The sequence below is a fragment of the Fusicatenibacter saccharivorans genome, from assembly GCF_015557635.1.
Taxonomy (GTDB): Bacteria; Bacillota; Clostridia; order Lachnospirales; family Lachnospiraceae; genus Fusicatenibacter; species Fusicatenibacter saccharivorans.
Genome location: NZ_JADNOP010000002.1, coordinates 230686 through 288356 on the forward strand (window position 1 = coordinate 230686; position 57671 = coordinate 288356).

A 57671-nucleotide genomic window follows, 5' to 3' on the forward strand; every position below is an offset into this window, starting at 1 on the left:
GCTGATGGGACTGGTACGGAGCCAGGATTTCCATGTTGGAAAGCTCATAGCTTGCGGCTCTTTTTCTTCTTGACTGCGAATAGATACGGTCGATGTCGAGCTCGCCGTTGACGTACAGATACTCAAACTCTACCGAAAGCTTCGGGATAAAAATATAGTCTACGATTCCAAGTACCAGCGCAAGAAGCAGAATCAGCGGATTCATCATAATTCCTGCGGCTGCAAAAAGAACGGTAAAGAAGATCAGAACTCCTTTGATCGCCTTGTCTTTTCCTGTCTGCTGTTTTTTCACCAGCACTTCTGTGTACAGATCACTCATTTACTCCATCCTCCTCAAGATATTCGATCAGTTTTGCTGCATTGTCCGTGTTCTTGGAGTTGACCACAACGGTCAGGTAACACGGCTCATAGTACGTAAGGCCCATATCCTGGTATTTCTTCAGCTTGGAAATATCGAGGCAGGTATCTCCCGCCTTTATCCCGTACTTCTCACACGTCGCTTCGTCAAACAGTGTGGACAGATCCAGAAAATAATCGTCTTTGCTGTAGTTGTCGTACACGGCCTGTGAACAGATCAGAACATCCATGCTCTGTGCGGCAATCACGGCTGTGAATTTCATCAGCGTGTTGTAATCCGCGTTTTCCAGGTTTTCACCGAAGCTGTAGCTCGTATCGATGCTTACCTTTTCGTACTTGTCTCCGGTTCCGAGCGCTTCTTTTAGGTCCTCCTCGATCGGACTTACATCCTGCAGTCCTGCGTAATCCACTACGGCAATGCTCACGAGGTCATAATACTTCGCATTTTCATGGATATTCACAATCGTGCCGATGATGAAGATAACAGCGATGATGCCGAAAATGACAGCCTTGTAGTATTCCCAGATATAGGCCAGTTTCTCTTTAAAATTCATTTTCGACAGCTTCTCTTTTTCGAGCTGCATCTTCTCCTTCCTTGTCATGTCGGATTCATAACGACTTGCCATGTGTGTTTCTTCTCCTTTGTTGTATTTCCCCCAACATCCTACAAATCAGTATAGCATAAAACGCCGGAAGCGTCCATATACGCCGCCCGGCGAAAGCATGAAAACTTTCTGAAATTTTTTGTAACGATTCAGAGCCATGCGAAATGGAAGAAAAACTTTCCACTAAAAAACCGGCCGGCAAAGACAGGACTTCGGAACCCATGTTCCGCTACGGTCTTTGCCAGCCGGTTTTCTTATTTTGTTTTACCAGACATTTTTATCCCGGAAATTACATCATTCCCATTCCACCGTCTGCGCCTGCCGGCATAGCCGGAGCCGGCTCTTTGATGGTTGAAACAACGGATTCTGTGGTCAGCAGGGTTGCGGAAACGCTGGTAGCGTTCTGCAGTGCGCTTCTGGTAACCTTAACCGGATCAAGGATACCAGCCTGGATCATGTCTACATACTCTTCGTTGTATGCATCAAATCCAACACCTACTTTGGACTCTTTTACTTTGTTGATCACAACAGCGCCTTCCAGACCTGCGTTTGTTACGATGTGGAACAGAGGAGCCTCGAGTGCTTTCTGTACGATTCTTGCACCGATCTTCTCGTCGCCGTCCAGGCTGTCAATCAGCTCTGTAAGCTGTGTTGTTACATGGATGTATGCAGAACCGCCGCCTGCGATGATACCCTCTTCTACGGCTGCTCTCGTTGCATTTAAAGCATCCTCCATACGGAGTTTTTCTTCTTTCATCTCGGTCTCGGTTGCTGCACCTACACGGATAACAGCTACGCCGCCTGCCATTTTTGCCAGTCTCTCCTGCAGTTTCTCTTTATCGAACTCAGAAGTGGTCTCCTCGATCTGGGATCTGATCTGGCCGATTCTTGCTGCGATGGCATCTTTTGCGCCGGCACCGTCAACGATAACGGTGTTCTCTTTCTGAACTTTAACAGATTTTGCACGTCCGAGCATTTCCAGAGTAGCGTCTTTTAATTCCAGACCAACTTCCTCGGAGATCACCTGGCCGCCGGTCAGGATTGCGATATCCTCGAGCATTGCTTTTCTTCTGTCGCCGTATCCCGGTGCTTTGACAGCTACTACGTTGAAGGTTCCGCGCAGTTTGTTGATCACGAGTGTCTGGAGAGCCTCGCCCTCTACGTCCTCAGCGATGATCAGCAGTCTTGCGCCGCTCTGTACGATCTGCTCCAGCAGCGGAAGAACTTCCTGAATGTTGGACAGTTTCTTATCGGTAATCAGGATATATGGATTGTCGAGAACGGCTTCCATTTTCTCCATATCGGTACACATGTAAGCAGAGATATATCCACGGTCGAACTGCATACCTTCTACCAGCTCCAGCTCGTTCTGCATGGTCTTGGACTCCTCGATGGTGATAACGCCGTCTTTGGAAACTTTTTCCATAGCGTCAGCTACCATCTGGCCTACTTCTTCGCTTCCGGAAGAAACAGCTGCAACTTTTGCAATCTGCTCTTTGCCTGCTACCGGCTGGCTCATCTCTGCAAGGATCTGAACAGCTTTATCGGTTGCTTTCTTCATTCCCTTACGAAGAACGATCGGGTTCGCACCTGCTGCCAGGTTTTTCATTCCTTCGTTTACCATAGCCTGTGCCAGAACGGTTGCGGTTGTGGTACCATCACCTGCTACGTCGTTGGTCTTTGCAGCAACTTCTTTGATGAGCTGTGCGCCCATGTTTTCAAAGCCGTCTGCCAGCTCGATCTCTTTTGCAATCGTAACACCATCGTTTGTGATGAGCGGAGCGCCGTACTGTTTGTCCAGAACAACGTTTCTTCCTTTCGGTCCAAGGGTTACACGTACGGTATCTGCAAGCTGGTTTACACCATTCTGAAGAGCGTTTCTTGCCTCTGCTCCATATTTAATCTCTTTTGCCATGATTGTCATGCCTCCTGATTTTTACTTGATTATTCTTTATTTTACAACTGCCAGAATGTCATCCTGTTTTACGATGATGTACTCTTCGTCTTCCAGTTTGACGTTGGTTCCTGCATATTTGGAATAGATTACCTGATCTCCGACTGCAACTTCCATTTTTACTTCTTTGCCGTCTTCTACTTTTCCAGGTCCTACTGCGATAACCTCAGCCTGCTGCGGTTTCTCCTGTGCCTGTCCCGGAAGTACGATACCGGATTTTGTGGTTTCCTCTGCTTTTAACTCTTTTAATACAACTCTGTCACCTAAAGGTACTAACTTCATTTATGTTTCCTCCTTCAAGATTTCATTCAGTTTTATTTATTAGCACTCAGTTCATTCGAGTGCTACTTGATGGTTCTTACTATAGTGTTTTCCACCTCATTTCGCAAATGCATGAATTTTGTAATTCTCTTTTTTTCTCTCGTAATAACTCTTAATTTCTCTTATTTCCTCGTTTTTTCTTATTTTGGCAATTTTTTCATATTTTATACTCTCTTTAGAATCTAATTATAGTTTATTCCTAAAAACGGGAATGATACCATTTTTTTCCGCTCCCCGAATGCTTTTTGCACAAAAAGAAACGGCGCCATTCTTAAACGGCTCCGATTCTTTTCTACATTCCACTTTTTTATTTTTTCGTCTCGTCCGGATGGGCATCGCCCTTTCCTTTCAGGTTCTTTCTTGCTTTGATCTCGTCGAGTTCATCAAAGATATAATCATTTAATACCTTAATATACGTTCCCTTCATACCGCTGGAACGGGACTCGATGACGCCTGCGCTCTCGAATTTGCGGAGGGCATTTACGATGACGGATCTTGTGATGCCGACGCGGTCTGCAATTTTGCTTGCAACCAGAATGCCCTCATCCCCGTTCAGTTCATCAAAGATATGGATGATGGCTTCCAGTTCGGAGAAGGACAGCGTGTTGAATGCGGATTTAACCACCTGAACCTTGCGGTTTTCCTCCACATTTTCCTCGTTGACGGAACGCATCATTTCCAGTCCGACAACGGTTGTGCCGTACTCACTGACGATGATATCGTCGATATCGTACTGCGGGGTGCAACGGTACATAAATACGGTACCAAGGCGTTCTCCGGCGATCTCGATCGGGCAGATAATTGCGGTGTAGCGCTCTACACCAGGCCGCTCAAAGCCGAGGGTCTGTAAATTGACGTTCTCTTTTGTGGAGAGTACGCCGAGGAGACGCTCGTTTAATGCGGCATCGACATAACCGCCCACCTTATCCTCGATCAGCTCCGTAATTTCTTCCACGCCCGGGCAAAGGCTGATGCCCAGCACTTTTCCTTTTTTACTGATCACCAGGATATTGGAACTTAACGTTTCCATCAGGACTTCACAGATATCGTTGAACACGACCTTCGTGGAGTGATTGTTATGAAGCAGTTTGTTGATTTTTCTGGTTTTATCCAGCAGTTGTACGCTCATGTTCTTCTCCTTTCTTTATTTTCTGCATTTTTTTGGCGTATCCGCCGAAAAAAATGCACACTGATGCCTTTTTCAGACAACCCTTAAAACTAAGCTCATTCTATCATGTAGTTTTCCGGAAATCAATATATTTTTCAGAAAACTATAAATTTTATAAAAATTCATGCTAAATTTTTTCGGATCTTCCTGTTTTTCCGCCGCGATAAGCAAAAAAACGGCCTGCACCAGTTTTTCACCAGTGCAGACCGCTTTGTCATTCTCAGTCTTCGTCTTTCTTTTCGCGTGCTTCTACATAGCCGCACTGCTCGTCCGCGCAGACCAGCTTATTGCCTTTTTCCAGCATATAGCCGCCGCACTGCGGGCATTTCTTGGCAGACGGTTTCTGCCAGGACATGAAATCGCATTCCGGATTGTTTTCGCATCCATAATATTTCCGTCCTTTTTTCGTCTTGCGCAGGATCACTTCTTTTCCGCACTTCGGACACGGAACACCGATCTTTTCCAGATACGGCTTCGTGTTCTTGCAGTCCGGGAATCCCGGGCAGGCGAGGAATTTTCCGTGCGGGCCGTATTTGACCACCATGTTGCGGCCGCAGTTCTCGCAGATGACATCTGTCACCTCATCCTCTACCTTAACTTCTTCGAGGTTCTTTTCTGCCTCTGTGACCGCCTCATAGAGATCCGGCCAGAAGTTCTCGACTACTGTCTTCCACGGAACACTTCCATCTCCAACCCTGTCGAGCAAAGCTTCCATCGTTGCCGTAAAGTTGACATCCACGATGCTCGGGAATGCCTCTTTCATCATGTTGTTGACCACCTCGCCGAGCTCTGTCATGTAAAGGTTCTTGTTCTCCTTTGCCACGTAACGGCGGTTGATGATCGTTGTGATGGTCGGCGCATACGTACTTGGACGGCCGATGCCGAGTTCCTCAAGTGTTTTGACAAGGGATGCCTCGGTGTAGTGTGCCGGCGGCTGTGTGAAGTGCTGCTGCGGATCCATCTTTTCCAGTGCCAGCTTCGTTCCTGCCTCCAGGCTCCGGACAGCGGCGTTTTTCTCTTTCTTTTCCTCATCCGGATCGGTGTAAACGGACATGAAACCATCAAATGCCAGACGGGAGGAAGCTGCTGTAAAGAGATACTCTCCTGCATTGATCCGTGCGGAAATTGTCTCATAGACGGCTGGCTGCATGCGGCTTGCCACAAAGCGTTTCCAGATCAGCTGATACAGGCGGAACAGATCTCTTGGCAGGGATTCTTTTACCATTACCGGTGTATTCGTCACATCGGTCGGACGGATGGCCTCGTGCGCATCCTGTGCCTTGCTGTTTTTATTCTCCGTCGTGTCCCCGCTTGCGGTATATTTTGTGCCGTACTGCTCCTGGATAAAGGAACGTGCTGCCGCATCGGCCTCCTCGCTGATTCGTGTAGAATCGGTACGCAGATAGGAAATCAGAGCGATCGTTCCCTTTCCTTTTACTTCCACGCCCTCGTAGAGCTGCTGCGCCAGACGCATCGTCTTCTGCGTGGAGAAGTTCAGCACCTTCGATGCTTCCTGCTGCAGGGTACTCGTGGTGAACGGAAGCGGCGCTTTCTTGGAACGCTCTCCTTTTTTCACTTCGGATACGGTAAAGGTCTCATTTTCCAGTCCCTTTAAGATTTCATCGAGCTGCTCTTTCGTCTCGACCGCCATCTTTTCACTGCCTTTGCCGTGGAATTTTGCGACGAGCGGTTTCTTCTCGCCCGGAATTTTCAGATCTGCTTCCAGTGTCCAGTATTCTTTCGGAATGAACGCATTGATCTCATCCTCGCGGTCGCCGATGATGCGCAGTGCAACGGACTGCACACGGCCGGCGGAAAGTCCGCGTTTGATTTTCTTCCATAACAATGGACTGATTTCATAACCTACCATACGGTCGAGGCAGCGGCGCGCCTGCTGCTCGTCCACCAGGTTCATATCGATGTCGCGTGCCTGTTTGATCGACGCTTTGACTGCTGATTTTGTGATCTCGTTGAAGGTGATGCGGCGCATCTTGTTCTCATCGAGATTCAGCGCAATCGACAGATGCCAGGAAATTGCCTCTCCCTCGCGGTCAGGGTCAGTTGCGAGATAAACTTTATCTGCTTTTTTTGCGGCTTTTCGAAGAGATGCCAGAAGCTCTCCTTTTCCGCGGATGGTGATATATTTTGGTTCAAAGTCATGTTCTACATCAATTCCAAGCCGGCTTTTCGGCAGATCGCGCACATGGCCCATAGATGCTGCAACTTCGTAATTTGCCCCGAGATACTTTTTCACCGTCTTGACTTTTGCCGGTGATTCCACTATTACAAGATATTTTGCCACCTCTGATGCCTCCTGAATACATATTTTTATAACTGTCCAGATCTATATTGCGTTTTTCATATCGCATAGTTCTGCATCATTACAAATTCCAGAATAATTCCTAAATTAGTCGTAGCTTCCACTGACTATACACCAAAAAGTTTTTTCTTGCAAGTGTTTTCCATTTTTAAAATGTACCATTTTTCGATGTTTCCCGACAAAATAACAGGATTTTTTCAATTTTTTAACGATTTTTCCTGATTTTTTTCTTTTCTTTTTCCTTTTTCAGACATGCACGCGGCGCAGAAGAGCCCCCTTTTTTCTTTTTCTTCTATTATAATTGTGCACCGGGCGGAATATCACAAAACCTTTCTTTTCCTCGTCCCTTTTACGATAACGCCATGTACACGCCCGGCGGATTTTCCGCAATAACGCCGTCAATTTCGAGTGCCAGTAGAATGCCGGTCAGCTCCTGCAGCGGGATTCCGGTGCTGCCGGCAAGCTGTGCAAGATTCTGCGGTTCTGCCGCGAGTGTTTTCAGAACCATTTCCGCCTCTTTTCCATAGCGCGGACGCGGTGCGGCTCTTTTTGTCCCGGCCTTTTTCACGCCCAGCTCCTCGAGAATCGTTTCGGGTGAAATCGCAATTTCCGCTCCCTGCGCGATCAGGCGGTTGCAGCCGCGGCTTGTCGCATCCGTTGTCCGTCCGGGCAGGGCAAATACCGTTTTTCCCTGCTCCAGCGCGTAGTCCGCCGTAATGAGCGAGCCGCTCTTCTCTTTTGCCTCAATTACCAGAACGACATCTGCCAGCGCACTGATCACGCGGTTGCGGATCGGGAAATGCCACGGAAGCGGCTCTGCGCCCGGCGGAAATTCGCTTAAGACACCGCCTCCGTTTTCCAGCATCCGCCGCATCAGCGGGTAATTCTGTTTCGGATAGCAGATATCCACGCCGCAGCCAAGCACGGCAAACGTCTTTCCCTTTCCGCGCAGTGCCCCCTCGTGCGCCGCCGCGTCGATTCCGCACGCCAGTCCGCTGATCACCGCCACGCCGTTTGCCGCCAGCACCTGCGCGAAAAAGGCCGCCTGGCTCTTTCCGTACGCCGTACATATCCGCGCGCCCACAATCGCCGCTGTTTTCTGCTCATCCGCCGGCAGCGCGCCCCGCACGAAAAGGCGGGACGGCATGTCCGCGAACGGCATAAGCCGCTCCGGATAGCCCTCCTGCCCGCGGCCGACTGTAAAGATTTCCATCGCCATACGTCAGATCCTCCATATACTTTTGTCGGCGCTCCGAAAGCAGATCGCCTCACTGATATGCGGCACGCCGATTTTGACCGCCCCGTCCAGATCCGCAATTGTCCGCGCGGTGCGGATAATCCCGTGGTAGGAACGCGCGCTGAGGCGCAGGCGGCGGAAGGCATCCTCTAAAAGCTCTTCCGCTGCCTTTTCCAGGATACAGTATTTCTCGATCTGGCCCGCTTTCAGTTCGCTATTGAAATGAATCGACTCCTGCCGGTAGCGCGCCGCCTGAATTTCCGCCGCTGCCGTCGCTTTTTCCCGCATCCTGGCCGAGGATTCGCACCGCTCCTCGCCGTGCAGATCCTCGTAGGAAAGTGCTTCCACCTGCACGCAGAGATCCATGCGGTCGAGGAACGGCTGGCTGACTCTCGAGAGATACCGGCTGATGTCGCCGGGTGCGCAGGTACAGCGCGATAAGTCGGGGTAAAAGCCGCAGGGGCAGGGGTTCATTGCCGCCACCATCAGAAATGACGCCGGGAACACATAGTTTCCGCTGACACGGGAAATCACAATCCGGTGCTCCTCGAGCGGCTGGCGCAGGATCTCAATGGTTGTGCGCGTCATCTCCGGGAGTTCATCAAGGAAGAGAACACCGCGGTGTGCCAGCGTAATTTCGCCCGGGGACGGCTGTTTTCCGCCGCCTGCAAGAGCCTGCGGCGTCATCGTGTGATGCGGAGCACGGAAGGGCCGCTCCCGGCGGACACCCTCTCCTTTGGCAAGCATTCCGGCGATGCTGTAGATCCGCGTTACTTCCATCTGCTCCTCCTCAGACATCGGAGGCATGATCGTCGGAATCCGCCTTGCGATCATGGATTTTCCGCTGCCCGGCGGCCCCAGCATCAGCAGATTGTGAAATCCGGCCGCAGCGATGAGCGCCGCCCGCCGCGCCGCCGTCTGGCCCTGCACTTCGGAAAAGTCCGGCTCTTTTCCGTCCTCCTTCTTTTGATTTTCTATAGACGGAAGCGACGGCATTTTCCCTTCACAGCAGTAGTTCAAAAGCTCCTGTAAATTCTGGATTCCAACGACGTGAAGCCCGCCGACCAGACCCCCTTCCGCGGCATTTCCGGCTGGAACAAGAAGCGTTGTGCATCCAAGCTCCCGCGCCTTCGCCGCTGCCGGAAATACACCGCTGATCTCCTGCACATGGCCGTCAAGGCCGAGTTCACCGAGCACCATCGTTTTCCGGAGTGACCTGGGCGGAATCCGGCCGAGCGTCATCAGAACGCCCGCTGCAATCGGAAGATCGAAACGCGATCCTTCTTTTCGGACGTCCGCCGGGGATAAATTAATCGTAATTCGTTTCGGCGGCAGGGAAATTCCCATGTTTTTGAGGGCTGTCCGCACGCGGTCCTGCGCCTCCTTTACCTGGGCACTCACGTAGCCGACCATCGTAAACTGCGGCATGCCGTCACTGACATCCGCCTCCACCTGCACCGGAATCATCTCCATGCCCGAGACGGTGGCTGATAATACACTGCAATACAAAGAAAACCTCCTTTTCTTTCAGTAGCAGGTCGTATAGTTCCTATTTATTTTTCATTTTGGGAAAATGTCCGGCAAGAACACCGGGAAGATATTATCTTTGATTTTTGTTCGAAAAAGTAAGGATAAGGAAACCTTTTCTGCACCTGATTTCCTTACCCTTTATTATAGAAGCAGTCCGTTTGAAATGTCAAGCATTTACGAAGCGTCAAACCGTAACCGCAACTTTTCAATTGCATTCTTCTCGATCCGCGACACGTACGAACGGCTGATGCCGAGCCGGGCAGCGACCTGTTTCTGTGTGTATTCTGCTTTTCCGCCAAGGCCATACCGGAGAAGAAGCACCTGTTTTTCCTGCTCTTTTAATTCCGAATCCAGATAACAGTACAGCCGCACCGCGTCCTCTTTCCGGTTGTACTGTTCCGCGATATCCTCCCCGCCGCCCTCCACGATGTCGAGCAGATGGATCTCATTTCCCTCCTTGTCGGTTCCGATCGGCTCGTAGAGGGAAATCTCCCGTGCCGTTTTCTTTTTGCTCCGAAGATACATCAGCAGCTCATTATCAATACAGCGGGCGGCGTATGCGGCCAGCCGGTTTCCTTTTTTCGAATCATATGTCATCACCGCCTTGATGAGGCCGATCGTTCCAATGGAAATCAGATCGTCGAGATCATCGGGCAGGCCCTGATACTTTTTCACAACGTGCGCGACCAGGCGCAGATTCCGCTCGACCAGAATGTCTCTGGCTTTTGTATCGCCCCTCTGATACGCATCCAGACAGCTTTTTTCTTCCTGTGCAGACAGTGGTTTTAAAAAAGGTTCCAAGAAAAGCGGCACCTCAAAGGGGATTTTTCTTTATTTTATGTTTGAATTGCAGGAAACGTGCCTGTCTGCTATACTGATAAAATCAGCCGGGTTTTCCGGCACTCGACATTATATTTTTAAGAGGAGGTTTCCTTTTATGACAGACCAGAAAAACGGACAGGAATATCTTTCTTTTGTGCTGGAAAAGCTGCAGGCGCGTCTTGCCGAGATCAGTCAGTCTCTGCTGGACGGACAGAAAGAAATTGAAAATATGCACGATTATTACTGGCAGAACTATACCGAGATGGACCAGTACGGATATGAGGATTACGACAATCAGCAGGCGCTGCTGCATCAGGTGAATGCGAATCAGGAGCAGCTTCTTCTGCGGAGCCGCTTCCGGAAAATGCTGGATTCTCCGTTCTTCGGGCGTGTGGATTTCTGCTATGACGGGGATGATGAGCCGGAAATTTTCTATATCGGCATCGGCAATTTTGCGGAGCGGCCGGGCGAGCTGCCGCTGATTTACGACTGGAGAAGCCCGGTCAGCGGTCTTTTCTACGATTTTGACCGCGGGCCGGCTTCCTATCTGGCTCCGGGCGGCGAGATGACAGGGGAAATCTGTTCCAAGTGGCAGTATAAGATCCGGGATGGAAAGATGATTTACGGATTTGAGAGTGATGTGAAAATTGATGATGATATTTTAAAGGCGGAGCTTGGCAGCAACGGCGAGGTACAGCTGAAGAATATTATCCGCACAATTCAGAAGGAACAGAATGCGATCATCCGCAATACGAAGGACCGGATTCTGGTAATTCAGGGAGCGGCGGGAAGCGGCAAAACATCGGTGGCGCTGCATCGGATTGCCTACCTTTTGTATCATGACAGACAGAATCTGAAGTCTTCGAATATTCTGATTTTATCGCCGAACGGGGTATTTTCGGATTATATTTCACATATTCTGCCGGAGCTCGGTGAGGAGAATATTCAGGAGATGAGTTTTGATCTCTTTGCTTACCGCAAATTACAGGACACGGCGGCGGACTGTGAGGATCGCTGTGATCAGATTGAGCGGGAGATGCGGGATCCAAAAGCCGCAGAACGGTTTGCTTTAAAACAGTCGCAATCGTTTGTGGACCAGATGGAGGGATTTGCGCTGGAACTTGAGGACGAGCTGATGAATTTCTCAGACGTTTCGTATAAGTCGTTTGTGAAGTCGGAATCGGAGATTATTACGCTGTTTTATGACAAGTTTGCGGATATTCCGCTGCTCTCGCGGATGGATGCGGTGGCGGAGACGTTTATTGACGAGATCGAGACGCTGCTGAACCGGGATCTGCCGGAGGAGGAGCGGATTCCGCTGATTGAGAAGTTCCGGAAGATGTATGAGACGATGGATTTTTATGTTCTCTACAATCGTTTTCTGAAGAAGGAAGGTTATCAGACGCTGCCGCGGCGGCCGTTGGAGAAGCGGAAGCTGCGGTATGAGGATGTGTATCCGGTTCTGTATCTGAAATACCGGCTGTCGCGGCAGGCGGAGCGGTCGAATATTAAGCATCTGGTGATTGATGAGATGCAGGATTATTCACGGCTGCAGTATCTGATTATCCGGCGGATGTTTTCCTGTAAGATGACGATTCTCGGGGACCGGGCGCAGACGATGGCGGATCAGCAGCAGGATGTACTGCAGTTTTTACCGGGGATTTTCGGGAAGGATCTGCGGCGGATTGAGATGCGGAAGAGTTACCGGAATACGGTGGAAATTGCGTCGTATGCGGCAAATCTCATTGGCGTGACGGATCTGGAGCTGTTTGAACGGCACGGAATGCCGGTGTTGGAACGGGATGTCACGGATCTTGAGGCGGCTCTGCGGGAGGCAGTGGATACGCTGTTTCCAGATGAGAAAACGTATGAGACGGCGGCGGTGATTGTCCCGGATGAGAAGACGGCGGAACGAGCTTATTTGATTTTGCGGGAGATTCTGGCAGAAAAAGATTTTGACTGCGGGAAGCGGCTTTCTTGGCTGAACCGTGACAGCTCCAGTTTTAAGAAAGGACTGACGGTTACCACATTTTATCTGGCGAAAGGGCTGGAGTTTGATCAGGTGTTCTCGATTTTCCCGAAGGACGAGAAACGGGAGATGATGATGCAGGCGCAGTATATTGCAGCGACCAGAGCATTGCATGAGCTGAGAGTGTATCATATTTAAAAACAGGGAGATCCTCCGAAAAAATTCGATTGGATCTCCCTGTCATTTTTATTTTCGATCAGATATGATAGAATCCTGCGGACTGTGCCGGGATGGTGATGGTTCCGTCTTTGGATTCTGCTTTTCCTCCGATCGTGTAGAGGGCATCCTTCAGCTCTGCACTGTATGGGAAGGACTGCTCTTTGTCGGATGGGTTGATGATGACGAGGACTTTTTCACCCTCAGCCTCACGGACGTATGCCAGCGGATACTGGTTTTTCTCTGCATAAACGAACTCGATGGTTCCGCGGCTTAAGAGTGCTTTGCTGCTCTGGCGGATCCGGATGAGTTTTTTAACTTCGTGGTACAGGGAATCCGGATCGGCCATCTGTGCTTTTGCGGTCGGACGGTCTTTGCCCGGATCCATGGTGATGTAGAGGTCGCTGGCCGGTGCGCTGGAAAATCCTGCGTTGGTGCTGTCATCCCACTGCATCGGAGAACGGGAACCGGTGCGGTTGTATCCGCCCTCAACGGATTTCAGGCCTTCGACGTAGCGCATACCGATTTCATCACCGTAGTAGATGAACGGCGCACCTGGCATGGAAAGAAGGAAAGCGAAAGCAATTTTCAGCTCATCCCCCTGCAGACGGCGTGCCAGACGGTCCATATCATGGTTTCCGGACGGGATGCAGATCAGGCCTTTCTGTGCGGTCTTATTGTAGTTGGTTTTGTAGGTCTCTACAAACTCAGAGATATCTCCTTTTCCGCGTTTGGAGAAGAATGGCTCATCGCAGCGGAACAGATCGTTGTAATGGGACGGTCCAAAGTGAAGCAGGAAGTCCATGTGGAAGCCGCCCTGTAAGGATTTGTCCGGCTCGCCCCACTCGGATACCATGGCTGCATCCGGGAACTCGGCGTCGAGAAATTTTCGTACCTGCTGCCACAGGCGGATAGTTCCTTTGCCTTCCTGATCGTTCTTTACCAGGGAGCCCGCCATATCGACACGGAAGCCGTCGCAGCCCATGTTCAGCCAGAATCTCATGACATCTTCCATCGCTGCCAGCGTTGCCTGCGGTCCCTCATCATCAAAGGACTGCTGCCACGGTTTTTCCGGATCCGGCTGATAAAAGCCGTAGTTCAGGGCCGGCTGGTTGGAGAAGAAGTTGATGGCGCAGGCGCCGTCACGCTCGGAAATGCCGCGCAGGCTTCCCATTCCTTCCGGTGCTTCCCATACGTTATTGGTCCATACGTAGCGGTCTGTAAATTCATTGCGGTCTGCTTTCATGGATTCTTTGAACCATGGATGCTCAACAGATGTATGGCCCGGAACCAGGTCGAGCAGAACGTGCATGTCACGTTTGTGTGCCTCTTCGAAAACTCTCTTCAGATCCTCATTCGTTCCGTAGCGCGGTGCAACGCGGCAGTAATCTGCGACATCGTATCCTGCATCACCGAATGGGGACAGGAAGCACGGGTTGATCCAGATGGCGTTGCAGCCCAGCTCCTTGATGTAATCTAATTTTTCAATGATACCCTGGAAATCTCCGATTCCGTCGGCGTTGGTGTCGTTGAAGGACTGCGGGTAAATCTCATAAAATACTGCGTTATCTAACCATTTTGACATTTTTTCTTTTCCTCTTTCGCTCTTATTTCTACTGTATTTTCGTCGTTGCAGCAAGTGTTTCTATATGATATATTACTACTGTATCCGCTAAAATACCAGTAATTTCCTATTTCATTCTAATACTATTCTATGATTTTATGCATGCCGCGCTCTGCCATTTCCGGCATTTTACGGACATGCTTTTTGGAGGAGGATTTTATGATGCTTTCTGCTGCGAAAGAAAAACGCCATCACGGCTCCATGCAGGTTCCCTACAGTTATTATGACTGCCGGATGCCCGACTATTTTCCCGGCGTACCGCTGCACTGGCACGGGGAGATGGAGCTGAATTATATCAAACGCGGAACGGGGTATTTTCAGTATGAGGACCGTCTGCTTACGGCGCATGCCGGTGATATTTTTCTGATTCAGCCGAACCTCGTACATGCCATTCTGCCCGCCGAGCAGGAGTCGATGTTTTATGATACGATTGTTTTCCACCAGAATATGCTGATCGGCGGGTATGACGACCGCAGCTACACGGAAATTCTGCAGCCGTTTTTCTCTGCCCGGCGCCGCATCCAGGCACCGATTTCACCCGAACATTCCGGTTATGCTGCACTTTCTGCATCCGTCCATCAGATTTTCCGCTGCATCCGTGAAAACTCTGCTGTCTCCGATCTTCTGCTGAAAAGTGAGCTGCTCCGCTTCTTCTATCTGCTCGCCGCATCGCCGGAACTCTGCACCGATCATCCCGCCATGCCTGCGGCTGCTGAAAACCTGCGGCCTGTGCTCGCCTATATCCAGGAGCACTTCGCCGACCCGATTACCATAGAGGAACTTGCCAGGCTGTCGCATTTGAGCAAAAGCTATTTTATGAGCTGTTTTAAGCAGACCTTCGGACTCGGGGCCGTTGAATATCTGACACAGCTTCGGATCAAAGCCGCCTGCGAGGCGCTGCGTAGTACGACGCGGAGTGTGTCCGAAATCGCGTACGACAATGGTTTCCGCAACCTTTCCAACTTCAACCGGCAGTTCCGAAACAAAGTGGGATGTACGCCGCAGATGTATCGGAAGGAATTTCAAAATCCGTAAATTCAAAAAGGGATGCATCAAAATATGCATCCCGAAAATCTATCTCTGATCCTATTTTTATTCCGTAATCTCCGGTACCGACGGAACATCTTTATCTTCTTCCCGCCAGCTCCCAGAATGCGACAGCGCTCGCCGCAGCGACGTTCAGTGAATCCACACCGTGTGTCATCGGAATCAGCACGGTTGCATCTGTTTCAGCGATCGTATCACTTGCCAGTCCGTCACCCTCGGTTCCGAGCAGAATGGCGAGCTTTTCATGCGTTTTTAACGACGGATCATCCATCGGAACGGAGTCTTCTTTTAATGCCATCGCAACGGTATAAAATCCAAGTTCCTGCAGTGCAGCAATTCCCTGCTCCGGCCAGTAACTGCCGCCTGGCAGCACGGTCCACGGAACCTGGAATACATTTCCCATGCTCACGCGGATGGCGCGGCGGTACAGCGGGTTGCTGCAGCCTGATGTGAGGAGCACGGCATCGATGCCAAGCGCGGCGGCGGAACGGAAAATCGCACCGACATTCGTCGGGTTCACGACATTTTCCAGAATCGCCACGCGGCGGGCATTCCGGCAGATTTCCTCCATAGCCGGAAGCGTGCGGCGGTGCATCGCGCAGAGCATGCCGCGCGTGAGGGCAAAGCCTGTGAGCTGTTCCAGCACCTTCGTCTCTGCTGTATAGACCGGCGCGTCCGGGCAGTGCGCAAAGAGTGCTTCGTTTGCGGCAAGCTCTGCGCTTCCGGCAAGGAACGAAACCGGTTCATATCCGGCATCCAGCGCACGCTCGATGACACGCGGACTCTCCGCAAGAAAAAGGCCTGGCTGCGGTTCATAATAGTGCAATAACTGCGGTTCTGAAAGACGCGCATACACGTCGAGCTCCGGCGCCGCAAAGTTTTCGATTTTTCTGATCTCTGACATAATATTGATTTCCTTTTGCGTTTTCTCTTTGTTTTCACTATGTTCTATTGTAGCAATCCCGCTCCCGTTTCGCAATCCATTCTTTTTCCCGCCGATGCCGTTCCCCGCACCATTCGCCAAACCGTGCTTCCAGCACGCATCGAATTTTCTTATTTATCTGTCTTTTTTTAAAATTTCTCAATTTTCTCTTGCCAAACGCCGCCGGAGACGTTATAATAATCGACGGTTCAAAATTAAAAACTGCAGAAAAGATTGGTATCAGATTGGAAACGGCACAAGTGCATTGCTTGGTTAACGAACAACACATGTGTCTTTTTTGCGCCCATTTTTCAAAATTGCAAAGAAAAGGAGAACAATCGATGCCAAAAACAAAATTTCAAAACGTTGTATTTACCCTCATGATGTCCTTTCTGATGGTCTATGCCATGATCTGCTACAACATTTCCATGAACATCGGCGGAATGACAAATCAGGTCTTTCTGATGGCGTTTCACGAGATGATAATCATGTGGCCGGCCGCTTTTATCCTCGAGTTTTTCCTCGTGGATCATCTGGCTCACAAATTAGCTTTTTGCATGGTAACACCGCAGGATCGTCCGATCGTAATCACGCTGGCAATTTCCATTATGATTATTGCTATTATGTGTCCGATTATGAGTTTTATTGCAACGCTGCTGTTTAAAAATGCCGGAAAGGAATTCGTTGCTGTCTGGCTCCAGACCACGTTCTTAAATTTCCCGGTTGCCTTCTTCTGGCAGCTCATGTACTGCGGACCCTTCATCCGTTTTCTGTTCCGCAAACTGTTTCCGGAGAAATAAGAAAAGATATCCACAAAGGGAACCGTTTTTCCCCTCTCTGTCCACAATTTCTGTGGACAGACGGTGCAAAATGGTTCACCTTCTGTGGATATCTTTTTTGTTTTTTCCCGGATTACTCCTGTGGTACCGGATTGGATACGCTGACTACATGATCATACCAGGTTCCTTTTTTACCAATGATCGCAACATTGAAATCCTCGTCCAGTTTTTCTACCGGGATATCAAAGCCGTACACTTCATCTGTGGTTCCGTCAGAATACGTTACCTCATCTGTGGTCGGCTCGATCAGCTCTGCGCCGTCTGCCTGTGCTTCTTCTTTTGTTCCCACAAAGACATTGACAATGTTTTGGGATACCAGGCTGACGTGGATGGTCATTTTTCCGTCTTTTACCGTCAGGACACCTTTTCCTTCTTTTGCTTCATTGACATGGAACATATTGCTGTCTGTATTGAAGTCTGCCGTATACGTACCGTCTTCCAGCTCTGATGCGCTGCTTTCGCCTGCAGTCTCCGCTGCCGATGCGCTTTCTGCTGAAACATCTGATGTGGATGTACTGCTCTCTGCCTTAGATGCATCCTGTACAGAAGCGGAAGATGCGTCTGCCGCAGAAGACGCAGATACTGCAGATGCAGAAGATGACGCTGCATCCTTTCCGCCACATGCGCCGAGCATGGATACAGTCAGTGCTGCTCCAAGAAAAAGAACTGCTAATTTTTTTCTCATAATAAAATTCCTCCTTGTATCACCTTGAAGCGGATCTTTTTCATCCGCTCAACTTAAAATCCGACAGCACACTGAGTCTCTTCAGCCGTACTGCCGGATCTTATTTTACTCTATTTTACGTTCGGAATACAACCCCTAATTATTCAGCATCGTCCTGAACGCCGTTGCCGTCCATAGCTGCCTTGGTGTGCTGTACATACAGCTGCTCAACAGCATCGATTCTTCCAAGACCTTCGATCTGAGTGTCGATCTCATCGAATGCACCGGATGCCTCAAACTGGCTCTTCCAGGAATCCTCATCCTCGCCTGCCATATCGTTGTTTGCGTGGTCACCTGCAACAACCATCAGCGGACGAAGAATTACTTTCTTGTATCCGGCTGCTTTTACCGCCTCGATCACGTTCTCGCAAGCGGTCTCTTCCGGCTTGCCCTCAACGGTTCCAATGAATACGTTTTTGTATCCAAGAGTATCCATCTGTGTCTGCATCTGGCTGTAGGTTACGTTTGCAGTGTGGGAAGTACCATGTCCCATAAATACGAAAGCAGTGCCGTCCTCTGCTGCTGCATCCAGACTGTCATAATTTGCAGATTTTACTGCCTGTGCCGTGATTGCTTCTGCAACGGCCTGTTTGTCCTCGTTGATTACGGTAGCGTCACTTCCAACCTCGCCAAGCAGCGGCTCTGCGATGGTTACGGACTCAAATTTATCTTTATAGCTATCTACTGCTTCTTTCAGCTCGTCGTACTCTGCGCCGTGCATCAGATGAGTCGGCTGAATAATCAGTTTTTTCACGCCATTGCTTACAGCTCTTTCCAGTGCCTGATCTACGTTGTCGATCTTCTCGTCATCGCGGGCCTGTACATGGTTGATGATGATCTGTGCAGTGAAGGCACGTCTTACGGACCAGTCCGGATATGCAGCCTGCAGAGCTTTCTCAACGCCTCCGATATCCTCAGCACGGCTGTCGTTGAAGGAAGTACCAAAGCTTACAACCAGAAGCTCATTCTCGCCGATCTCGTCTCCGTTTAACGGATCATCCTTGGATGCATCACCTGTGTCTCTTCCGAAGTAATCCGGATCTGCGTTCTCTCCTTCTACAAGTTCCTTCTGCGCGTCTGTCAGGGCATCCCATGCCTCTTTTGCTTCTTTGCACTGCTCGTCGGTGTTATCATTTCTTTCCTGTACATAAATTGCGTCAATCAAAGCTGCCACTTTATCTGCTGCCTCCTGGTCTGCATCTGCGGATACCTCTTCAGATGCAGAAGATGCGCTTACGCTGCTGCTTGCTGCTGTGGTGTCTTCCTCAGATGCGGAAGATGCACTTACGCTGCTTGCTGCTGTGCTGCTTGCGCTGCTGCTGGATGCGTTGCTGCTTCCGCATGCGCCGAGCATAGATGTTACCATAGCTGCTGAAATTAAAGCGACTACAAGTTTCTTTTTCATTTTTGTTTTCCTCCCATTTGCTGGTATCTTTGCAACAACCAATATCGGGGACGTTTTACATTTCAAACTATGAGAAACACGCTCCGCGAGTTTCTCAAGTTATCGCGGCAGTCGCTAAGGTCTCGTGCAAGCACGGACTTTAGCTCGTTGCCCGCGTAAATAGAAAGAAGCCCTTTCGTTTTTCAACGAGGGGCTTCCAGTATTTTCATCACAAAGAAAACCGTTTCACCCTCTGTGGGGCAAATGTCCGCTTTCCTGTTTTGTACTGCCAGTTCCTCGTGGCACGAACGTAACGTTCCTGTACTGCGAAAGGCAGGTCTCCCGGCTCATTGCTTCAGGATTTGACTCCAGCGCATCGGTCTCCTTCCCGGTTTCCCAGTGGATCATTCCCCTGCTTGCAAAATACGGTGACGAGTTCGTGCAGGATTCACACCTGCTTCCCTTTTCACCGGACACGCATGTCCGACACCTTACACATCGATATTTAATTGTCTTTTCTTTAACGACTGTTAGTGTAGCACATCGTCTTTTCTCTGTCAAGTGCTGTAAAATCAGGAAATCCGGCCATTTTCCATTTCATATACCACATCCGCGACGTTCATCGTGGACACTCTGTGCGATACGAGCACAATGGTTTTCTCTTCTGCCGATTCTTTCAGGGATTTCAGAATAATTCCTTCATTTAAGGAATCAAGATTCGATGTCGGCTCGTCCAGCAGGATCATGGATGCGTCATGCAGGAATGCCCGCGCGATACCGATCCGCTGTTTTTCTCCGCCGGACAGCGTATCGCCGAGTTCTCCGACTTCGGTGTCGTAGCCGTTTGGCAGTGTCATGATGAAATCATGTATGGACGCCTTCTTCGCCGCCTCCATAATTTCTTCCCGCGTCGCGCCGGGTTTTGCAATAGCGATGTTGTTCGCAATCGAATCGTGGAACAGATGTGTCTCCTGCGTCACATAGCTTTCCATATCGCGCAGATGCTTCGTCGGGATTTCGCGGACATCGGCTCCGTCCACGGAAACGCGCCCCGTCTGGACATCCCAGAAGCGCATCAGAAGTTTTAAGATCGTCGATTTTCCGGAACCGCTCGCGCCGTGGATGCCGGTGATTTTTCCCGGTTCCAGTTTCAGCGAATACTGATCCAGAATCGTCTCGTCTTCGTAGGCAAACGTTACATTCTGCGCCTCGGCTCCTGCAAATGCGTGGTCACCGCCGGATGCCGTATCTCCCGGAATTTCCTCCACCAGCGGCGCTTCCTCGAGAAGGGAAAGCACGCGCTCGCCGCTTGCCAGCGTCTGATTCAGGTTATTCGACAGGCTGGACAGCGCCACGACCGGGCCGAAGGAACCCATCATCGCGACTGTACAGGTCAGGACTCCCTCAAATCCGATCCCGCCTTTCGTGTAAAGATAGATCGTCAGTGCCAGCATGCCGAACGATGCCAGAAGAATCACCATGTTGGTGACAGACCGCTGGGAGCCTTCCATGCGGCTTAAGTTTTCCTGCACAGAAGCCAGTTCTTTCGACCGCCCTGACATCTGCTCTTTCCGTTTTTCGCCCTGTCCGTACTGAATCGTCTCGTCGAGGCCACGCAGGGAATCCAGCACGAAGCTGTTCAGCTCGCCAAAGCCTGTCCGGAACTCCATTCCTTTCTGGCTTCCGCGCTTTCCGTTCCACATCGGGATCACAACGCCGACCGTCAGATACGCCGCAAGTGCAAGCAGCCCTGCCAGAACATGGTATCTTCCAATGAAGCATACCATAATCAGAGAAGTTAATGCTGCAATCGCAATCGGGGAAATCGTATGCGCATAGAATACTTCCAGAAGTTCGATATCGGTTGTGATAATCGAAATCAGATTTCCTTTGTCCCGTCCTTCCAGCTTCGCCGGGCAGAGCTTCCGCAAAGCTGCAAACACTTTATGGCGGATGATCGCCAGCAGTTTAAAAGCAATAAAGTGGTTGCAGTACTGCTCCGCATAATGCAGAATGCCGCGCAGCACCGCGATCACGATCATCACCGTGAGTATCGTTTTTACCGGGGTATGTACAAGCCACATGTTTTGCACCGAAAGGCTCGTCCCTGCCGCGCCCGTCAGTAAGCCATGCACGATGACCTGTCCTGCCAGAATCGTCAGGAAGATCGCACATAAATATCCCATTGTTCCAAGAATAATTGCCGCCATCATAATATGAAGCAATGGCTTCACCAGCCCGATCAGGCTTCCCATAATCCGGAGGGCGCTTCTGCGTTTTGCTGTATTTTTCTTCTCGTTCATCATGCATTCCCCTCCTTTCCATAGTTTTCCAGTACCATCTGGCTGTCGTACAGATGACGGTATGCGCCGTTCTGTTCCATCAGTTCCGCATGCGTTCCACGCTCGCAGATGGTACCGTTTTTCAGGAAATAAATCTGATCTGACTGTACGACGTTCGCAAGGCGGTGGGAAATCAGCAATACCGTTTTCGTCTTTGCGAGTTCATGAATCACATTCATGATCAGCTCTTCACTCTCGACATCAATATTCGATGCGGCTTCATCAAAGATATACACCGCACTGTCGCTCCGAAGCAGCGCCCGCGCAATCACAAGACGCTGGCACTGGCCGCCGGAGAGGTTTCCTGCTTTTTCGAGAAGCCCTGTCTGCAGTCCGTTCTGTGTCTGTAAGAATCCCAGCAGATTGACTTTCTGCAGAACCGCCTCCATCTCCTCCTTCGTCGCATCCGGTTTCGCCATGCGCAGGTTCTCTTCTACGGTTCCTTTAAATAAGTAACTGTTGTGGCGGACCAGAACAACGTGCTTCATCAGATCCGTCTCAGCGACTTCCGAGAGCGGCACACCGCCCAGGGTGATGCGCCCTGTATATCCACGGTTCTTTGCCGCAAGGATACCCGCAATCGTACTCTTTCCGCAGCCGGATTCGCCGACCAGCGATACAAAACTGCCCGCCGGGAGTGTAAGGTCAATGCCTTTTAAGATTTCCCGGTCTTCTTCATAGGAAAAATGCACATCCTCCAACACAACATCCAGCGGTCCGTCCGGCAGCGTCCGTTCTCCCGCCTGCGGCTCCGGCAGATCAAGGATTTTGAAAATCTTGTCACTCGCCGCCATGCCGTTCATCGCAATGTGGAAGAACGATCCGAGCAGACGCAGCGGCAGGAAAAACTCACTCGCCAGCAGCACAATGCAGAGCGTGCCGGACACGGTGAGGTTTCCTTTCAGAAATTCCGATACCGCCACCGCCATGCCAACCGCCGCGCCGCCGTATGCTACGATGTCCATCACGCTCGTTGAGTTGAGCTGCATCGTCAGAACTTTCATCGTGATCCGGCGGAAGTTCTGGGATTCCACATCCATCTCGTCGGCTTTCTGCTGGTCGGCCTGATAAATTTTTAATGTCGTCAGACCCTGCAGATTTTCAAGGAAGGAATCGCCAAGGCCGGTGTAAATGCTCCAGTATTTGTTCAGCAGCTTCTTCGCAATCTTCTGCACAACCACAATCGAAATCGGGATCAGCGGCACACAGATCAGAAGAATCACGCTCGCTTTCATGCTCACCCGGCAGAGGATCACAAACAAGGTGAGCGGCGCAATCAGGCTGTAGAACAGCTGCGGAAGATACTTTCCAAAATAGGTTTCGAGCTGCTCCACGCCTTCCGTGGATACCTGTACGACCTCCGAGGATGATACCTGTTCGCTGTAGGATGCCCCCAGTTTCAGCATTTTCTCATAAATTTTCTCACGCAGAATCCGTTTCACATCCACACACGCAAGATACGACGACCGCGCGCCCATCCGCTCGCAGAAAAAGCGGATCACAACAACAATTGCCAGTGTAAAAATCGTCCGTTTCACAGCCGCTGCCGTTACCGCACCATACACGACCCGTTCCAGCAGATCGGCGACCGTAAATACCGCGATCACCTGCGACAGAAGCGCCGCCCACTGCCACAGAATCGTGTACACGATATACTTTTTCGCGTGGGACAGCAGCCCCACCAGTCTTGTTTTAATCATAAGTACCTCTCTTTTATGCTTTTGCTTTTCGCTTCTCTCTCATGCTGCAAATCAAATGCCAGATAGCTAAAATCGGATGATACAGCAGCATCCTCGGCCCCGAAAACCGCATAACGGCGCGGATCTTTTCCCGCATTTCCGGCTTGTAGCAGTGTACTTTGCAGTTTGCGCAGAATGTTTTCTGTTCCATGAAGGGACATTTCTGGCTCCGCTGTTTTGCATAGTCCGCTAATTTCTGACATTCCGGACACATTCCGCCGGATGCATGCCCCTCTTTTCCATGGTTCTTCCGGCAGTACAGGCGGATCATCTCTTCCACGACGTACTGTTCTTTCTGCCGCTTTTTTTCTACTTTGTTCATTTTGTTTCTCCTAGGATATGATCTTCTGTTTTTACGGTTTTGACCCGCAGGAAGAAATACAAAATATGGCACATCCATACCACAGCAATACAGATTCTTCCGATCGGCACATTCTTCATAGCAAAAAAGCCAATCGCCATCACAACCGTTACCATCCCGTTAATTTTACATTTCGTTCCTACCGTCATCGCCCGATGCTGTACGAAGCTGGCGAGATGCTTCTTATATAACTGGGTCCCAATAAACCAGCTGTGCAGCCGTTCCGAACTTTTCGCAAAGCAGAACAGGGTTGCCATATAGAATGGAACTGTCGGCAGAATCGGAAGCACAATACCGATGGTACCAAATCCCAGACACAGAAAGCCGAGTACGATCCAAAATATTTTAAATGGACTCTTCATAATTTTCCTCCTTTCTCACCGAATATTAAAATAGAAAAATAGCCGCTCATGGTTCTTGCGAATACATGAGCGGTTAGTTGTCGCTTACGCTAGTTATAGATTAACATTATTTAACTTTCATGTCAAACACATTTCACTCCTGAGAGAACGCTTTGCAATCGTAGGACAGTATCCTCGCGCACCTCCTTATTTTAACTCATGCTCCCACGAGGTGAGTGACCATTTCCTTTTTCTTTTCCGATGACTCGCGTCAAATTTCCATTCTTTCTTCTGCTAAGATAGCAACGATCGTATCTGATATTGTGCTACCGTATGGCGTATTTCAACCTTTGTTCCCCTAAAGGGAGCAAAGGTTCATAACGCGAATTTCGTCAATGATCCACCATTTCAATCCACACTCCCGCGGAGGGAGCGACTCCGCCACCTAGATCAGGGCGCCCGTCTGCTTCCATTTCAATTCTCGCTTCCGAGAGGGGAGCGACTGTCCGATAACATTGATATACCATCTGTTTCCGATTTCAATCCACGCTCCCACGAGGGGAGCGACCCGCCAAACTTCGGCCTGTACACGATACCGATAATTTCAATCCACGCTCCCGCGAGGGGAGCGACCATTCTACGAAAAGCGTTTTCGCTACCAATAGAAATTTCAATCCACGCTCCCGCGAGGGGAGCGACGCCTCCGAGGAGGATGTGTTGTCTGACGTATCATATTTCAATCCACGCTCCCGCGAGGGGAGCGACGTGTATGGGTGTTGCAGCGATAAACAGTATAACGGTATTTCAATCCACGCTCCCGCGAGGGGAGCGACGCATAGCCCGATCCACATCAAATCCATAAATATAAAATTTCAATCCACGCTCCCGCGAGGGGAGCGACCTAGTTCTTCTTTGCGTTTTATTTTAGAGTCATATTTCAATCCACGCTCCCGCGAGGGGAGCGACGATAGAAGCACATCCCTGGCGTAAGATCACACACATTTCAATCCACGCTCCCGCGAGGGGAGCGACGCGGAAGATCGTCAAGGCGATTTTAACACGCATGATTTCAATCCACGCTCCCGCGAGGGGAGCGACCCGAACACAGGGCGAAGAAAGTTCGAACACGTATATTTCAATCCACGCTCCCGCGAGGGGAGCGACGGGGATTCTTTTGTGATTCTGTTTGCATTGATTGAATTTCAATCCACGCTCCCGCGAGGGGAGCGACGACGGAACCGTCCTGATGGGCCATTCCGACGGCATTTCAATCCACGCTCCCGCGAGGGGAGCGACGGAAATTCCGAAAGGAACCAGAGTCACAAATGGAATTTCAATCCACGCTCCCGCGAGGGGAGCGACGCACCGTGATTACAGTGCCGGAAGAGAACACCAATTTCAATCCACGCTCCCGCGAGGGGAGCGACAGGATCCGGAATTACCTCGATGCTGTCTCTGTACTGATTTCAATCCACGCTCCCGCGAGGGGAGCGACACATGTGGCAGTTCCGCGATGGTGACAACATTAAATTTCAATCCACGCTCCCGCGAGGGGAGCGACTGGGCCTGGGCGTTGACGATCTAACGAATTATTTATTTCAATCCACGCTCCCGCGAGGGGAGCGACTGCCGAAGCCCTTCAAAACTGTGTTAATGTTTCATTTCAATCCACGCTCCCGCGAGGGGAGCGACCACTGCTGCCGAAATCCATCACAACGGCCATCGGATTTCAATCCACGCTCCCGCGAGGGGAGCGACTGCAATTTTATCTAAAATTCACCCTATGTTTTTAACCATTTCTCACAACGCTTCATCTTTCTCCTCCTTCCCTTTCCATTCTTTTCTTCCCCATCTTCTCAATTCCAGCACCTTTTGTGCACTTTTTCAGGTGCGAATCTCCCGGGCTTTTTCTGTGTACTACCGATTCGCACCTAAAAAATCAACACCTGATCTACAGCTGTACCACGTTCTACACCGATATGTTCAACTTTAGTTTTATAATTGTTTCCCAGATAATAAAACCGAAGACTGTCTTTTTCTTCATCGATAATGTCTGCTAAAATAGATTTTAATACAATACACTGTGCATTATCCAATATACATTCGAATACAGAATTTTGCACCCGTCTTCCGTAGTTGGTACATTGTTTGGCGACTCTGCGCAAACGTTTTTTCCCCGCATCAGTTTCCGTATTGACATCATATGTGATCAATACCAGCATCCTCCCACCTCACTTCCACAAAAATACAGGATAGCTGTCCAGATCCCCTCGCAGATATCTTGCGAGCAGCATCGCCTGCACATGAGGAACCATTCCCCATTCCACTTTTTCATTTAGATAGGGATGCATAATTGTTTCTTTTTTCTTATTCTGCCACTCTGTCAGCAGTTTCTTTCGAAGTTCATCGTCCATCAAAACTGCGCCATTTTCTTTTCTGGTAAAATTCTTTCCATTGACGATTTTCTTATTAACAAGTGACAGCACAAAGCGATCCGCCATAACAGCTCTAAGTTCTTCAATCATATCCAGTGCCAGCGAAGCTCTGCCCGGTCTTTCGGTATGCAGATAGCCCATGTAAGGATCCAGACCAACCCCTTCCAACGCCGCTGCAATATTATTCGTCAGAAGCGTATACACAAATGACAGCATTGCATTCATGTTATCCATAGGCGGTCTTTTGTTCCGCCCTTCAAACTTGAAATCTTTCTTCTGCTGCAAAATCAATTCGTCAAACACGCCAAAATAAACACTTGCTGCTTCACCCTCAAATCCTCTTAACTGCTCTTTTGACTCACAATTTTGAATCAGCTTCAAAGAATTTTTCAGATTCATAGACGCCGTTTTGACCCGCTCCGCATCAATCTGCATTCCGTGATCTCGCACCGCTCGTTCCAGTACCCATCTTGCATTGTATACTTTTCCCAGAATACAATTTTTCGCAATTTCAAGACTGATTTCCGAATCCATGCAGCTATTGTATTGCTGTTCCCGCAGAACAATATTTCCTTTTGTTTTTCCCGTTACTCTAGCCAGAAACTTTCCTTGTGCTGTCAGAAAACACAATGCTATATTTCGATCCGAGCAAGCTCCCATTAACGCCGGACTTACTCCACGATAACCAAAGGATACAATACTCTCCAAATTATGCAGCGGCAATCTTCCGAGTTCTTTATCATCCTCATAGATAACAATATTTTCCCCGTCAAGTCCCAGATAACTGTTCTCAGAAGTAACATACAACGTATTTAATAGCTTTTTCATTCCTCTTCCTCCAGTCTCTGTTCGATATAGGTTTTCACGGAAACCGTCTTGTTCAGTTTCGGAAGGCAGATGTCCTTTAGTGAACATGCATTACATACTTTGCTCGGTTTCACTTTTGGTGTATACTTTCGTGCATAATATTGATGCATTTCCGCCAACATATGAATTACTTCTTCCCGCAATTCTTCTGTAATTTCTATCTGCTCCCGTCTTCTTGTTTCGCCATAGAAAATTGCTCCCTGCGCCACTCTGGTCGAAAACATTTCCTCCAGACATAACGCCTGTGCCACCACCTGAAGCTTGTCTTCTTCCGTAAGCTTAGGTTTGCCTTTCTTGTATTCCACAGGAAACACAGAATACAATCCTCTGTGTTCATGCAGCTGAATTCCATCTTCACATTTATGGAATTCAACCACATCACACTCCCCGCTGATTCCAAGTTCTCTCGAAGAAACCGGTAGCGCACGAACAATAATCGTATCTTTCCGCTTTTCTGTGAGATAAGGATCGTGTGCCTTTTTATGCATTAATTCACCCGTGACGGTATGTACGTTTTCAGCCCACTGCTGCTCCACATGAATCAATGCCCATTGTCTTCGGCAAAATTTGAAATGCTGAATTCCGGATATCATCAAATAATCATCTTCTGCATATTCCATTAAACCATCCTTTTCACCTGAACTGACTCAGGAATGTCTTCTTTGCGCAAAGTAACTGTATAGTCCTGATATTTTCTTGGATATTCTACATCTTCCTTTCTTTTTACTTCTACCGCGTCAAATAACTTATATGCAGGGCAGTCACCAAGTTCTTTACTATGCTTGAATACAATCAGTTCACGAACCGCCATTTTGCCTCTCGCTGCAGAATGGTCATGCTCAAACATATTGATAATTGCTTCCCACAGCAAATCAAGATCTTCTTCTGTAAATCCCGTTACTTTACGGGCAAGGTTTGCTGAAATGAATCCTTCCGCACGGTATAATGCATAAGGTACAATACTTTTACGCCCTATCTCTGTGTTTTTATCTTCTGCATCCTTTTCCGTTGTGATGGCAACTCTGGTAATTGTAACTTCCTGACTGATAATCGGATCAATACTGCGTGCAAATCCAATCTGCACCGGGCCTCTTACCTGACCACAGTTCAGTGATGCTTTCACAAAGGTCGTCATGACCGCACCAAAGGTTCGGATATCGAAAAAGTGATCACACATATAATTTCTTAATTTTACATCTGCATCCGGATCATTTCTTTTCAATTTTTTCAGTTCTTCTGTCACTTTTTTGTCTTCTGTTTCATTGACACCCACCGATACGCATGCTTCCCGATCACTTTGGTTAAGCGGAACATCTTTTTTAATATAGATTTTATAGCCATCCTCGTCTTCTTTTACGGTTTCAACATAATTTCTGATCTTTCTTTTCAGGCACACATCTGTAACAAGACCTAAGCCACTTTCAGGGTCAACACGCGGCATATTTCCAGCATCTGGATCTCCGTTTGGGTTGCCATTTTCCACATCAAACAGTATTACAAATTCATATCTGTTTTTGATTACATCACTCATTTATTTTTCCTCCTGTTTTTCATTTTTGCTCTGTTTCTGATGATAATAGCCCAAAATAAACTTTCCCTGTTCTTCCAATGATAATCTTTTTGGAAAATATTCTACTTCTTCGAAAATTTCTCTCAGTCTATCCTCATAATATTTTGCCAAATTTAGTTTATCTCTTTCCAATTTTCGTATATGACTGTTTTTCAATCTCATCAAAATCGGAAATACCATCGCTGGCGTTACGCAGGCAGAGTTAAAATAACGATCTCGAATGGTAGATTTTATTTCTTTGTTCGTATTTATCTTATTCGCACCAATCTGAATTGCCTCCAAGATCGAAAAAGCCTGTCCTAATTTAAAAGCAACATCATTACTTGTTTTTCCTGAATTCATACACGCTTCGCCTTCCTCCCATTTGTAATTTTTAATAAGATACGCTTTTATAATCGCTGCTCTTCCCCAGGTTACATCTCCCTGATCGGAACGTATTCTTATCAATGTATCAATATACAAGCTTGCCGGATATCTGTTATCCGAAAGAATTGCCTCCAGCACCATTGCTGCCATATGGGCAATAGCCTTTTTGTTTTTGGTTCTTTGATTGATTGTCTCTTGTAGCAAATCATCGACCCCAAGATAATCTATTTCATCCTTTTTCGGTTTGGGAATATTAAGCCGCTGGTAATGTTTTTCCAGATTTTCCAACATATTTCCAAATGAATTTTCATAGAAAAATCTCACGGACAATCTTGCTGCATTTGGTGACAGACACAAAACATAAAATTTCTGATCCTTATTGATTTTTATATCTTTTACGTCTATATATTGCCCCTCTGTAAGCTTTTCCAATATGTCATGCACGATATCCTCATTATCCTTCGTTGGATTCAGAAATGCAGAAAAGAAATTCTGATATTCCGTTTTAGCTCCTTCCGCCCAATAAACAACCATGGACTCACCTAATGAGAATTTATACTTTTTTTGCGTCAAAAGATAATTCAACGCTGTAGTATAAGCAAATTCTGCATATTTTCCAACAGGTGCATTGTAACTTTGTGTTTTTCCATAGGATTCAAACGCTTTTTCATTAAATGAGATCAACGAAGCTCCACTGCTCTGTGCACCTGGAATACCTTTAATATTTTTATGAATTCTGGAAATTTCATCCAAATTTCCTGTCACAAGACAAATTCCAGTTGCTTCTCCCTGTTTCTGATCCTGTGTCTTTTCCCATGCTTTCTGAACTTCCTCATCCTCCTGCGCATATTTTCCATTTACCCAGAAAATCAGATTGCCTCCTTCTGTCAGCTCCTCCCATGTTTCGGCAACTACTGGATTTTCCTTGGCCTGCTCTGGTTTCCAGCTTTCAAAGAATGCACAAATTGCATTTGCAGTTTCTCCCTGACTATTCTGTAATATCTGCAGATGTTTTTCTTTCGTCGCCTGAAAACATTCCTGCATTCTTTTGCTTGTTCCATCTTTGTCAATCCCTAACATGTATTTGGAATTGTCGCATAGAAAGTTAGCAGCTACACCTGATGATCGTGTTACCATCGTCGGCACAAATAACGGCTGCGGACTTAATATTGTTTTTTTTCCTGCCTGCACTTCTCTTTTCAAACTTAAAATAGCTTGAATTTTTCCATCGCATGACAATTGAATCCCATAAGAAATTTTTTCTGTGCACCATCCTCGCCTTGAAATCTTTCCTTGTTTTTCCAGGTCTTCGTAATACTTGACCAATGCTTGAAGAATCATCGTATCACCTCACAATTCCGTAAATCAATGACACCCTTTCGCATAACCGCTCGAAAAAACATTGGTTCAATGTTCTCTAAATCGGAATAATCCATGCCGAAAAGCATCAGTCCCATATCTTTTTCCTCTACATTCTCATACGCAGTGTGAATCTTCTCTTCTTCGCATAACGCAAAATGCGCCGGAAATTCTCGGCAACCAAAATAGGGCATGTGATAACATTCCCCTCTCTTGAGCCTTCGAAGCATAATGTCTTTAAATTTGCCTGGATTATCCGTTTCATTGGCCTTGTCCGTCATCTCAAAATGAGCTTCTATCACGTACTCTACATCTGTCAATATCACAGAAGCTCTCTGTACAATGTCCTGTTTTGTACTGATATACAATGGTTTTTCTGCTCCATTGTATACTTCAAAAACCTTGCTTGCCAATGCCTTGCTTTTTACTTCATTTCTTCGAACGCTGGTAAAACGAATCGGCTTATTCACATAGATTCGATCAATTTTCCATCTCAGGCCCGGATGCCAATAGATGGCTTCCAGGATGCCTCGCGCTGCGGAAGGTGTCATCACGTCGTAAGAATATCTTTCTACTTTTAACTCTGGTCTTGAAAAAAGTGCATAATCTCCCCATACTTTAACTTTTACTCCAATTCCCATAGGCGTTTCCTCTTTTCCTTGTTGTCAGACTTATGTCTTTCTTCCATTTTGCACTTGTATTATTATGTTTTCATAATACAATACCTTCTTCTGTAATTCAATTCAAATTTTACATAAAAATGTATTGAAATTTTTATGTATTTTGATTATAATAATCTTCGACAGGATCTCCATCCTGCGGATTGAAAAAATACATTTTTTTGTAGTGAAAAAACGAGAGGGAATGGAAAGTTTAAATGCTTCCATTCCCTCTCGCTTTCTCATACAAATAATGCTTTTCCCAGTTCAACTGACAAATCCAGTCCCATTTCTTCTGTATAACGTTTCAGATCTGTCAATTCATAAAAATCTTTTACATCGCCTGAAACTTCTCTCACGATTCCTGCTTCATAAAATTTTTTACACTCATTTTTCCGAATATTAATACAAAATTGTCCGGCTTTTCGCATATTACTTTTAGTGAATCCCTGACCCTTTATCTGCTGCAGAATCTCCTGAGCCTCTTTTGTACAACCAATAAATACTGCTACCGTAGCTCCATCAATTAACTGAAATTTCTCTGCTGTTTGTCTGAAATTATATTTCCCTTTTTGAAATTCCTGCAGAATTTTCTTTTTATCCAGATCTTCTCCCCTTAAATAATACAACCTTTCAAAATATGTTTTTATGGTTCCTAAATCTGAAATTTCAGCTTCATCTGCAATCAGACTTTTTGCCACATCAATTTGCTGTCTTTGTCCTGAAACGGTTTCTTTTTCATCGAATTGAAATATAAACACATTACTTTCAGAAACATCATACTCCCCTTCTCTATTGCATCTTCCCGCCGCCTGAATCATCGAGTCAATTCCCGCCAGTTGTCTGTATACTGTCCGGAAATCCAGATCCACTCCAGCTTCCACGAGGCTGGTCGCAATTACGATACATTTTTGAGGATTCTTTTTGTCCAATCTTTTTCGTATCTGCTCCAATACTCGCTTTCTATGCTTCGGATGCATACTCGTTGATAAGTGGTAACAGCCTTCGCCTTTTAGTTTCTGATATAATTTCTGCGCTTTTTTCCTCGTATTGACAATACATAATGTCTGGAATCCGCCTTCCAATCTGCTTACAAGTTCTTCTTCACTTAGATAGCCAAGATTTTTATAGCGCACTCGCTCAAAAAATCGGAATTGTTCTTCCATCCGCGGACATAGTTCTATTGCATTTCTCTCCTTTTGAAAGAGAGACTGCAATGCTGGCTGTGTAGCCGTACAGAGTACCACGCTTGATCCGTAACGGTCAATCAATTCTTCCATCGCAGCAATACACGGTTTCAGATAATCAACTGGCAGCATCTGCGCTTCATCAAAAATAATTACACTGTTGGCCATATTGTGGAGTTTTCTGCATTTTGATGATTTATTAGCATACAAAGATTCAAAAAACTGTACATTCGTCGTTACTACAACCGGTTTATCCCAGTTTTCCGCGGCAAGCTGCATCGGTTTGAATTCTTCCGAACTATCATAATCAACATTATAATGATTTTCCAGAACATTCTGATCTCCCAGAATTTTCCGGAAAACTTCTGCATTCTGCTCAATGATGCTCGTATATGGAATCACATAGATAATTCGATCCATATGATTGTACACACCATGTTTTAATGCAAATCCCAACGATGCGGTTGTCTTTCCGCCGCCCGTTGGAACCGTTAAGCGAAACAGTCCCTTCGAATTTTCCCCTTGTTCCATGCAGTTTCTTAAAATTTCCGTCCTTCTTCCATTAACTGACTCTGTTTCCTTATTTTTCAACCAATCTTCAACATGTTTCTCCAGCTTCTGCAAAAGCGTTGTCAGGTTCTCCCCCGCCTCGCGCTGTGTCTTCCCTGCTTTCATAAAATCTTCTGTATCCAGAAAATCTGCATCTACAAGGCAAGAATAAAGCATCCGCATAAAAAAGCTCAAAGAAAAATCTGGATTTTCTGTTTCTGTTGGATTGAATGGCAGCGTTGTTAATGCCGGAATTTGTACTTCTGTTTTGTACGCTTGATAGTCTTCGATCCGCTTTTTCCTTCTCCCTGCCAATGTAGATGCACTTCCCGTATCCAGTTCATTCCCATAATCAGGCAGACCTGCATGGTGTCCTGCAATGCAATATTCTAATAGTGGATACATTCCCTGCTGTTCCAGACATAATCGAGCACCCGCTGTCGCGTGGTCTACACTGATACTATTATCTCCCTTGATTTTTCTCTGAAATTTGTCGCTGTACTTTCCAATATCATGCAGCATTCCACAGCAATAGCCCCATTCCCCTTTGCAAAATTTTTCCGCAAAATCCCTTGCCCGTTCTGCTGTTCCCAGCAGATGCTGCAACAACAACTGTACTCGATCTTCCTCTCGATGTGCTATATATTCCATTGTAAAATTCCCCCTTTGTTCTTAAAAATATATTAACCTAACTACTGCTAATTGTATATAAAAATAATCACCTGCTGTAAAAACAGATGATTATTTTTGAACTCAATTATATTTTATATAAAATGGATCGGTAACTATTTTCTTTTTTCAGATCTCCCGGAATCTCCGATACCTCTCCTCTACCAGCTCTTCCGCATCCAGCTCCGCATATTTCCCCATAAATTTCAGAATCTTCCTTCTCAGATCTCCACAAACCGCAGGTAATGTCTCCACCGTAAACTCTTCCGGTTCCGCCACAATCTCTTCTACGATTCCAAGCTCTTTCAAATCCCTCGCCGTCAGCTTCATCACCTCGGCGGCCTCCGGCGCGCGTTTGCCGTCTTTCCATAGAATACTTGCAAATCCCTCCGGCGACAGGATGGAGTAGATGGCATTCTGCATCATCCACACTTCATCCGCCACGGCGAGTGCCAGGGCGCCGCCGCTGCCGCCTTCGGAGATGACGATGGTAAGGACTGGGGTTTTTAAGGATGACATTTCATACAGATTCCGCGCAATCGCCTCGCCCTGGCCGCGTTCTTCGGCTTCCATTCCGCAGAAAGCACCTGGGGTGTCTACGAGGCAGATGACCGGGCGGTGGAATTTTTCGGCCTGTTTCATCAGACGCAGGGCTTTGCGGTAGCCCTCCGGGGACGGCATGCCGAAATTGCGGCGGATGTTTTCTTTCGTATCCGCGCCTTTCGCCTCGGCAATGACCGTGACCGGTGTGCCGTCAAACGACGCAATACCACCGATGATCGCCGCATCATCGCCATACAGCCGGTCGCCGTGGAACTCGATAAAATCCGGAAACAGCTCCCGAATATAATCCCCTCCGACCGGCCGGTCTTTTTTCCGCGCTTTCTGCACACAATCCCAGGCCGACGATTTCCGCAGATTCTCCCACTCCGTCTCTTCTTTTTCTCCCCGAAGCGATTTTTCCTGTCCGTCCCTGGAAGTTTCCGTATTTTCAGTTTCTTCTGCCAGCGCCTTCACGCTTTCTGCCGCAGTCTCTTCTTTCTGCAGTTCCTTCCCGTTTTCTTCCGGCACAGAATTCTTCATCAAATCGCCACCGCCCGATGCCATACCTTCCGCACGCTTCCCATGCATCCGCAGAATCTCCGACAGCACCTCTTTCGCCTCTTCTCTTGGCAGAATCCGATCCACAAACCCATGCTCCACCAGAAACTCCGCCCGCTGGAATCCTTTCGGCAGTTTCTGTCCTATTGTCTGCTCAATAACCCTCGGTCCCGCAAACCCGATCAGCGCATGCGGCTCCGCCAGAATAATATCCCCTAGCATCGCCCAGCTCGCCGTCACGCCGCCCGTCGTCGGGTCCGTCAGCACACTCACATACAAAAGCCCCGCATCACTGTGTCTTTTCAGTGCCGCCGACGTCTTCGCCATCTGCATCAGAGAAACAATCCCCTCCTGCATCCGCGCCCCTCCCGAGCACGCAAACAAAATCACCGGCAGCGAGAGCTTCGTCGCCCTCTCCACCGCCCGCGTAATCTTCTCCCCAACAGCCTCACCCATACTGGCCATCATAAACCTGCCATCACAGACCCCGATCACCGTCTCCATCCCGTTGATCCGTCCCTTACCAGTCACAACAGCCTCCGTAAGTCCTGTTCTCTCCTGCAGAGCCCTCACCTTCTCTTCATACCCCGGAAACCCCAGCGGATTCCCCGCCGTCATCCCCTGATCCCATTCCTCAAAACTCCCATCATCCAGAAGAAACTCAATCCTCCGATACGCATGCACCCGAAAATAATTCCCACACTTCGGACAAATATAAAGATTCCTCTTCACATCCTCCGTAAAAATAGCCCCCTTACAAGCATTACACTTCTTCAAAATCCCCTGCGGCGCCTCCGGCACCACCCCATCCGCCGTGTGCTCCTTCCGAAACACCGTCTTCTTAAAATACTTACCCAGCATCATACCACCATCACTCCTTACGTCATAACACTTTCACTCTATTGTCACCATAACAATCTTCCAACCACACACCTCACCCATCGAGGCATTCATTCTCTCTTCACCGCTCACTCCTGTCATCCCAGCCGCACCGCCCCGCGGTGTCGCTGACCACACTCTCCCAGTCGTGTGTCTGATCTCAGCCGCCCGGCAGTACAGCAGAGGGGGACGACGCATTTGCAGGAGGAACTATAGCAAGACCCGAAAATAATGCAAAAAAGGCAGTGCTGCAGAGCGCGAATTGCAAGGAACAGATTTGAAGGCGTACCGGGGTACGACGAAAATCTGTGACGCAGTAATTCACGCTCTGCGGTGCTGAATTTTTTGCATTATTTTCGGGGATTGCTATAGAAACACTTAGGCTTCCAGAATTTGCGTTATTTTCAAAAATCCAACTGTCTGAGCGACAGCGAGTTTTGGATTTTTGAAAATGGTTTTAGCAAATGCTGGAGGCCTTAGTGTTTCTTTCCTCTAAAACCGCGCCGTCCCCCTCTGCTGTACTGCCGGGCGGCGTCCGTCTCTCACAATCTCTCCGTCAACCGCTCCACAAACTCAATATCCGCCCTCCCGGCCAGATACTCCTCTTCATTTAAAATAGAATACAAATAATCAACGTTAGTGTCGACTCCCTCGATGACGACTTCCCCCAGCGCACTCCTCATCCGCGCAATCGCCTCCTCACGCGTCCTCCCATGCACAATCAATTTCGCCAGCATCGAATCATAAAACGCCGGAATCACATACCCGTCATACGCCGCCGTATCCACCCGTACTCCAAATCCCCCAGGCAGATGCATCTCCGTAATCTTCCCCGGACAAGGCCTGAAATTCTTCGCCGGATTCTCCGCATTAATCCTGCACTCAATCGCATGACCCGAAAGCCGTACCTCCCCCTGCGTCACCGACAGCGGCATCCCCGAAGCCACCCGAAGCTGCTCCTGAATCAGATCCACCCCCGTGACCCACTCTGTCACCGGATGCTCCACCTGAATCCGCGTATTCATCTCCATAAAATAAAAATTCCCGTCCGGCTCCAGCAGAAACTCAATCGTCCCCGCATTCGCATAATGCGCCGCCTTCGCCGCCCGGACCGCCGCCGAGCCCATCCGCTCCCGCAGCGTGTCATCAATCGCCACACAAGGCGACTCCTCAATCATCTTCTGATGATTCCTCTGAATCGAGCAGTCCCGCTCCCCAAGATGAATCACATTCCCGAACGAGTCCGCCATAATCTGAAACTCCACATGACGCGGATGACGAATCAGCCGCTCCACATACATCGTCCCGTCCGCAAACGAACTTTTAGCCTCCTTCTGCGCCGTCTGAAACGCACTCTGGAACTCCCCGCGCGTCTCCGCCATGCGCATACCCTTGCCGCCGCCTCCAAGCGCCGCCTTAATCATCACCGGAAAACCAATCCGGTCGGCCTCAGAAAGACCCGTCTCCCAGTCAAAAACAGGTTCCTTCGTCCCCGGAATCACCGGCACACCGGCTGCCTGCATCGTATTTCGCGCCTCAGACTTATTACCCAGCCGGTCCATCACCTCAGGAGATGGCCCAATCCACGTAATGTGGCACTCCTGGCATCTCCGCGCAAACGTGCTGTTCTCCGACAGGAATCCAAATCCCGGATGAACCGCATCCGCCCCCGTCACAAGCGCCGCACTCAAAATACGTTCCATATTTAAATAACTGTCCTTCGACGGCGCCGGCCCGATGCACACCGCCTCATCCGCGAGCTGCGCATGCAGTGCCTCCCGGTCCGCCTCCGAATAAACAGCGACCGTGAGAATTCCCATCTCACGGCATGCCCGGATAATCCGGACCGCGATCTCCCCACGGTTTGCAATCAAAACTTTTCGAATCATTGTGCTGCCCCCACCATAAAGGTCAGTTCCGCCTGCGCGACCACCTTGCCGTCGACCGAAGCAACCGCTTCCCCGACGCCCATCGGTCCCTTGTGGCGGATAATTTTCGTCTCCAGACGAAGTTTGTCTCCCGGTTTCACTTTTCCCTTAAAACGGCACTTGTTGATGCCGCCGAAAAATGCAATTTTTCCCTTATTCTCGTCAAGAGAAAGAATCGCAACCGCACCGACCTGCGCCAGCGCCTCGATAATCAGCACGCCCGGCATCACCGGCTCCTGCGGAAAATGACCGGCAAAAAAGTCCTCGCGGTACGTCACACATTTGTATCCAATACCGAATTCGCCCGGTTCAAAATCTTCTATGTAATCCACCAGCAGAAACGGATGTCTGTGTGGAATAATCTCCTGAATCTGTTTCGTTGTCAAACTGTTCATTCGCTGCTTCCTTTCTCGTCCCGGCTTTACGCTTTCACCCGGAACAGCGGTTTTCCGTAATCAACCATCTCGCCGTTTTTCACCAGAACCTCCGCAATCACGCCGTCCACTTCACTCTCGATCTCATTCATCAGCTTCATGGCCTCCACGATTGCTACGACCTGTCCCTTTTTCACGGTGTCGCCAACCTTCACAAACGGCTCGGCATCCTCTGCCGGAGCTGTATAAAACGTTCCGACCAGCGGGGATGTCACAAAAACGCCTTCTTCTGCTTCACTGTGCTCCTCAGCCGCTGTATTTTTTCCTGCCGTTTCTTTTCTCTCCGGCATGGCTGCTTCTTTCACTGTCACGCCATTTGCTCCGCCCATCATCTCTGCCATCTGCAGACCGGCACCGGATGGAACCCCGCTCATCTGCACCTGCACCGGAGCTGCTTTTCCATGCTCCATGGCAATCTTGATCCCATCAGCCTCGTAATCAAACGCGGTCAGCGAAGAATCCGAAACTTTATCAATCAACTGTAAAATCTGATCTAATTCCATCTTATTTTCCTTTCTGCACCGGAACACGATGCCGCTTTATTCATATTTCTGAAACAGCAGCACCGCATTGTGGCCGCCAAAACCAAGGGAATTGCTCATTGCCAGTTTCACATCGGTTTCCACCGGAGCGCCGATGCAGTAATTCAGATCGCATTCCGCATCTGCTTCCTTTGTTCCAATCGTCTGATGCACGAAGCCGTCCTGAATGGATTTCGCACAGACAACAGCTTCCACACCGCCTGCCGCGCCGAGCAGATGACCGACCATCGATTTCGTCGAGTTGACCAGCACATGGTCTGCCGCATCACCGAAGGCTTTCCGGATCGCACGCGTTTCAAACAGATCGTTGTGATGTGTGGACGTTCCGTGTGCATTAATATAAGTAACTTCTTCCGGTTTTACTCCCGCTTCCTCCATCGCAAGCTCCATCGCACGTGCCGCACCACTTCCATCTTCCAATGGAGAAGTAATGTGGTACGCATCGCAGGTTGCGCCGTATCCGACTACCTCTGCATAGATCTTCGCGCCGCGCTGTTTCGCGTGCTCCAGCTCCTCAAGTACGAGAATGCCGGCGCCCTCGCCCATGACGAAACCGTTCCGGTCTTTATCAAATGGAATCGAAGCCCGCAGCGGATCTTCCGACTCGGAAAGTGCGGTCAGTGCCGAAAAGCCTGCCACGCCGACCGGCGTAATTGCGCTCTCCGCGCCGCCTGCCACGCAGATGTCCGCATCGTTGTACTGAATTGCGCGGAAGGCATCGCCAATGCAGTGCGTTCCTGTCGCACACGCCGTCACCACGCTGGTACATTTTCCTTTCGCGCCGAGTGCAATCGCAACGTTTCCCGCCGCCATGTTCGCAATCATCACCGGAACGGTAAACGGGTTGACGCGGGACGGATTTCCAGCATCAATTTTGGCTTTCGCCTGCTCGCATGCATTCAGATCACCGACACCGGAGCCCACCAGAACGCCGACGCGGAACGGATCTTCATTCTCCATGGAAATGCCGGCATCTGCAAACGCTTCTTTTGCTGCCGCAACGGCATACTGTGAGAAAGTTCCCATTCGTCTTGCCGCCTTGAAATCCATGCGTTCTTTTGCCACGAAGCCTTTGACCTCGCCTGCCAGATGTACTTTATATTCAGCTGTATCAAATTTCGTAATCGTTCCGATTCCGCAGGCTCCCTTGTGGACGCCGTTCCAGAATTCCTCCACGGTATTTCCAATCGGGGTTACCGCACCCAGCCCTGTGATGACTACTCTTCTCTTCATTCCAACTCTCCTTTTCTTAGATCACCATGCCGCCGTCGCAGTGAATCACCTGTCCGGTGATGTAAGCTGCCGCTTCGGATGCCAGAAATGCGGCCAGGTTTGCCACATCTTCCGGCTTTCCGAAATGACCGAGCGGAATCTGGGATACGGATGCTTCTTTCACTTTATCCGAAAGAACCTCCGTCATATCGGTCTCAATAAAGCCCGGCGCAATCGCATTGACGCGGATGCCGCGGGATGCCAGTTCCCGTGCCGCTGTTTTCGTCAGGCCGATCACACCTGCTTTCGATGCCGCATAATTTGCCTGTCCGGCGTTTCCTGCCACGCCGACCACAGAAGCCATGTTGATGATGCAGCCGCTCTTCTGACGGATCATCGGCCGTGCCGCAAAGCGGATGCAGTTGAACGTTCCCTTGAGGTTTGTCTCAATGACACGGTCGAAGGCTTCCTCCGACATGCCCATCAGAAGGCCGTCCTTTGTGATGCCCGCGTTGTTGACCAGAATATCGATTTTCCCATACAAAGCAAGAATTTCCTTCATCCACGCTTCACACGCCGCAAAATCCGATACATTGCACTGCATCACGCAGCCGTCTCCTCCTGCCGCGCGGATTCCCGCAAGCACGGTTTCGGCCGCCTCTTTTGAACCATTGTAATTGATGACAACAAAGGCTCCCTCCGCCGCCAGTTTTTCTGCAATCGCACGCCCGATTCCGCGGGATGCGCCCGTTACTACTGCTGTTTTTCCACTTAACATCTCATTCTCCTGCTGCATAATCCACTATCTATAATAAAGTTTCGCACACCTGATGCATTTCCTCATAGGTGCGGATATTGTAACCTTTTACCTCCCGGTTGATTTTTCTTAAAAAGCCGGTCAGTGTTCTTCCCGGTCCGATCTCCACGAAGGTATCAACGCCGTCCGCAATCATTGCCTCGATGCTCTGCTGCCACCGCACACCGGATGCCACCTGCTGGATCAGAAGGCCGCGCGTCAGTGCAGTATCACGCACATACTGGCCGGTTACATTCGTCACATACGGAATCTTCAACTCCATAAAGCCGACGCCCTCGAGCGCTTCGGTCAGCCCCTGGGACGCAGCTTCCATCATCGGGGAATGGAACGGGCCGCTTACGTTCAGCGGAAGTACCCGCTTTGCGCCTGCTTCTTTTAACTTTTCCGAAGCCTCTGCCACTGCCGCCTCATATCCGGTGATGACAATCTGACCCGGGCAGTTGTAATTGGCAATGTAGGCGCCGGAAATCCCGCTCAAAATCTCTTCGATTTTTGCATCTTCCATGCCGAGCACCGCCGCCATCGCGCCCTCGCCTGCCGGAACGGCCTCCTCCATCAGGATGCCTCTTCTGCGGACGACCTTCATCGCATCCGCCATTTCCATACCGCCGGCGGACACAATCGCGTTGTACTCGCCAAGGCTGAGGCCCGCTGTCACATCCGGCGTAAGGCCGCACGCCCGGATGGACTGCTCCATCGCCATTCCGGTTGTCAGCAGTGCAATCTGGGTAAACTCTGTCTGATCCAGATGTTCATTTTCCTCAAAACAGAGTCTTTTCATATCAATCCCGATCAGCTCGGATGCCATATCGTAGACGGCTCTCGCTTTCGGACATGCTTCATAAAAATCCGCGCCCATGCCGACACACTGGGAACCCTGTCCAGGAAACATAAATGCTGTTTTACTCATAACCGCGCCGGTGCTCCTTTCAGAAGTTCTTCCATCTCATTCATCATCTGCTCTATGATTTCTTTGCAGCTTTTCTCGTCTTTTACCATACCTGCAATCTGACCGGACATCACGCTTCCGGTTTTGACATCGCCGTCCACAACGGCTCTTCGAAGACCGCCGAGCGTCAGTTTTTCCAGCTCTTCGAACGGAGCTCCCTCTTTTTCCAGTTCCAGATAATGGCGTGTCATCTCATTTCGGATCGCCCGCACCGGATGACCGGTTGTGCGGCCTGTCACGCGGGTATCAATATCTTTCGCCTTGATCACCAGCTGCTTGTAATTTTCATGCACAACGGCCTCTTTCGAAGCGACAAAACGCGTTCCCATCTGAACCGCCTCGGCACCCAGCATAAAGGCTGCTGCCATGCCGCGTCCGTCCGCAATTCCACCGGCCGCAATGACCGGAATTTTTACGGCATCTGCCACCTGCGGAACGAGTGCCATCGTTGTCGTCTCGCCGATATGGCCGCCGGACTCACATCCTTCTGCCACAACGGCATCTGCGCCTGCGCGCTCCATTCGTCTTGCAAGAGCCACAGAAGCGACCACCGGGATGACGCGGATACCAGCGTTTTTCCACAGTTCCATATATTTCTCCGGATTTCCTGCGCCCGTCGTAACGACTTTTACGCCTTCCTCGGCAACCACTTTTGCCACCTCATCCGCATACGGGCTCATCAGCATGATGTTGACGCCGAACGGTTTGTCCGTCAGTTTTTTTGCTTCGCGGATTTCATTCCGAACCCACTCTGCCGGTGCCGCCGATGCTCCGATGAGGCCAAGGCCGCCGGCCTCGGAAACTGCCGCTGCCAGATGATGCTCCGCCACCCAGGCCATGCCGCCCTGAATGACTGGATACTGAATCCCGAGTAATTTTGTCACTTCTGTGATCATGAATCGCTTCCTCCTGCTTCCCGATCTTTCTTAGTTTTTGTGCTGCTCCAGATACTCTGCAACATCACCGACAGTTACCATCGTTTCCAGATCCTCGGTCGGGATTTCCACGCCGCAGGTGTCCTCGAGGGACATGACCATTTCAAACAGATCCAGGGAATCTGCTCCGAGATCCTCTTTGAAGGAAGTCTCCGCTGTGATGGTATCGATATCTGCTCCCAGTGCTTCTGCTACGGTTTCTTTTACTTTTTCTAACATGTTTTTGTCCTCACTTTTTTTCTTATTCTTCTTATTTTATATGGGCGTTTCTTACCATTCCAGGTACGCCGCGCCCCAGATCAGTCCTGCTCCGAAACCGGAGAGAACGATTCTCTGTCCTTTTTGGGCTCTGCCAGACCGGTTCCACTCATCCAGCAGAATCGGAATGCTCGCCGCACACGTATTGCCGTATGCTTCGATATTCCGCGGAAATTTTTCTTTCGGTGCCTTCAGTCGTTTTGCCACGCCGTCGATGATGCGGCTGTTTGCCTGATGAAGGATAAACGCATCAATCTCTTCGACCGCCATGTCGGCTTCCGCGAGCACCTCGCGGATGACTTCCGGCACGCGGGATAAGGCAAACTGGAACACGGCACGGCCGTCCATCTGCAGATACGTTCCCTTTTCGCAGGTCAGCGACACGCCTTTTTCTCCATCGGAATGGATCTTTTCGCACGCTTTTGTCTCCTGTTCCTCCGCCGTCAGCACAATGGCTCCCGCGCCGTCCCCGAACAGAATGCAGGTTCCGCGGTCGTGCCAGTCCACCAGGCGGCTCAGGGCATCTGCGCCGATCAGCAGCACGTTTTTTGCCTTGCCGCTCCGGATATACAGCTGGCCCAGTTCATACACCGCAAGAAACCCGGTGCAGGCGGCGCTGACATCGAGACAGGCGGCACGGAAAGCACCGATTTCATCCTGCACAAGACAGGCGGTATTCGGAAAGATACTCTCCGACGAAGAGGTTCCGACGAGAATCAGATCCAGCTCTGTCGAACAGATCCCGGCATTTTCCAGCGCTCTTCTCGCCGCCTTTACTGCCATTTGGGCAACTGTCTCCTCCCCGGCTATGTGGCGCGCACCGATTCCCGTCCGCTCCCGGATCCAGATATCGCTCGTATCCACCATCTTTTCCAGATCTTCATTTTTCCATATCGTCTCCGGTACATACGAACCGGTTCCCGCAATTCTGCCGTTTTTCACCTTACTGTCCTCTTGCTTATTTCATTCTCAAACATTTTTCTTTTCAAATGTTTTGATATTCAAAGTATATCATCAAAATTCATTTTGTCAACCTTTTTTTATTGCTTTTTCCATTTCCCACTTCTATAATGAAACTATGTTCGGGATTTTTTCGAAACTATTTTTTCCGGATTCTATTATTTTGAGCCCCGGCGCAGGTTCTCTATCGAACACTCCGGCAGGCTCCAGAAAGGACACCAAACTTATGCAGGTTCCAATGTCATCCTATCTTGTGGAAATCAAACCACAGATTCAGGAACTGATCCGTCTGCTCGAGCGCGAATTCGATTATGTCAGCGTGCTCTGCACCGATGTCAAAGGTACGACCTACCGCGTCAGCATGCATCAGACCACCGTCGGCGATTATCACTTCTGTGAACGCGGCTTCGTTGTCCGTGCATGGCAGGACGGTTCCTACACCGAATATTCCTTCAACAACCTCACCGATGCCGCAGATCTTGCGGAGGAAATTACTTCCGCGCTGAAATCCGAATTTCAGGCATTAAAGGCACTCGGCATCGCGCAGATGGAGTCTCCTCTCGTGCAGGAAGAAGCCATCACCAAAACGATGCAGAATGAAATCGAGATTGACCCGGAGACCGTCTCCGCAGAGGAGATTCTCTCCCACCTTCGGAAGCTCTGCAACGCCGGCGCTGCCCATGAAGGAATTCTGGAATTCCAGAGTACCGTCAGCTTCGCCCGTGTCAACAAGCTGTTCCTCTCCTCCAAAAAGGATCTGATGCAGTCCTACGCTTTCTCGGAGGGCTCCCTTTCCGCAATCGGCACAGAAAACGGAAAACAGAATATGTCGTACCGTTCCTGCTCCGGCCTGAAAGGCGTGGAAATCTTAAATGAGATGGATGCGATTGTTGAGGAAATCATCGCCGTTCTGTACGACAAGCTCCACTCCGATCCGGTCATCCCTGGCATGTACGATGTCATCACCGCACCGGATGTCACCGGCGTGATTGCACACGAAGCATTCGGCCACGGTGTCGAGATGGATATGTTTGTCAAAAACCGCGCACTCGCCAAAGAGTATATCGGCAAGCCTGTTGCCTCCCAGCTCTCCTCCATGCACGACGGAGCAGTCGGCGCACAGCAGGTCAGCAGTTATCTTTTTGATGATGAGGGAACGCTCGGCACCGACACCACGGTCATCGACCACGGTACACTCGTTACCGGCATCAGCGATCTCGTAAGCGCACTCCGCCTTGGCACCACGCCGACCGGAAACGGAAAACGCGAGAGCTTCGAGCGCAAAGTCTACTCCCGTATGACCAACACCTACTTCACCGCAGGCACAGATAAACTCGATGATATGATCGCTTCGATTGAGCACGGCTATCTTCTCGAAAGCGTTCAGTCCGGTATGGAAGACCCGAAACACTGGGGCATCCAGTGCATGGTCGGACTCGGCCGCGAGATCAAAGACGGTAAGCTGACCGGAAAAGTCGTATCTCCTGTCACCCTGACCGGCTACGTTCCGGATCTCTTAAAGAGCATCTCCATGGTTTCCGACAAAGAAGAGCTCTTCGGCTCCGGCATGTGCGGAAAAGGTCACAAAGAATGGGTCAAAGTCAGCGATGGCGGCCCGTATCTGAAATGTAAAGTGAGGTTAGGCTGATGAACGAATTATACGATGTATTAAAAACAAGCAAAGCCAGCGACTTTCTGATCCGCGAAGAGCAGACCGAATCCCGCGAGGCATTTTTCATCGGTCAGAAGCTCGACATGAGCCGCGCGAAAAAAGTAACTCATACGTTTCTGACCGTCTTTGTCGACAGTGAGGATGGAAAATTCCGCGGAAGCGCAGAAAAAGAGATCCACCAGGGCATTTCCCGCGAAGAAATGAAGCAGGAAATTGACCAGGCGCTGTTCGCCGCACAGTTTGTGCAGAACCCATGGTACCCTGTTGCAGAGCCATCGGATGCCCAAGCAAGCGCCGACATGGCTGATGCTTCCCGCGATCTTACCGCTGAACTCGTAAAACTGGTGCAGGCTATGCAGGAAATCAAGGCGGAAGAGGATTCCCGCGTAAACTCCTATGAGATTTTCGTCAACCAGAAGCAGACACACATCCGCAATTCCCGCGGTGTCGATGTCACCTTCTCCGGCTTTGACTGCGAGATCGAGGTTGTCACAAACTCCCGCAAGGATGATCATGAGATTGAGATCTACAAGGATCTCCGCTTCTCCGACAAATCTGCCGAGAAGATCATCGCCGAAGTGCGCGGAATGTTCCACACCGGCCGCCAGCGTCTGAATGCTGTTCCGACCCGCCAGAATGAGCATGCTGATGTTCTCCTGACCGGAAATGCCGTCGGCAGTTTCTTCCAGTATTTTGCCATGCATACCAACGCTTCTTATCAGTATATGGGCGTTGCAAAAGCAAAAATCGGCGAAGCCATCACCGGCGCAGATGCCGATCCGCTGAATATCCGCCTCGTGCCGACGCTCGACGGCTCTGCCAAAAACGCGCCGTACGACGAAACCGGTATGCCGGTAGCCGAGCGCGTTCTGTTTGAAAACGGCATCTGCCGCTCCTACTGGGGCAGCCTTCAGCATGCCCATTATATCGGCATGAAGAATACTACTTCCATGAATAACATGGTAGTTGAAGGCGGTTCGAAAACACTCGACGAGCTGCGCAGCATGCCGCATATAGAAATCACCGATTTCAGTGCGTTTGATATGGATGCCGTAAGCGGCACCTGCGGCGGTGAGATCCGGCTCGCGTATGAGAGCGACGGAACCACCTCCCATCCGACAACCAGCGGATCACTTTCCGCCCGTTATGACGATGTGCTGAAAAATCTGACTTTCTCGAAAGAGACACAGCAGATAAACAACCGCGTGGTACCGTGTGCGGTACTGCTGCGGGATGTGACGGTGGCGGGAGAATAATTTTTCATTCTGCAGCATACGAAAAAGGAGCATCTCCAGGTTTCAAGTTCGAAACCGGAGATGCTCCTTTTTAATTTTCTGTGTTTATGTTCAGTCTTTTCTTCGTCTTCTGGATTTCTTTTTGCTTCCAAAATCCGGAACAACGACCAGGGTGTTAAGACCCAGATAAGTTTCAACATCTTCTGCCGTTTTGATATTGTCATTCAGCACAGTCTGCAGTGTCAGAATTGCCAAAACAAGAACAAAATTTCTAAACAGTAATGGGGTCTGACCCCAATGTGGTTATTTATAATCGTGTGTTTTCAGTGTTGTCGTAATCAGGTTGTGGACCAACGTATCGTCTTCCACAACCAGTATCAATGTCTTATTCATTTAAATTCACCTCACTGAGCGGCAGCGTAAAACGAAAATGACAGCCGTGCGGAGCGCAGTCACGAAGCACCAGTTCCCCGCCATGCGCATTTACAATGGAACGGCACAGCGCCAGCCCAAGGCCAAGGCTTCTGCGGCTGTCACTCACCTTATTTTTTCCGGAATAGAACATTTCAAATACATGCTCCCTGCACTCCGCCGGAATGCCGGGTCCATTATCCTCCACCGCAATCCATACGTTTTTTTCTTCTTTTCCGGCTGTAATCCGGATCTTGGATCCTGCCTGTGTATATTTTACTGCATTGTTAATCAGGTTTACCAATACCTGTACAATCAGCTTTGCATCCATGCGGGCGAGCAGTACATCTTCCCCGCAGTCCAACGTAATTTCATGTTCGTTTTTCCGCCGTTCTACATGGCGCAGCGCCTCACGTACTACATCCTCAACCACCTGATCGGATAACTGCAGTTTTACACTTCCATCTTCTATTTTCGTAAGCGCAAGCAGATTTTCCACCAGTTCAATCAGCCATCCGGCATCCTCATAAATATCCGAAAAAATCTGTTTCCGCATTCCTTCGTCCAGTGCGTCAAAGTTACTGATCAAAGAGTCTGCATTGCCGAGAATTGATGTCAGTGGTGTGCGCAGATCATGGGAAATCGTCCGCAGCAGATTCACCCGAAGCTGCTCATTTTTCGCCATGACTGCCGCCTCTTCTTTTTCTCTCGCACTTTGTTCCCGATCCAGTGCCATGGCGCACTCTCCCAGAATAGAAAGCAGGATACTGTTCTCAAACGCATCCAGTGGCTTTTGTCCGATGAAAATGCCGATCACACCATATCTGTTCTGTGCCGCATAGATGGAAAGGTACAGATACGGTTCTTCAGAAAAACGTTCTGTCATAGCTCCCGCCCGTTTCCGGTTTTTCAGAACCCACTGCAGGATTTCCTGTTCTTTCACATTAAAAACTTTTTCTGATTTTATTCCTGTTTCGGCGTTATAAAGAGTTCCCTGCACAATGCCGTTTTTCTTTTTTTCTACCGGCGCCACAACCAGATTTCTTCCCAGAAGCTTTATCAGCTGCGTTGCCGTAATATCAAAAATTTCTGACGCATCCTCTGCCTTTTGCAGAAGCTGGCTGGTATTAAAAAGAATCTTGGTTCGAAAGGCATCTCGTGCAGAAAGCTTTGCATTTTCTTTCAATTTTAAAGCAAGCGTACTGGTCAGGATTGAAGTGCCAAGCATGATCGCAAAGGTCACCGGATAGCCGGAACCATACGCATACAACGAAAGCCTTGGCTCTGTCATAAAATAATTAAACAGGATAACACTTGCCACAGAACTGATTACACTACAGGTATAACCGCTGGTCAGAATAGATGTCAGCATGACGCCAAACAAATATACGGTAATGATATTGGCATCGGTAAAACCGAGCCGAAAAAAGATTTCTCCAATTCCGGTCGCAGCAGCCAGAATCAGAACCGTAAGCATCAGTTCTTTCCAGGAAGGCAGCTCCATCCACTCCAGAAATTTTTTTCGTTTCTGATATCTCCGGTACACGTCTGAGTCTGGAATGATGTGAATTTCCAGATCAGGCACAAGATCCGTCAGACGCTCGGTCCACACCCTTCGCTGATGGAAATAGCCCTGCTTCATCATGCTCTTTCCAATGACAATCCGCGTCACCTCGGAAATTCTTGCGTATTCTGCAATCTGCAGGGCAATATCCTCACTGTGTGTCGTTACAATTTCTGCCCCGCTCTGCTCTGCCAGACGAACATGCTTCTGCAGCCTTGCCAGATCCTCTGGTGTTTTTTCTGTTTTTTCTGCTGTCTGCACATACAATGCCGTAAAGCCGGCCTGAAACGCCTGTGCCATCTGCGCCGCAGTCCGAATAATTTTTTCATTGGATGGCGAAGAAGACAAGCACACCAGGATATGCTCTTTTTTTTCTTTTTTCTGTTTTTCTTTTTCCAACTGTCTCACCCCACCTCCTATTGTAGATCATAAATGAAGAGAAAGCTATAGTCAGGAAATCTTTTTTTCTCCCGTTCCCTGTTCTTGTTTTCTGTTTTCCGTGAAATTTTGTCCCGTTTCCGGTTCCTCTCTTCTGTTTTCCGTGAAAAATGTCTCTATCTGATCTACGAGCACGCCTCCAGACAAAAAACCGACCAGGGTAACGAAGAGCAGTCCTACACTTAACACAGAAATCACCTCTCTTTCAGATTCGAAAACATTTCTGGATCGCTTTATATTCACCAAGAACCAATATGGTAGCATCGCCATTCAGAACTGTCTCCGGAGACACCGCAACATCTGTTTTTCCATATTTTCTTGTTGCCAGAATATTAATACCGTATTTTTTCCGGATATCCAGCTGGCCGACATTTTTTCCAATCCAGTTCTCCGGGATTTCAACCTCAAAAATCGCATACTGACTGTCAATTTCAATATAGTCAAACACATGATCCGAGCTGTAACGAATTGCTGTCCATTTTGCCATCTGTTTTTCCGGATAAACAACCTGATCCGCTCCGTTCCGCAACAGGAATTTTTCCTGTACATCCCGTTCTGCCCGGGACACGACCCATTTTGCGCCCAGCTCCTTCAAAAGACATGCGGTTTCCAGCGAATCCTGAAAGCTGCTTCCGATCGTCACAATACAGACATCATAATTTCCCACACCAAGGGATCGCAGAAAGTCTGCATTGACACTGTCACCGATCTGTGCATTTGTCACATACGGCATCACGGCATCGATCCGTTCCTCATTTCGGTCTACCGCCATCACCTGATGTCCAAGCTGATTCAGATGCATGGCAATATGTCTCCCAAATCTTCCTACTCCAATCAGTAAAATATTTTTCATCTCATCTCTTCCTCTCTTCTTATCCTACATTTATTTTTTCCAGCGGCATTTTTGCATGTGCGCTCTTTCTCCCCGGCATCGCAGCATAAACAAGCGTCAGACCGCCAACCCTTCCAAGAAACATCAGTGCGATCAGAATTCCTTTCGAAAGAACACCGAGCTGCGGCGTAATTCCAAGCGTCAGGCCAACCGTTCCAACAGCAGATGCTGTCTCAAACAGACACTCAGAAATCGGCAGATTTTCTGCCACACTGATCACCATTCCTCCCATCAGCACCAGAAAAAGATACATCATCAGAATCGTAGATGCATTTTTTAATACCTCCTGGCCCACCCTGCGTCCAAACATCTGTGTGTCCTCTCTCTGACGGAACGTAGCAGACGCATTAGCTGTCAGCACGGCAAATGTGGTAATTTTCATTCCGCCAGCCGTTGATCCCGGTGCTCCGCCAATCATCATCAGAACAATCATAATCGCCTGGGAAGCACCTGTCATCCCGGAAAGATCTGCCGTATTAAATCCGGCCGTTCTTGTTGTCACGGACTGAAACAATGCGCAGAGCGTCCGCTCCTTGACCGGCATTCCAGCGAAATCCCGGAAGAAAAAGAAGGCCGCCGGAACAAAAATCAGAAACAGACTTGTAAGCAGGATCACCTTGCTTTGCATGCAGTACTGACGAAAATGGTATTTTTTTGTATAGATATCATCCCAGGTCAGAAATCCGATTCCACCTGTTACAATTAGCCCCATAATCGTAAGATTAACCAGTGGATTTCCCACATAAGAAGTCAGGGACGGATACAGATGATCCGTTTTTCCAAGAAGATCAAATCCTGCATTGCAGAATGCGGATACAGAATGAAACAACGCCATCCAGATTCCTTTTCCGCCGTAATCCCGTAAAAAAACAGGCAGAAGAAACAACGCCCCCAACAGTTCAATTCCAAAGGTTCCTTTGAGGATAAAACGCGTCAGGCGCACAATTCCGCCTACCTTCGGGGCAGAAATCGCATCCTGCATCGTGCTTCGCTGCATCAGGGAAATTTTTCTCCCGGAAAGCATCGCAATCGAAACAGCGATCGTAACCACACCAAGACCACCGATCTGAATGAGCAGCAAAATCACGCTCTGTCCAAAGACGGACCAGTAGCTTCCTGTATCTCTGACTGCCAGTCCTGTCACACAGGCGGCTGATGTTGCAGTAAACAGTGTTTCTGTAAATGGCGTTACATTTCCTTCCCGCGAAGCCACAGGAAGCATCAAAAGCAGTGCTCCTGCCAGAATTACCCCCGCAAATCCAAGAATGATAATTTCAAACGACGACCATTGTTTCCTGTATCGCAGTTTTATACTCCACATTTCTCTTTTTACTCCTTCTTTTTGATTCCTCCTTATTTTAGAGACTTCCGTTTTAAAAACGTATAAATACCTTTTCCATGGCATTAAGATTGTATAAAGATTTTTCGAATTTCAAGCCCAAAAACAGGAACCGCCCAAAAGTTTCCCACAACAGTAATGGGGTCTGACCCCAATGTGTGTATATTCTTCTTTTATCGCAGTAACGCATTAGTTGGTTAAACTACCGATTTTTCTCCTTTTGAAAGTAGATTCTTTTGTCATAAATATCAAAAAAAGTATTTACAAATCCTTACGCATCAGTTATTATGTATATAATCTATTGAGAAGTTCGTGTAGAATTATGCAATTTTGTTTTTAATAAATACTCTGTTTCCTTTTCCAACGGCATTTTGTTGACTTTTTACGTCAAACAGAACGGATCAAAGGGTAAAATACCAAATTTTTTCACAAAAAATCACTCAACGTAATTACAGATGAACTCGGATCCCTATCCCGAAAAAACATCGCACCTTATTTTCGAAAGGAGATAGCAATTTTATGTTTCATTTTCTAAAAGGAAAGAACAAAGAAAATGTTCTTTACGCACCTTGCAAAGGAAAAGTAGTTCCGCTTTCCGAAGTCCCGGATCCTACCTTTTCCGAAAAAATCCTGGGGGACGGATTTGCAGTGATTCCGTCTGAGGGAAAAATTTATGCACCGACAGACGGTGAAATAGCCATGGTATTTGATACTCTTCATGCCATCACGCTCACAAGCAGCTCCGGAACCGAAATCCTGATCCACATCGGCTTGGATACGGTTACACTAAAGGGCGCACCGTTTACCGCACACGTTGCAGCCGGCGATCAGGTCAAAAAAGGAGATCTTCTGATGGATGTCGATCTGGACAAGATCACCGGAGCCGGATTGAACACAGTCACTCCGGTACTGATTTGCAATACCGATGATTACGAGAAAATCAGCTTGAAAAAAGAGGGCGAAGTTTCCTTAGACGAAGCCGTTCTCAGTATTTCCTGATCTTTTTTTGATCTTTCGTCAGATGAATCTTCATCCTCTTCTTTTATGAAATGTACGCTTGAAGTCTTTTCTCACTTGCTTTTGTGAAATGCACTCTCAATGTCTTTTCTGCACTTGCTTTTGTAAGTATATTGGATGGATTCGGTAAATTCACGTATCTAATTGGAGGTATCCAGTTATATAAATTATCTTTTAAGGAGGGAGAAATATATGAAATTTCTTCAGAAACTAGGGAAAGCCCTCATGCTTCCTGTAGCAGTACTGCCGATCTGCGGTATCCTGATGGGTATCGGATACCGGCTGTGTCCGGCAACGATGCAGGGCGGCGAGATCTCGGGCGTAGTAAACCTGATCGGTCTGTTTCTCGTAAAAGCAGGAGCAGCTCTGATCGACAACATGGCAATCCTCTTTGCAATCGGCGTTGGTGTCGGTATGTCAGAAAAGAATGACGGTACCGGCGGAATCGCAGCTCTGGCATCCTGGCTGATGATCACAACACTTCTTTCTACCGGAGTTGTTACAACTATCATCCCGTCCATCGCTGAGAGTGCTACAAAGACGCTGGCCTTTGACAAGATCGAAAACCCGTTCATCGGTATCCTGGCCGGTATCATCGGATCTGCCTGCTATAACCGTTTCAAAGACACCAAGCTTCCGGACTGGTTATCCTTCTTCAGCGGCAAACGCTGTGTAGCAATTGTTTCCGGTGTTGTTTCTATCGTTGTATCTGCTGTTCTGTTACTGGTATGGCCATTACTGTTCGGTGCTCTGGTAGCAATCGGTAAATCTATTGTCAGCCTTGATGTTGTCGGTGCCGGTATCTATGCATTCCTGAACCGTCTGCTGATCCCGACCGGATTACATCACGCTCTGAACAATGTATTCTGGTTTGACACGATCGGTCTTGGTGACTTGAAGCACTTCTGGGCTGGTGAAACATCTGCTGATGTAACCTGGAGCCTTGGTATGTACATGTCCGGATTCTTCCCCTGTATGATGTTCGGTATTCCTGGTGCTGCACTTGCTATGGTAAGATGTGCAAAACCTGCAAAGAAAAAAGCTACGATCGGTCTGGTAGCTTCTGCTGCAGTCTGCGCATTCATCTGTGGCGTTACAGAACCTTTTGAGTTCGGATTTATGTTCCTTGCTCCTGTTCTGTACGTAATCTATGCATTACTGTATGGTATCTTTACTATGATCACAGTTGCTCTCGGCTTCCGTGCAGGATTCAGCTTCTCCGCCGGTGCTATGGACCTCCTGTTCTCATCCTCACTGCCCGCAGCACAGAAAATATGGCTGATCATTCCGCTTGGAATCGCAGCATTCCTCGTATTCTACTTCGTATTCCTGTTTGCTATCAAGAAATGGGATCTGAAGACTCCTGGACGCGAAGATGACGATCTCGAAGCAGAGAAAAAAGTAGAACTGGCAAGTGATAACTATACCGCAATCGCAGCTAAAATTCTGGAAGGCTGCGGCGGAAAAGAAAACATCACAAGCATTGATAACTGCGTTACAAGACTGCGACTGGAAGTGAAAGATATCACTGCCGTAAACGACAAGGTAATCAAATCTGCCGGCGTGGCAGGCGTGATCAAACCTGGCAAAACCTCTGTACAGGTTATCGTTGGAACAAAAGTTCAGTTCGTAGCTGACGCTTTCTCCAAACTTTGTGAATAATATTTACCCAGGTAGTTCAAAAGGAGCATATCGCTGCTGCGGTATGCTCCTTTTAATTGCGCAAAGTTTTCCTTATTTTCTGCCCTTTCGCAGAGCAGGAACCCGGCTGTTGTTTGTCAAATGGCTGCTATCAAAACCAAAGGTCGGATTACTGGTGGTTCCGAAAACGTGTGCATATATGTGGGGAATCGCCGTGTGACCTCAGCTCTTGTTCTAAGCACCGAGCAGCTTTTCGGGACAGGTACAGCACAGTACATCGTTTCGTAAATGTATTTTTTTAAAATCTTGTTATGAAAAGGAGTGCGAAAAAACGTAACTTTGTTTTTTCGCACTCCCATTTTCTCTCCCAAAAAACGCCGCAGCTCTCGTCTTACTTCGCGCTGTCTGCATCAATCACGGACTGGATCTGTTTCATCAGCGTATCATAATTCTCCTGATTGTCGATTCCGCCGAGCATCGGTTCTCCCACAATATTTCCATTTCGATCGACTAAGATTGTGGTCGGAAATGCCATAATATCGGAAGCATACTTTCCTGCAGCGGAAGCAGAGTCAATGGAAAGATTGCGGTATTTCGCACCCTGGCTTTCAAGAACCGCTGCTGCTTCTTTGATCGCATCCTGATTTCCGTCGAAGGTTTCTGTGTTGATGCCTACAACCTCGCCTCCCATGGATTTGATTGCATCGTTTAATTCGTTCAGCTTGGATAACTCAGCAACACAAGGCTTGCAGCCGGTAAACCAGAAATTCACGACCGTTACCGCATTTTTGGAAAACAGACTTTCGTCAACTGTGTTGCCATCATAATCCTGACCCGAAAAATCCCGGAACGGAGATGCCTCTTCGGAATCGTTTTTCGCGTTGCTATCTTCCGATGCTGTATTGCCATTTTCCATTTCCGCTATCTGTTCCTCGATTTTTCGTATCGTTGCAATATCATCCGTCAGTGTATTCAGCTCGTCCTCTGAAAAAGAGTCCTTGTTGGCTTCAACCGTGTCTGCCAGATAATCCCCATAATTTCCGCTCGGATCAGCCGTGCTTTTATTCATCATGCCAAACACCTTGTTCCATACATCCGCATGATCTGCAAAAATCTGGTTTTCCTGCTGATATAAATCGTCCAGCTTTGTGCCGGAAGCCCCTGCCGTTTCGGTTTCGGATTCCGCAACAGATCCCGTAACAGCTTCTGTGCCGGATTCCGTCTGGGTTGTCTGCGTTTTCTTTGTGTCTGCAGCCTCTTTTCCGTTGCATGCGGTAAGTAATAATGCTACGCTGAGTGTAAAAACAGGGATAAAAGTTCTTTTGGTTTTCATAAATTATGGCTCCTTTTAAGATAGTATAATGTAAAAAACAAAAATTCAATATCATCCTTCGATGCTTCGTGATCTGCTGCTAATCAATGGTTTCTGATCTCTGACTGTTGATCTCCGGTGTCCTTTTTCTGACACGTTTTTCCCAGAAACTGATAGTGGATCGCATCCTTCGGGCAGGCCTTGATGCAGGCTCCGCATCGGATGCATTCCGGATGATTGGGAGTCCGGCACACGTCGATATCCATTTTGCATGCCCTGGAACACTGATTGCATCCGACACATTTGCTGTTTTCAATCGTGATATGTAAAAAGCTTACCTTATTAAATAAGGAATAGATTGCCCCAAGAGGACAGATCCATTTGCAGAAGGGTCTGTAAAACAAGATGCTGAGCACGACAACCGTAATCAGAATACCGAATTTAAACGAAAACAGCTTGCCCAGTGCAGACCGGATTGCGGCATTTCCGATGGAAAGCGGGATCGCCCCCTCCAGAACGCCCTGCGGACAAATATATTTGCAGAAGAATGGATCTCCCATCCCGATCGAATTCGTTGCAAACATCGGCAGAAGAATTACAAAAACAGCAAGGATGATATATTTCAGATACCGCAGCGGCTTCAGTCTGGCCGTGGAGAATTTCTTTCCGGGGATTTTGTGAAGCAAATCCTGAAACCATCCAAACGGACACAAAAAACCACAGATGAATCTTCCCAGTGTCACGCCGAGTAAAATCAGGAACCCGGTTATGTAGTAGGAAAACTTAAATTTGGATGATCCGACAACCGCCTGAAAGGCTCCGATGGGGCACGCTCCCGTCGCTGCAGGACAGGAATAACAGTTTAGTCCCGGTACGCATACCGTTTTCGCTTTGCCCTGATATATTTTGCCCTGAAAAAAATTGGGGATATGAGGATTGGTAAGCAGTGTGGCCGCTGCCTGGATCCACCCGCGTATTCCGGCTATTTTCTTTGATCGTAACTTCTTTTTCTTATCCAATTCCGACACACTCCAGACATAATTTAATTGCTTTCCCAAGCACAGCAGCCGCTTCCCCTCTGACGGCGCCATAGCCCATCATTGCTATGCCTGTGATAACTAAAACAATTTGAGATATTTTTCTGCATTTCAAAATGTGGTTGCTCCTTTGATTTTATTGATTGACCAGCTGACTCTGATATTATACAATAGCTGTTGTAAAATCATTGTTAAGAAATGGGCAGGTGAAAAAAATTTTGAGATTATTAATCGTGGAAGATGAGAAACAAATGTGTGACACAGTTGCCAGAAGTCTGTACGCCGCCGGGTACGAGGTAGATACCTGCTATGATGGCGCGGAGGCTCTGGAATGCATCCTGGCAGAAAATTATGATCTGATTGTCCTGGATCTCAATCTGCCCGGCATGGACGGAATGGATCTTCTAAAAGAACTCCGGAAGGAAAACGAAGAAACGAAGGTGCTGATCTTATCTGCAAGAGGACAGATTGCAGACAAAGTAGAAGGACTCGATGCCGGGGCAAATGATTATATGGAAAAGCCGTTCCATCTGCAGGAGCTGGAAGCGCGGATCCGCAGTCTGACAAGAAGAAAATTTGTGCAGAAGGATGTCTGTCTGGAAAGTGGCGGGATCAAATTCGATACCATCAAACGAGAGGCCTATGCCAACGGAACCCTGGTTTCCCTGACAAGAAAAGAAAACGGCATTTTGGAATATCTGCTTCTTCACCTTGGCAGACCGGTAAGCCAGGAAGAATTGATCGAGCATGTCTGGGATGCCTCCGTGGACAGCTTCAGCGGATCCATCCGCGTCCATATGTCTTCGCTTCGCCGAAAGCTCAGGGCGGTACTTGGATACGATCCGATTTTAAATAAAGTAGGCGAAGGATATCAAATACGAGAGGAGTCCGACCGATGAAAAAAATATCACTGCAGTGGAGACTTACCTGTATCATTACCCTGTATATTGCGGTCATCTGTGGATGTCTGACCCTGCTTGTCTATAAAAACGGAATTTATTATATCGATTCCCTGCAGGAGACCGTAGATGCCCGGGGCGATGATGCCGGAGATCAGGGCGGAGACGGTACCGCAGACGGTTCCGATCAAATCTATATCAGCATTCCGGAGGACAAGTGGGATGAATTTGCCAGAGATTTCTCTGTTCAGGTGTACAACAATAAAGCAGACTACAAAAGAAACAGCCTGATCCTTTCCGCCTTATTGGCCCTTCTTGGCGGTGTCGCTACCTATTTTATCAGTGGCCATGCACTTCGGCCCATTCGTGAGTTCTCTGAAAAAATTGAGGAGGTGCAGGCACAGAATCTGGCCGATTCGCGCATTGAAGAAAACAAAGTAAAAGAGCTGAACCAGCTTCGTATTTCGTATAACAAGATGCTGGAACGTCTCGCAGATGCTTTTGAAATCCAGAGACAGTTTACGGCAAATGCAGCACACGAGCTTCGAACCCCATTGTCTGTCATGCAGGTACAGCTCGATTTATACCATTCCACCCCGCATCCGGGCAATGACGCCGACACCTTACAAACACTGAAAATGGTGACGGAGCAAAACGGCCGACTCAGCAAAATGGTCAAGACACTGCTCGATATGAGTGAGCTTCAAACAGTAAGC

49 protein-coding genes, 1 pseudogene, 1 CRISPR repeat array and 1 riboswitch (2 of these 52 only partly in view) are annotated in these 57671 nt (G+C 48.6%); of the genes and pseudogenes, 9 read left to right on the forward strand and 41 right to left on the reverse strand.

Annotated elements, in window-relative coordinates; genetic code table 11:
* The 9 genes from I2G42_RS02935 to sigK form a co-directional block, all read right to left on the reverse strand.
* Window positions 1–319 carry the 5' portion of a DUF6106 family protein gene (locus tag I2G42_RS02935; protein ID WP_022462188.1) on the reverse strand. 191 nt of this gene lie to the left of the window's left edge, so only the first 319 of its 510 coding nucleotides appear in the window; the start codon lies at window positions 317–319; its stop codon lies beyond the left edge, outside the window.
* Complete coding sequence (locus I2G42_RS02940) at window positions 312–983, reverse strand: hypothetical protein (protein WP_022462187.1); 672 nt, start codon at window positions 981–983, stop codon at window positions 312–314. Before I2G42_RS02940 ends, I2G42_RS02935 begins: the two co-directional genes overlap by 8 nt.
* A 268-nt stretch (window positions 984–1251) precedes the next feature.
* The gene (groL, locus tag I2G42_RS02945) at window positions 1252–2877 is read right to left on the reverse strand and encodes a chaperonin GroEL (RefSeq protein WP_118600781.1); all 1626 of its coding nucleotides are present in this window, start codon (window positions 2875–2877) and stop codon (window positions 1252–1254) included.
* 36 nt (window positions 2878–2913) lie between these two features.
* Entirely contained in the window at window positions 2914–3198 is a 285-nt protein-coding gene (groES, locus tag I2G42_RS02950) for a co-chaperone GroES (protein WP_022462185.1), read from the reverse strand.
* A 346-nt stretch (window positions 3199–3544) separates the two neighbouring features.
* Window positions 3545–4366 (reverse strand): GTP-sensing pleiotropic transcriptional regulator CodY, encoded by an 822-nt coding sequence (codY, locus tag I2G42_RS02955; RefSeq protein ID WP_173815905.1) that lies wholly within the window; start codon window positions 4364–4366, stop codon window positions 3545–3547.
* Window positions 4367–4625: 259 nt separating this feature from the next.
* A complete protein-coding gene (gene topA / locus I2G42_RS02960; protein WP_022462183.1) occupies window positions 4626–6707 on the reverse strand; it encodes a type I DNA topoisomerase in 2082 nt (693 codons plus the stop codon).
* A 367-nt stretch (window positions 6708–7074) separates the two neighbouring features.
* Window positions 7075–7944: a DNA-processing protein DprA gene (gene dprA, locus I2G42_RS02965; protein ID WP_022462182.1), complete on the reverse strand. Its 870-nt coding sequence runs from the start codon at window positions 7942–7944 to the stop codon at window positions 7075–7077.
* A 3-nt stretch (window positions 7945–7947) separates the two neighbouring features.
* Window positions 7948–9471, reverse strand: coding sequence for a YifB family Mg chelatase-like AAA ATPase (locus I2G42_RS02970; protein ID WP_195530715.1), 1524 nt, complete (start codon window positions 9469–9471; stop codon window positions 7948–7950).
* 195 nt (window positions 9472–9666) lie between these two features.
* The gene (sigK, locus tag I2G42_RS02975; RefSeq protein ID WP_173812861.1) at window positions 9667–10293 is read right to left on the reverse strand and encodes an RNA polymerase sporulation sigma factor SigK; all 627 of its coding nucleotides are present in this window, start codon (window positions 10291–10293) and stop codon (window positions 9667–9669) included.
* A 136-nt stretch (window positions 10294–10429) separates the two neighbouring features.
* Between sigK and I2G42_RS02980 the strand changes: the two genes are divergently transcribed.
* A complete protein-coding gene (locus tag I2G42_RS02980; RefSeq protein ID WP_195530716.1) occupies window positions 10430–12481 on the forward strand; it encodes a HelD family protein in 2052 nt (683 codons plus the stop codon).
* Window positions 12482–12539: 58 nt separating this feature from the next.
* On the opposite strand, the gene I2G42_RS02985 is transcribed toward I2G42_RS02980, so the two are convergent.
* Window positions 12540–14084 carry an alpha-amylase family glycosyl hydrolase gene (locus I2G42_RS02985; RefSeq protein WP_195530717.1) on the reverse strand — a complete coding sequence of 515 codons (1545 nt, stop codon included), beginning with the start codon at window positions 14082–14084 and terminating at the stop codon, window positions 12540–12542.
* A gap of 198 nt (window positions 14085–14282) precedes the next feature.
* Between I2G42_RS02985 and I2G42_RS02990 the strand changes: the two genes are divergently transcribed.
* On the forward strand, window positions 14283–15158 hold the full coding sequence (locus I2G42_RS02990; RefSeq protein ID WP_195530718.1) for an AraC family transcriptional regulator: 876 nt from the start codon (window positions 14283–14285) through the stop codon (window positions 15156–15158).
* Window positions 15159–15249: 91 nt separating this feature from the next.
* Here I2G42_RS02990 and I2G42_RS02995 read toward each other — a convergent pair whose 3' ends face one another.
* Window positions 15250–16074, reverse strand: a complete 825-nt coding sequence (locus tag I2G42_RS02995; RefSeq protein ID WP_022462176.1) for a TrmH family RNA methyltransferase — start codon at window positions 16072–16074, stop codon at window positions 15250–15252.
* Between the two features lie 359 nt (window positions 16075–16433).
* Between I2G42_RS02995 and I2G42_RS03000 the strand changes: the two genes are divergently transcribed.
* A complete protein-coding gene (locus tag I2G42_RS03000; protein WP_022462175.1) occupies window positions 16434–16892 on the forward strand; it encodes a DUF2798 domain-containing protein in 459 nt (152 codons plus the stop codon).
* A 112-nt stretch (window positions 16893–17004) separates the two neighbouring features.
* Here the strand turns inward: I2G42_RS03000 and I2G42_RS03005 are convergent, their stop codons facing one another.
* From I2G42_RS03005 to I2G42_RS03115, 23 genes are all read right to left on the reverse strand, one after another.
* Window positions 17005–17616, reverse strand: a complete 612-nt coding sequence (locus tag I2G42_RS03005; RefSeq protein WP_118697439.1) for a hypothetical protein — start codon at window positions 17614–17616, stop codon at window positions 17005–17007.
* Between the two features lie 139 nt (window positions 17617–17755).
* The gene (locus I2G42_RS03010) at window positions 17756–19060 is read right to left on the reverse strand and encodes a sirohydrochlorin cobaltochelatase (protein WP_195530719.1); all 1305 of its coding nucleotides are present in this window, start codon (window positions 19058–19060) and stop codon (window positions 17756–17758) included.
* A gap of 294 nt (window positions 19061–19354) precedes the next feature.
* Window positions 19355–19548: riboswitch (cobalamin riboswitch) on the reverse strand.
* 63 nt (window positions 19549–19611) lie between these two features.
* Complete coding sequence (locus I2G42_RS03015; protein WP_055227461.1) at window positions 19612–21342, reverse strand: amino acid ABC transporter ATP-binding/permease protein; 1731 nt, start codon at window positions 21340–21342, stop codon at window positions 19612–19614.
* Window positions 21342–23081 (reverse strand): ABC transporter ATP-binding protein/permease, encoded by a 1740-nt coding sequence (locus tag I2G42_RS03020; RefSeq protein ID WP_055227395.1) that lies wholly within the window; start codon window positions 23079–23081, stop codon window positions 21342–21344. Before I2G42_RS03020 ends, I2G42_RS03015 begins: the two co-directional genes overlap by 1 nt.
* A gap of 13 nt (window positions 23082–23094) precedes the next feature.
* A complete protein-coding gene (locus tag I2G42_RS03025; RefSeq protein WP_022462170.1) occupies window positions 23095–23442 on the reverse strand; it encodes a nitrous oxide-stimulated promoter family protein in 348 nt (115 codons plus the stop codon).
* Window positions 23439–23843, reverse strand: coding sequence for a YbaN family protein (locus I2G42_RS03030; protein WP_195530720.1), 405 nt, complete (start codon window positions 23841–23843; stop codon window positions 23439–23441). Before I2G42_RS03030 ends, I2G42_RS03025 begins: the two co-directional genes overlap by 4 nt.
* 384 nt (window positions 23844–24227) lie before the next feature.
* A CRISPR array of direct repeats spans window positions 24228–25580; the repeat unit is 32 nt; unit sequence ATTTCAATCCACGCTCCCGCGAGGGGAGCGAC.
* Between the two features lie 173 nt (window positions 25581–25753).
* The gene (cas2, locus tag I2G42_RS03035; RefSeq protein WP_195530721.1) at window positions 25754–26044 is read right to left on the reverse strand and encodes a CRISPR-associated endonuclease Cas2; all 291 of its coding nucleotides are present in this window, start codon (window positions 26042–26044) and stop codon (window positions 25754–25756) included.
* A 9-nt stretch (window positions 26045–26053) separates the two neighbouring features.
* A complete protein-coding gene (cas1c, locus tag I2G42_RS03040) occupies window positions 26054–27085 on the reverse strand; it encodes a type I-C CRISPR-associated endonuclease Cas1c (protein ID WP_195530722.1) in 1032 nt (343 codons plus the stop codon).
* Window positions 27082–27744, reverse strand: coding sequence for a CRISPR-associated protein Cas4 (gene cas4, locus I2G42_RS03045; RefSeq protein ID WP_195530723.1), 663 nt, complete (start codon window positions 27742–27744; stop codon window positions 27082–27084). The genes cas1c and cas4 overlap by 4 nt, the downstream gene beginning before the upstream one ends.
* On the reverse strand, window positions 27744–28655 hold the full coding sequence (cas7c, locus tag I2G42_RS03050) for a type I-C CRISPR-associated protein Cas7/Csd2 (RefSeq protein WP_195530724.1): 912 nt from the start codon (window positions 28653–28655) through the stop codon (window positions 27744–27746). The genes cas4 and cas7c overlap by 1 nt, the downstream gene beginning before the upstream one ends.
* Window positions 28656–30401, reverse strand: a complete 1746-nt coding sequence (gene cas8c / locus I2G42_RS03055; protein WP_195530725.1) for a type I-C CRISPR-associated protein Cas8c/Csd1 — start codon at window positions 30399–30401, stop codon at window positions 28656–28658.
* Window positions 30398–31060, reverse strand: coding sequence for a type I-C CRISPR-associated protein Cas5c (gene cas5c, locus I2G42_RS03060; protein ID WP_195530726.1), 663 nt, complete (start codon window positions 31058–31060; stop codon window positions 30398–30400). Before cas5c ends, cas8c begins: the two co-directional genes overlap by 4 nt.
* A 260-nt stretch (window positions 31061–31320) precedes the next feature.
* Window positions 31321–33465, reverse strand: coding sequence for a CRISPR-associated helicase Cas3' (gene cas3, locus I2G42_RS03065; protein WP_195530727.1), 2145 nt, complete (start codon window positions 33463–33465; stop codon window positions 31321–31323).
* Between the two features lie 147 nt (window positions 33466–33612).
* Entirely contained in the window at window positions 33613–35448 is a 1836-nt protein-coding gene (locus I2G42_RS03070; protein ID WP_195530728.1) for an acetyl-CoA carboxylase carboxyltransferase subunit alpha, read from the reverse strand.
* A gap of 557 nt (window positions 35449–36005) precedes the next feature.
* A complete protein-coding gene (locus tag I2G42_RS03075) occupies window positions 36006–37352 on the reverse strand; it encodes an acetyl-CoA carboxylase biotin carboxylase subunit (RefSeq protein ID WP_118659233.1) in 1347 nt (448 codons plus the stop codon).
* Window positions 37349–37786: a 3-hydroxyacyl-ACP dehydratase FabZ gene (gene fabZ / locus I2G42_RS03080; RefSeq protein ID WP_022462591.1), complete on the reverse strand. Its 438-nt coding sequence runs from the start codon at window positions 37784–37786 to the stop codon at window positions 37349–37351. Before fabZ ends, I2G42_RS03075 begins: the two co-directional genes overlap by 4 nt.
* Window positions 37787–37812: 26 nt before the next feature.
* Window positions 37813–38328 carry an acetyl-CoA carboxylase biotin carboxyl carrier protein gene (accB, locus tag I2G42_RS03085; RefSeq protein ID WP_117760991.1) on the reverse strand — a complete coding sequence of 172 codons (516 nt, stop codon included), beginning with the start codon at window positions 38326–38328 and terminating at the stop codon, window positions 37813–37815.
* Between the two features lie 36 nt (window positions 38329–38364).
* Window positions 38365–39600 carry a beta-ketoacyl-ACP synthase II gene (gene fabF, locus I2G42_RS03090; protein WP_195530729.1) on the reverse strand — a complete coding sequence of 412 codons (1236 nt, stop codon included), beginning with the start codon at window positions 39598–39600 and terminating at the stop codon, window positions 38365–38367.
* A gap of 16 nt (window positions 39601–39616) precedes the next feature.
* Entirely contained in the window at window positions 39617–40357 is a 741-nt protein-coding gene (fabG, locus tag I2G42_RS03095; RefSeq protein WP_022462594.1) for a 3-oxoacyl-[acyl-carrier-protein] reductase, read from the reverse strand.
* Window positions 40358–40385: 28 nt separating this feature from the next.
* Complete coding sequence (fabD, locus tag I2G42_RS03100) at window positions 40386–41306, reverse strand: ACP S-malonyltransferase (protein WP_195530730.1); 921 nt, start codon at window positions 41304–41306, stop codon at window positions 40386–40388.
* Complete coding sequence (gene fabK, locus I2G42_RS03105; RefSeq protein ID WP_022462596.1) at window positions 41303–42241, reverse strand: enoyl-[acyl-carrier-protein] reductase FabK; 939 nt, start codon at window positions 42239–42241, stop codon at window positions 41303–41305. Before fabK ends, fabD begins: the two co-directional genes overlap by 4 nt.
* A 30-nt stretch (window positions 42242–42271) precedes the next feature.
* Window positions 42272–42499, reverse strand: a complete 228-nt coding sequence (gene acpP, locus I2G42_RS03110; protein WP_022462597.1) for an acyl carrier protein — start codon at window positions 42497–42499, stop codon at window positions 42272–42274.
* A 51-nt stretch (window positions 42500–42550) separates the two neighbouring features.
* The gene (locus tag I2G42_RS03115; RefSeq protein WP_117801509.1) at window positions 42551–43480 is read right to left on the reverse strand and encodes a beta-ketoacyl-ACP synthase III; all 930 of its coding nucleotides are present in this window, start codon (window positions 43478–43480) and stop codon (window positions 42551–42553) included.
* A gap of 244 nt (window positions 43481–43724) precedes the next feature.
* Here I2G42_RS03115 and I2G42_RS03120 point away from each other — a divergent pair, with 244 nt between their 5' ends.
* Window positions 43725–45146, forward strand: a complete 1422-nt coding sequence (locus I2G42_RS03120) for a TldD/PmbA family protein (protein WP_117760983.1) — start codon at window positions 43725–43727, stop codon at window positions 45144–45146.
* Window positions 45146–46426, forward strand: a complete 1281-nt coding sequence (locus I2G42_RS03125) for a metallopeptidase TldD-related protein (RefSeq protein ID WP_173815461.1) — start codon at window positions 45146–45148, stop codon at window positions 46424–46426. The genes I2G42_RS03120 and I2G42_RS03125 overlap by 1 nt, the downstream gene beginning before the upstream one ends.
* A 285-nt stretch (window positions 46427–46711) precedes the next feature.
* Here I2G42_RS03125 and I2G42_RS16785 read toward each other — a convergent pair.
* From I2G42_RS16785 to I2G42_RS03145, 4 genes and pseudogenes are all read right to left on the reverse strand, one after another.
* A pseudogene (locus I2G42_RS16785) lies at window positions 46712–46798 on the reverse strand (DNA-binding response regulator); the annotation flags it as partial.
* On the reverse strand, window positions 46791–48788 hold the full coding sequence (locus tag I2G42_RS03135; protein WP_238061486.1) for an ATP-binding protein: 1998 nt from the start codon (window positions 48786–48788) through the stop codon (window positions 46791–46793). The gene I2G42_RS03135 and the pseudogene I2G42_RS16785, both read right to left, overlap by 8 nt.
* Before the next feature lie 235 nt (window positions 48789–49023).
* Window positions 49024–49671: a potassium channel family protein gene (locus tag I2G42_RS03140; RefSeq protein ID WP_117813603.1), complete on the reverse strand. Its 648-nt coding sequence runs from the start codon at window positions 49669–49671 to the stop codon at window positions 49024–49026.
* 19 nt (window positions 49672–49690) lie between these two features.
* The gene (locus tag I2G42_RS03145) at window positions 49691–51031 is read right to left on the reverse strand and encodes a TrkH family potassium uptake protein (protein ID WP_117804786.1); all 1341 of its coding nucleotides are present in this window, start codon (window positions 51029–51031) and stop codon (window positions 49691–49693) included.
* A gap of 537 nt (window positions 51032–51568) precedes the next feature.
* Between I2G42_RS03145 and I2G42_RS03150 the strand changes: the two genes are divergently transcribed.
* The gene (locus tag I2G42_RS03150; RefSeq protein WP_055227417.1) at window positions 51569–52048 is read left to right on the forward strand and encodes a PTS sugar transporter subunit IIA; all 480 of its coding nucleotides are present in this window, start codon (window positions 51569–51571) and stop codon (window positions 52046–52048) included.
* 210 nt (window positions 52049–52258) lie between these two features.
* Window positions 52259–53728: a PTS transporter subunit EIIC gene (locus I2G42_RS03155; RefSeq protein WP_055227419.1), complete on the forward strand. Its 1470-nt coding sequence runs from the start codon at window positions 52259–52261 to the stop codon at window positions 53726–53728.
* 370 nt (window positions 53729–54098) lie between these two features.
* Here I2G42_RS03155 and I2G42_RS03160 read toward each other — a convergent pair whose 3' ends face one another.
* From I2G42_RS03160 to I2G42_RS16790, 3 genes are all read right to left on the reverse strand, one after another.
* On the reverse strand, window positions 54099–55040 hold the full coding sequence (locus I2G42_RS03160; RefSeq protein ID WP_055227421.1) for a TlpA disulfide reductase family protein: 942 nt from the start codon (window positions 55038–55040) through the stop codon (window positions 54099–54101).
* 83 nt (window positions 55041–55123) lie between these two features.
* Window positions 55124–56038 (reverse strand): 4Fe-4S binding protein, encoded by a 915-nt coding sequence (locus I2G42_RS03165; RefSeq protein WP_022461281.1) that lies wholly within the window; start codon window positions 56036–56038, stop codon window positions 55124–55126.
* Window positions 56031–56174: a CD1871A family CXXC motif-containing protein gene (locus I2G42_RS16790; RefSeq protein ID WP_055218540.1), complete on the reverse strand. Its 144-nt coding sequence runs from the start codon at window positions 56172–56174 to the stop codon at window positions 56031–56033. The genes I2G42_RS03165 and I2G42_RS16790 overlap by 8 nt, the downstream gene beginning before the upstream one ends.
* A 133-nt stretch (window positions 56175–56307) precedes the next feature.
* On the opposite strand from I2G42_RS16790, the gene I2G42_RS03170 reads away from it, so the two are divergent.
* Window positions 56308–56955: a response regulator transcription factor gene (locus I2G42_RS03170; RefSeq protein WP_022461282.1), complete on the forward strand. Its 648-nt coding sequence runs from the start codon at window positions 56308–56310 to the stop codon at window positions 56953–56955.
* Window positions 56952–57671, forward strand: partial view of a sensor histidine kinase gene (locus tag I2G42_RS03175; RefSeq protein WP_055227423.1) — the 5' portion only. 453 nt of this gene lie beyond the right edge of the window; only the first 720 of its 1173 coding nucleotides appear in the window; it begins with the start codon at window positions 56952–56954; its stop codon lies off the right edge, out of view. Before I2G42_RS03170 ends, I2G42_RS03175 begins: the two co-directional genes overlap by 4 nt.

Excerpts from the sequence above, each read along its gene's own strand:
- I2G42_RS03020 (WP_055227395.1), bottom strand. The coding sequence starts at position 23,081 with ATGATTAAAACAAGACTGGTGGGGCTGCTGTCCCACGCGAAAAAGTAT.
- I2G42_RS03140 (WP_117813603.1), bottom strand. The coding sequence starts at position 49,671 with ATGAAAAATATTTTACTGATTGGAGTAGGAAGATTTGGGAGACATATT.
- accB (WP_117760991.1), bottom strand. The coding sequence starts at position 38,328 with ATGGAATTAGATCAGATTTTACAGTTGATTGATAAAGTTTCGGATTCT.
- I2G42_RS03070 (WP_195530728.1), bottom strand. The coding sequence starts at position 35,448 with ATGATGCTGGGTAAGTATTTTAAGAAGACGGTGTTTCGGAAGGAGCAC.
- I2G42_RS03150 (WP_055227417.1), top strand. The coding sequence starts at position 51,569 with ATGTTTCATTTTCTAAAAGGAAAGAACAAAGAAAATGTTCTTTACGCA.
- I2G42_RS03010 (WP_195530719.1), bottom strand. The coding sequence starts at position 19,060 with ATGAAAAAGAAACTTGTAGTCGCTTTAATTTCAGCAGCTATGGTAACA.
- I2G42_RS03030 (WP_195530720.1), bottom strand. The coding sequence starts at position 23,843 with ATGAAGAGTCCATTTAAAATATTTTGGATCGTACTCGGCTTTCTGTGT.
- cas5c (WP_195530726.1), bottom strand. The coding sequence starts at position 31,060 with ATGGGAATTGGAGTAAAAGTTAAAGTATGGGGAGATTATGCACTTTTT.
- I2G42_RS02985 (WP_195530717.1), bottom strand. The coding sequence starts at position 14,084 with ATGTCAAAATGGTTAGATAACGCAGTATTTTATGAGATTTACCCGCAG.
- I2G42_RS03160 (WP_055227421.1), bottom strand. The coding sequence starts at position 55,040 with ATGAAAACCAAAAGAACTTTTATCCCTGTTTTTACACTCAGCGTAGCA.
- I2G42_RS03145 (WP_117804786.1), bottom strand. The coding sequence starts at position 51,031 with ATGTGGAGTATAAAACTGCGATACAGGAAACAATGGTCGTCGTTTGAA.
- cas2 (WP_195530721.1), bottom strand. The coding sequence starts at position 26,044 with ATGCTGGTATTGATCACATATGATGTCAATACGGAAACTGATGCGGGG.
- cas7c (WP_195530724.1), bottom strand. The coding sequence starts at position 28,655 with ATGAGTGATGTAATCAAAAACAGATATGAATTTGTAATACTGTTTGAT.
- I2G42_RS03155 (WP_055227419.1), top strand. The coding sequence starts at position 52,259 with ATGAAATTTCTTCAGAAACTAGGGAAAGCCCTCATGCTTCCTGTAGCA.
- I2G42_RS03125 (WP_173815461.1), top strand. The coding sequence starts at position 45,146 with ATGAACGAATTATACGATGTATTAAAAACAAGCAAAGCCAGCGACTTT.
- I2G42_RS03015 (WP_055227461.1), bottom strand. The coding sequence starts at position 21,342 with ATGAACGAGAAGAAAAATACAGCAAAACGCAGAAGCGCCCTCCGGATT.
- cas1c (WP_195530722.1), bottom strand. The coding sequence starts at position 27,085 with ATGAAAAAGCTATTAAATACGTTGTATGTTACTTCTGAGAACAGTTAT.
- I2G42_RS03005 (WP_118697439.1), bottom strand. The coding sequence starts at position 17,616 with ATGAGAAAAAAATTAGCAGTTCTTTTTCTTGGAGCAGCACTGACTGTA.
- fabK (WP_022462596.1), bottom strand. The coding sequence starts at position 42,241 with ATGATCACAGAAGTGACAAAATTACTCGGGATTCAGTATCCAGTCATT.
- I2G42_RS03000 (WP_022462175.1), top strand. The coding sequence starts at position 16,434 with ATGCCAAAAACAAAATTTCAAAACGTTGTATTTACCCTCATGATGTCC.
- groL (WP_118600781.1), bottom strand. The coding sequence starts at position 2,877 with ATGGCAAAAGAGATTAAATATGGAGCAGAGGCAAGAAACGCTCTTCAG.
- cas3 (WP_195530727.1), bottom strand. The coding sequence starts at position 33,465 with ATGGAATATATAGCACATCGAGAGGAAGATCGAGTACAGTTGTTGTTG.
- I2G42_RS03120 (WP_117760983.1), top strand. The coding sequence starts at position 43,725 with ATGCAGGTTCCAATGTCATCCTATCTTGTGGAAATCAAACCACAGATT.
- fabZ (WP_022462591.1), bottom strand. The coding sequence starts at position 37,786 with ATGAACAGTTTGACAACGAAACAGATTCAGGAGATTATTCCACACAGA.
- I2G42_RS03075 (WP_118659233.1), bottom strand. The coding sequence starts at position 37,352 with ATGATTCGAAAAGTTTTGATTGCAAACCGTGGGGAGATCGCGGTCCGG.
- I2G42_RS02990 (WP_195530718.1), top strand. The coding sequence starts at position 14,283 with ATGATGCTTTCTGCTGCGAAAGAAAAACGCCATCACGGCTCCATGCAG.
- dprA (WP_022462182.1), bottom strand. The coding sequence starts at position 7,944 with ATGGCGATGGAAATCTTTACAGTCGGCCGCGGGCAGGAGGGCTATCCG.
- acpP (WP_022462597.1), bottom strand. The coding sequence starts at position 42,499 with ATGTTAGAAAAAGTAAAAGAAACCGTAGCAGAAGCACTGGGAGCAGAT.
- cas4 (WP_195530723.1), bottom strand. The coding sequence starts at position 27,744 with ATGGAATATGCAGAAGATGATTATTTGATGATATCCGGAATTCAGCAT.
- I2G42_RS03025 (WP_022462170.1), bottom strand. The coding sequence starts at position 23,442 with ATGAACAAAGTAGAAAAAAAGCGGCAGAAAGAACAGTACGTCGTGGAA.
- groES (WP_022462185.1), bottom strand. The coding sequence starts at position 3,198 with ATGAAGTTAGTACCTTTAGGTGACAGAGTTGTATTAAAAGAGTTAAAA.
- fabF (WP_195530729.1), bottom strand. The coding sequence starts at position 39,600 with ATGAAGAGAAGAGTAGTCATCACAGGGCTGGGTGCGGTAACCCCGATT.
- I2G42_RS03170 (WP_022461282.1), top strand. The coding sequence starts at position 56,308 with ATGTGTGACACAGTTGCCAGAAGTCTGTACGCCGCCGGGTACGAGGTA.
- codY (WP_173815905.1), bottom strand. The coding sequence starts at position 4,366 with ATGAGCGTACAACTGCTGGATAAAACCAGAAAAATCAACAAACTGCTT.
- I2G42_RS02980 (WP_195530716.1), top strand. The coding sequence starts at position 10,430 with ATGACAGACCAGAAAAACGGACAGGAATATCTTTCTTTTGTGCTGGAA.
- fabG (WP_022462594.1), bottom strand. The coding sequence starts at position 40,357 with ATGTTAAGTGGAAAAACAGCAGTAGTAACGGGCGCATCCCGCGGAATC.
- I2G42_RS02995 (WP_022462176.1), bottom strand. The coding sequence starts at position 16,074 with ATGTCAGAGATCAGAAAAATCGAAAACTTTGCGGCGCCGGAGCTCGAC.
- I2G42_RS02940 (WP_022462187.1), bottom strand. The coding sequence starts at position 983 with ATGGCAAGTCGTTATGAATCCGACATGACAAGGAAGGAGAAGATGCAG.
- fabD (WP_195530730.1), bottom strand. The coding sequence starts at position 41,306 with ATGAGTAAAACAGCATTTATGTTTCCTGGACAGGGTTCCCAGTGTGTC.
- cas8c (WP_195530725.1), bottom strand. The coding sequence starts at position 30,401 with ATGATTCTTCAAGCATTGGTCAAGTATTACGAAGACCTGGAAAAACAA.